This window comes from Bradyrhizobium sp. T-12, from assembly GCF_058314695.1.
Map to the genome: position 1 here is coordinate 727,593 of NZ_CM177756.1, position 55,367 is coordinate 782,959.

General features: G+C 65.3%; 53 protein-coding genes (1 of these 53 only partly in view). 27 read left to right on the forward strand and 26 right to left on the reverse strand.

From position 1 onward, the window contains the following. Positions 1–96: 96 nt before the first annotated feature. The gene (locus AC0WRY_RS03475) at positions 97–774 is read left to right on the forward strand and encodes an alpha/beta hydrolase family protein (protein ID WP_491122672.1); all 678 of its coding nucleotides are present in this window, start codon (positions 97–99) and stop codon (positions 772–774) included. Between the two features lie 3 nt (positions 775–777). Here AC0WRY_RS03475 and AC0WRY_RS03480 read toward each other — a convergent pair whose 3' ends face one another. Further along, entirely contained in the window at positions 778–1,752 is a 975-nt protein-coding gene (locus AC0WRY_RS03480; protein WP_310473261.1) for a ketopantoate reductase family protein, read from the reverse strand. Between the two features lie 152 nt (positions 1,753–1,904). Here AC0WRY_RS03480 and AC0WRY_RS03485 point away from each other — a divergent pair, with 152 nt between their 5' ends. Then, the gene (locus AC0WRY_RS03485; RefSeq protein ID WP_491122673.1) at positions 1,905–2,708 is read left to right on the forward strand and encodes an enoyl-CoA hydratase-related protein; all 804 of its coding nucleotides are present in this window, start codon (positions 1,905–1,907) and stop codon (positions 2,706–2,708) included. A 3-nt stretch (positions 2,709–2,711) separates the two neighbouring features. Here AC0WRY_RS03485 and AC0WRY_RS03490 read toward each other — a convergent pair whose 3' ends face one another. Both AC0WRY_RS03490 and AC0WRY_RS03495 read right to left on the reverse strand, forming a co-directional pair. Then, positions 2,712–2,984 carry a hypothetical protein gene (locus tag AC0WRY_RS03490; RefSeq protein WP_491122674.1) on the reverse strand — a complete coding sequence of 91 codons (273 nt, stop codon included), beginning with the start codon at positions 2,982–2,984 and terminating at the stop codon, positions 2,712–2,714. Between the two features lie 75 nt (positions 2,985–3,059). Further along, positions 3,060–3,944 (reverse strand): LysR family transcriptional regulator, encoded by an 885-nt coding sequence (locus tag AC0WRY_RS03495; RefSeq protein WP_491122675.1) that lies wholly within the window; start codon positions 3,942–3,944, stop codon positions 3,060–3,062. Positions 3,945–4,055: 111 nt separating this feature from the next. On the opposite strand from AC0WRY_RS03495, the gene AC0WRY_RS03500 reads away from it, so the two are divergent. The 4 genes from AC0WRY_RS03500 to AC0WRY_RS03515 are packed head-to-tail and all read left to right on the forward strand — an operon-like array spanning position 4,056 to position 8,079. Then, on the forward strand, positions 4,056–5,423 hold the full coding sequence (locus tag AC0WRY_RS03500) for an FAD-dependent oxidoreductase (protein WP_491122676.1): 1,368 nt from the start codon (positions 4,056–4,058) through the stop codon (positions 5,421–5,423). A gap of 47 nt (positions 5,424–5,470) precedes the next feature. Beyond that, positions 5,471–6,475 carry an ABC transporter substrate-binding protein gene (locus tag AC0WRY_RS03505; protein WP_194405683.1) on the forward strand — a complete coding sequence of 335 codons (1,005 nt, stop codon included), beginning with the start codon at positions 5,471–5,473 and terminating at the stop codon, positions 6,473–6,475. A gap of 16 nt (positions 6,476–6,491) precedes the next feature. Then, on the forward strand, positions 6,492–7,265 hold the full coding sequence (locus AC0WRY_RS03510) for an ABC transporter ATP-binding protein (protein WP_194405684.1): 774 nt from the start codon (positions 6,492–6,494) through the stop codon (positions 7,263–7,265). After that, positions 7,258–8,079 carry an ABC transporter permease gene (locus AC0WRY_RS03515; protein WP_063198012.1) on the forward strand — a complete coding sequence of 274 codons (822 nt, stop codon included), beginning with the start codon at positions 7,258–7,260 and terminating at the stop codon, positions 8,077–8,079. The genes AC0WRY_RS03510 and AC0WRY_RS03515 overlap by 8 nt, the downstream gene beginning before the upstream one ends. 76 nt (positions 8,080–8,155) lie before the next feature. On the opposite strand, the gene gtdA is transcribed toward AC0WRY_RS03515, so the two are convergent. Continuing rightward, positions 8,156–9,196: a gentisate 1,2-dioxygenase gene (gene gtdA / locus AC0WRY_RS03520; protein ID WP_194405685.1), complete on the reverse strand. Its 1,041-nt coding sequence runs from the start codon at positions 9,194–9,196 to the stop codon at positions 8,156–8,158. A gap of 113 nt (positions 9,197–9,309) precedes the next feature. Here gtdA and maiA point away from each other — a divergent pair, with 113 nt between their 5' ends. Then, complete coding sequence (maiA, locus tag AC0WRY_RS03525; RefSeq protein WP_194405686.1) at positions 9,310–9,942, forward strand: maleylacetoacetate isomerase; 633 nt, start codon at positions 9,310–9,312, stop codon at positions 9,940–9,942. Next, the gene (locus AC0WRY_RS03530; protein ID WP_194405687.1) at positions 9,932–10,444 is read left to right on the forward strand and encodes a MarR family winged helix-turn-helix transcriptional regulator; all 513 of its coding nucleotides are present in this window, start codon (positions 9,932–9,934) and stop codon (positions 10,442–10,444) included. The genes maiA and AC0WRY_RS03530 overlap by 11 nt, the downstream gene beginning before the upstream one ends. 54 nt (positions 10,445–10,498) lie before the next feature. Here AC0WRY_RS03530 and AC0WRY_RS03535 read toward each other — a convergent pair whose 3' ends face one another. The 5 genes from AC0WRY_RS03535 to AC0WRY_RS03555 form a co-directional block, all read right to left on the reverse strand. After that, a complete protein-coding gene (locus tag AC0WRY_RS03535; protein WP_194405688.1) occupies positions 10,499–12,112 on the reverse strand; it encodes a benzoate-CoA ligase family protein in 1,614 nt (537 codons plus the stop codon). Continuing rightward, a complete protein-coding gene (locus tag AC0WRY_RS03540; protein ID WP_194405689.1) occupies positions 12,109–13,248 on the reverse strand; it encodes an FAD-dependent monooxygenase in 1,140 nt (379 codons plus the stop codon). The genes AC0WRY_RS03535 and AC0WRY_RS03540 overlap by 4 nt, the downstream gene beginning before the upstream one ends. A 189-nt stretch (positions 13,249–13,437) precedes the next feature. Beyond that, positions 13,438–13,653 carry a hypothetical protein gene (locus AC0WRY_RS03545; RefSeq protein ID WP_194405690.1) on the reverse strand — a complete coding sequence of 72 codons (216 nt, stop codon included), beginning with the start codon at positions 13,651–13,653 and terminating at the stop codon, positions 13,438–13,440. Positions 13,654–13,763: 110 nt separating this feature from the next. Beyond that, positions 13,764–14,606 (reverse strand): cysteine rich repeat-containing protein, encoded by an 843-nt coding sequence (locus AC0WRY_RS03550; protein ID WP_491122677.1) that lies wholly within the window; start codon positions 14,604–14,606, stop codon positions 13,764–13,766. A 156-nt stretch (positions 14,607–14,762) separates the two neighbouring features. Further along, positions 14,763–15,764: an NADP-dependent oxidoreductase gene (locus AC0WRY_RS03555; protein ID WP_194405692.1), complete on the reverse strand. Its 1,002-nt coding sequence runs from the start codon at positions 15,762–15,764 to the stop codon at positions 14,763–14,765. A gap of 212 nt (positions 15,765–15,976) precedes the next feature. Between AC0WRY_RS03555 and AC0WRY_RS03560 the strand changes: the two genes are divergently transcribed. Further along, a complete protein-coding gene (locus tag AC0WRY_RS03560; RefSeq protein ID WP_194405693.1) occupies positions 15,977–17,275 on the forward strand; it encodes a dicarboxylate/amino acid:cation symporter in 1,299 nt (432 codons plus the stop codon). Between the two features lie 9 nt (positions 17,276–17,284). Next, a complete protein-coding gene (locus tag AC0WRY_RS03565) occupies positions 17,285–18,238 on the forward strand; it encodes an amino acid ABC transporter substrate-binding protein (protein WP_194405694.1) in 954 nt (317 codons plus the stop codon). A gap of 195 nt (positions 18,239–18,433) precedes the next feature. Here the strand turns inward: AC0WRY_RS03565 and AC0WRY_RS03570 are convergent, their stop codons facing one another. Both AC0WRY_RS03570 and AC0WRY_RS03575 read right to left on the reverse strand, forming a co-directional pair. Next, positions 18,434–19,234: an ATP-grasp domain-containing protein gene (locus AC0WRY_RS03570; RefSeq protein ID WP_194408151.1), complete on the reverse strand. Its 801-nt coding sequence runs from the start codon at positions 19,232–19,234 to the stop codon at positions 18,434–18,436. 235 nt (positions 19,235–19,469) lie between these two features. Continuing rightward, complete coding sequence (locus AC0WRY_RS03575; RefSeq protein WP_194405695.1) at positions 19,470–19,622, reverse strand: hypothetical protein; 153 nt, start codon at positions 19,620–19,622, stop codon at positions 19,470–19,472. Here AC0WRY_RS03575 and AC0WRY_RS03580 point away from each other — a divergent pair. The 3 genes from AC0WRY_RS03580 (at position 19,621) to AC0WRY_RS03590 (ending at position 22,736) form a co-directional block, all read left to right on the forward strand. Then, the gene (locus AC0WRY_RS03580) at positions 19,621–20,394 is read left to right on the forward strand and encodes a ferredoxin--NADP reductase (RefSeq protein ID WP_194405696.1); all 774 of its coding nucleotides are present in this window, start codon (positions 19,621–19,623) and stop codon (positions 20,392–20,394) included. The two genes, AC0WRY_RS03575 and AC0WRY_RS03580, sit on opposite strands and share 2 nt — an antisense overlap. A 283-nt stretch (positions 20,395–20,677) precedes the next feature. Continuing rightward, positions 20,678–22,396: an FMN-binding glutamate synthase family protein gene (locus AC0WRY_RS03585; RefSeq protein ID WP_194405697.1), complete on the forward strand. Its 1,719-nt coding sequence runs from the start codon at positions 20,678–20,680 to the stop codon at positions 22,394–22,396. A 100-nt stretch (positions 22,397–22,496) separates the two neighbouring features. Further along, on the forward strand, positions 22,497–22,736 hold the full coding sequence (locus AC0WRY_RS03590) for a PilZ domain-containing protein (protein WP_194405698.1): 240 nt from the start codon (positions 22,497–22,499) through the stop codon (positions 22,734–22,736). A gap of 36 nt (positions 22,737–22,772) precedes the next feature. Here AC0WRY_RS03590 and AC0WRY_RS03595 read toward each other — a convergent pair whose 3' ends face one another. Continuing rightward, the gene (locus AC0WRY_RS03595) at positions 22,773–24,068 is read right to left on the reverse strand and encodes a hemolysin family protein (RefSeq protein WP_194405699.1); all 1,296 of its coding nucleotides are present in this window, start codon (positions 24,066–24,068) and stop codon (positions 22,773–22,775) included. 243 nt (positions 24,069–24,311) lie between these two features. Between AC0WRY_RS03595 and AC0WRY_RS03600 the strand changes: the two genes are divergently transcribed. Further along, positions 24,312–26,387, forward strand: a complete 2,076-nt coding sequence (locus AC0WRY_RS03600) for a methyl-accepting chemotaxis protein (protein WP_194405700.1) — start codon at positions 24,312–24,314, stop codon at positions 26,385–26,387. Positions 26,388–26,615: 228 nt separating this feature from the next. Here AC0WRY_RS03600 and AC0WRY_RS03605 read toward each other — a convergent pair whose 3' ends face one another. The 3 genes from AC0WRY_RS03605 to AC0WRY_RS03615 form a co-directional block, all read right to left on the reverse strand. Then, on the reverse strand, positions 26,616–28,580 hold the full coding sequence (locus tag AC0WRY_RS03605) for a carbohydrate porin (RefSeq protein ID WP_194405701.1): 1,965 nt from the start codon (positions 28,578–28,580) through the stop codon (positions 26,616–26,618). Positions 28,581–28,985: 405 nt separating this feature from the next. Next, entirely contained in the window at positions 28,986–29,249 is a 264-nt protein-coding gene (locus tag AC0WRY_RS03610) for a hypothetical protein (RefSeq protein WP_194405702.1), read from the reverse strand. A 139-nt stretch (positions 29,250–29,388) separates the two neighbouring features. After that, a complete protein-coding gene (locus AC0WRY_RS03615; RefSeq protein ID WP_194405703.1) occupies positions 29,389–30,195 on the reverse strand; it encodes a creatininase family protein in 807 nt (268 codons plus the stop codon). 153 nt (positions 30,196–30,348) lie between these two features. On the opposite strand from AC0WRY_RS03615, the gene AC0WRY_RS03620 reads away from it, so the two are divergent. The 6 genes from AC0WRY_RS03620 (at position 30,349) to AC0WRY_RS03645 (ending at position 35,157) form a co-directional block, all read left to right on the forward strand. Then, entirely contained in the window at positions 30,349–31,371 is a 1,023-nt protein-coding gene (locus AC0WRY_RS03620) for an ABC transporter substrate-binding protein (RefSeq protein ID WP_194405704.1), read from the forward strand. A 10-nt stretch (positions 31,372–31,381) separates the two neighbouring features. Beyond that, positions 31,382–32,197 carry an ABC transporter ATP-binding protein gene (locus AC0WRY_RS03625; protein WP_259215384.1) on the forward strand — a complete coding sequence of 272 codons (816 nt, stop codon included), beginning with the start codon at positions 31,382–31,384 and terminating at the stop codon, positions 32,195–32,197. Next, positions 32,194–33,003: an ABC transporter permease gene (locus tag AC0WRY_RS03630; RefSeq protein ID WP_194405706.1), complete on the forward strand. Its 810-nt coding sequence runs from the start codon at positions 32,194–32,196 to the stop codon at positions 33,001–33,003. The genes AC0WRY_RS03625 and AC0WRY_RS03630 overlap by 4 nt, the downstream gene beginning before the upstream one ends. Beyond that, complete coding sequence (locus tag AC0WRY_RS03635; RefSeq protein ID WP_194405707.1) at positions 33,003–33,992, forward strand: 2-hydroxyacid dehydrogenase; 990 nt, start codon at positions 33,003–33,005, stop codon at positions 33,990–33,992. The genes AC0WRY_RS03630 and AC0WRY_RS03635 overlap by 1 nt, the downstream gene beginning before the upstream one ends. Next, positions 33,992–34,684: an AprI/Inh family metalloprotease inhibitor gene (locus AC0WRY_RS03640; RefSeq protein WP_491122678.1), complete on the forward strand. Its 693-nt coding sequence runs from the start codon at positions 33,992–33,994 to the stop codon at positions 34,682–34,684. Before AC0WRY_RS03635 ends, AC0WRY_RS03640 begins: the two co-directional genes overlap by 1 nt. 98 nt (positions 34,685–34,782) lie before the next feature. After that, positions 34,783–35,157: a hypothetical protein gene (locus AC0WRY_RS03645; protein WP_194405709.1), complete on the forward strand. Its 375-nt coding sequence runs from the start codon at positions 34,783–34,785 to the stop codon at positions 35,155–35,157. Positions 35,158–35,292: 135 nt separating this feature from the next. Here AC0WRY_RS03645 and radC read toward each other — a convergent pair whose 3' ends face one another. Then, positions 35,293–36,006, reverse strand: coding sequence for a RadC family protein (gene radC, locus AC0WRY_RS03650; protein WP_194405710.1), 714 nt, complete (start codon positions 36,004–36,006; stop codon positions 35,293–35,295). A gap of 40 nt (positions 36,007–36,046) precedes the next feature. Beyond that, positions 36,047–37,003 carry a DMT family transporter gene (locus tag AC0WRY_RS03655; protein WP_194405711.1) on the reverse strand — a complete coding sequence of 319 codons (957 nt, stop codon included), beginning with the start codon at positions 37,001–37,003 and terminating at the stop codon, positions 36,047–36,049. Between the two features lie 128 nt (positions 37,004–37,131). Here AC0WRY_RS03655 and AC0WRY_RS03660 point away from each other — a divergent pair, with 128 nt between their 5' ends. Continuing rightward, positions 37,132–37,728, forward strand: a complete 597-nt coding sequence (locus tag AC0WRY_RS03660) for a bifunctional transcriptional activator/DNA repair enzyme AdaA (RefSeq protein ID WP_194405712.1) — start codon at positions 37,132–37,134, stop codon at positions 37,726–37,728. Between the two features lie 14 nt (positions 37,729–37,742). On the opposite strand, the gene map is transcribed toward AC0WRY_RS03660, so the two are convergent. Together map and AC0WRY_RS03670 are read right to left on the reverse strand one after the other, a co-directional pair. Further along, entirely contained in the window at positions 37,743–38,561 is an 819-nt protein-coding gene (map, locus tag AC0WRY_RS03665) for a type I methionyl aminopeptidase (protein ID WP_128920286.1), read from the reverse strand. 122 nt (positions 38,562–38,683) lie between these two features. After that, positions 38,684–40,000: a mechanosensitive ion channel family protein gene (locus tag AC0WRY_RS03670; protein ID WP_194405713.1), complete on the reverse strand. Its 1,317-nt coding sequence runs from the start codon at positions 39,998–40,000 to the stop codon at positions 38,684–38,686. Between the two features lie 206 nt (positions 40,001–40,206). Here AC0WRY_RS03670 and AC0WRY_RS03675 point away from each other — a divergent pair, with 206 nt between their 5' ends. Continuing rightward, the gene (locus AC0WRY_RS03675; RefSeq protein WP_194405714.1) at positions 40,207–42,000 is read left to right on the forward strand and encodes a potassium/proton antiporter; all 1,794 of its coding nucleotides are present in this window, start codon (positions 40,207–40,209) and stop codon (positions 41,998–42,000) included. A 99-nt stretch (positions 42,001–42,099) separates the two neighbouring features. Here the strand turns inward: AC0WRY_RS03675 and modC are convergent, their stop codons facing one another. From modC to mepA, 4 genes are all read right to left on the reverse strand, one after another. Beyond that, on the reverse strand, positions 42,100–42,762 hold the full coding sequence (gene modC, locus AC0WRY_RS03680; protein ID WP_194405715.1) for a molybdenum ABC transporter ATP-binding protein: 663 nt from the start codon (positions 42,760–42,762) through the stop codon (positions 42,100–42,102). Between the two features lie 2 nt (positions 42,763–42,764). Continuing rightward, the gene (gene modB / locus AC0WRY_RS03685) at positions 42,765–43,460 is read right to left on the reverse strand and encodes a molybdate ABC transporter permease subunit (protein WP_491122679.1); all 696 of its coding nucleotides are present in this window, start codon (positions 43,458–43,460) and stop codon (positions 42,765–42,767) included. A 13-nt stretch (positions 43,461–43,473) separates the two neighbouring features. After that, on the reverse strand, positions 43,474–44,259 hold the full coding sequence (gene modA, locus AC0WRY_RS03690; RefSeq protein ID WP_491122680.1) for a molybdate ABC transporter substrate-binding protein: 786 nt from the start codon (positions 44,257–44,259) through the stop codon (positions 43,474–43,476). Between the two features lie 186 nt (positions 44,260–44,445). Next, positions 44,446–45,390: a penicillin-insensitive murein endopeptidase gene (gene mepA / locus AC0WRY_RS03695; protein ID WP_194405718.1), complete on the reverse strand. Its 945-nt coding sequence runs from the start codon at positions 45,388–45,390 to the stop codon at positions 44,446–44,448. Between the two features lie 447 nt (positions 45,391–45,837). Between mepA and AC0WRY_RS03700 the strand changes: the two genes are divergently transcribed. Both AC0WRY_RS03700 and AC0WRY_RS03705 read left to right on the forward strand, forming a co-directional pair. Then, on the forward strand, positions 45,838–48,000 hold the full coding sequence (locus AC0WRY_RS03700) for a putative bifunctional diguanylate cyclase/phosphodiesterase (RefSeq protein WP_491122681.1): 2,163 nt from the start codon (positions 45,838–45,840) through the stop codon (positions 47,998–48,000). A 77-nt stretch (positions 48,001–48,077) separates the two neighbouring features. Further along, the gene (locus tag AC0WRY_RS03705) at positions 48,078–48,803 is read left to right on the forward strand and encodes an RDD family protein (protein ID WP_491122682.1); all 726 of its coding nucleotides are present in this window, start codon (positions 48,078–48,080) and stop codon (positions 48,801–48,803) included. Between the two features lie 6 nt (positions 48,804–48,809). On the opposite strand, the gene AC0WRY_RS03710 is transcribed toward AC0WRY_RS03705, so the two are convergent. Together AC0WRY_RS03710 and AC0WRY_RS03715 are read right to left on the reverse strand one after the other, a co-directional pair. After that, the gene (locus AC0WRY_RS03710) at positions 48,810–49,976 is read right to left on the reverse strand and encodes an acyl-CoA dehydrogenase family protein (RefSeq protein ID WP_491122683.1); all 1,167 of its coding nucleotides are present in this window, start codon (positions 49,974–49,976) and stop codon (positions 48,810–48,812) included. Then, positions 49,973–50,101 (reverse strand): hypothetical protein, encoded by a 129-nt coding sequence (locus AC0WRY_RS03715; RefSeq protein ID WP_491122684.1) that lies wholly within the window; start codon positions 50,099–50,101, stop codon positions 49,973–49,975. Before AC0WRY_RS03715 ends, AC0WRY_RS03710 begins: the two co-directional genes overlap by 4 nt. Positions 50,102–50,194: 93 nt before the next feature. Here AC0WRY_RS03715 and AC0WRY_RS03720 point away from each other — a divergent pair, with 93 nt between their 5' ends. Continuing rightward, on the forward strand, positions 50,195–51,976 hold the full coding sequence (locus AC0WRY_RS03720; protein ID WP_491122685.1) for an alkaline phosphatase D family protein: 1,782 nt from the start codon (positions 50,195–50,197) through the stop codon (positions 51,974–51,976). Between the two features lie 11 nt (positions 51,977–51,987). On the opposite strand, the gene AC0WRY_RS03725 is transcribed toward AC0WRY_RS03720, so the two are convergent. Then, entirely contained in the window at positions 51,988–53,217 is a 1,230-nt protein-coding gene (locus tag AC0WRY_RS03725; protein ID WP_491122686.1) for an MFS transporter, read from the reverse strand. 232 nt (positions 53,218–53,449) lie between these two features. Between AC0WRY_RS03725 and AC0WRY_RS03730 the strand changes: the two genes are divergently transcribed. Together AC0WRY_RS03730 and AC0WRY_RS03735 are read left to right on the forward strand one after the other, a co-directional pair. Next, the gene (locus tag AC0WRY_RS03730) at positions 53,450–54,703 is read left to right on the forward strand and encodes a serine hydrolase domain-containing protein (RefSeq protein ID WP_491122687.1); all 1,254 of its coding nucleotides are present in this window, start codon (positions 53,450–53,452) and stop codon (positions 54,701–54,703) included. An 8-nt stretch (positions 54,704–54,711) separates the two neighbouring features. Beyond that, positions 54,712–55,367, forward strand: partial view of a tetratricopeptide repeat protein gene (locus AC0WRY_RS03735; RefSeq protein WP_491122688.1) — the 5' portion only. The gene runs 412 nt beyond the window's last position; 656 of the gene's 1,068 nt are visible here — the first part of the coding sequence; its start codon is at positions 54,712–54,714; the stop codon falls past the right edge of the window.

Genomic DNA, 55,367 nt, shown 5'->3' on the forward strand with positions numbered 1-55,367 from the left:
AGGTAGGCCAGCGGGCGGCGGCAATTATTGTGTTTTCAGGCTGCGCCGGGGACGCTACCAAGGCGGCCGTAACAGCGTCTGTCGGGATGGTTGATTGTGGCTGTCAAAACAAGAGAGCTCAAGCTCGACATCGAGCGCGTCGGCACGGTCTCGGCGATCCTGACGCAGCCTGACAAGGCGCGCGCCTGCTACGTGCTGGCGCATGGGGCAGGTGCGGATATGCGGCATTCCTTCATGGCGAAGACCGCCCAAGGACTCGCTGACCGCGGCATCGCGACATTCCGCTTCAATTTCCCCTACATGGAAGAGAAGAAGGGACGTCCCGACCAGCCGGCCGTTGCGCACGCAGCCGTCCGTACGGCGGTGACGGAGGCGGCGCGGCTATGCCCCGGGGTGACACTCGTGGCGGGCGGCAAATCGTTCGGCGGGCGCATGACCTCGCAGGCGCAGTCCAAGGCGCCGATGCCCGAAGTGAAGGGGCTCGCTTTCCTGGGCTTTCCCCTGCACGCCGCCAAGAAGCCGTCATCCGAGCGCGCCGAGCACCTCGCCGGTATCGCCATCCCCATGCTGTTCCTGCAAGGCACCCGCGATGAGCTGGCCGACCTCGGTCATCTCAGGCCTGTCATCGCATCGCTCGGGGCGAAGGCGACGCTGCATGAGGTCGAAGGCGGCGATCACTCCTTCGCGGTGCTGAAGAGGTCCGGCCGGACCAATGATGAGGCGCTCACGGAGGTGCTGGACACGCTGGCGGCCTGGATCGACAGTCTCGCCTGAAGTTCAGGCGGAATAGAGCCCCTTGTCCCGCGCCTTCTGGATTGCCAGCGCCGCGATCAAATCGAGCGTCGGCGTTGACAGGCCGGCGGCGCGCGCGAACGCGGCAGGCGCCCTGACCAGCACGTCGATCTCCATGGCGCGGCCGAGTTCGTAATCCTGCAGCAGCGAGGGCTTGTGGTTGGGGGCGGGGCCGCTGCGCGTCACGCGCTTGACCTCGGGGATGAAATGCTGGGCGATGTCGTTGGCCTCGTTCAGCATGCGCGGAATGACCTCGGTGAAAGCAGGATCGTCGCGCACGCCGCGTGCGGTCTGGCCGGTGAGCAGGCACAGCACCGACAGCGACATGTTGGTCAGCAGCTTTGACCAGATCGCCTCGCGGATCTCGGCCACCGGGGGAGATTCCAGCCGCGCGTCGTTGAAGACGTTGCGAAGTTTTGTGATCCGCTCGCAATTGCGGTCGTCGCATTCGCCGATCAGCAGTCGGTTGCGGTCCGGCGTGAGGTTATGCACCACGCCGGGCGCGATCACCTCGTTGGAGGAGAAGACGACACCGCCGATGATCCTCTCCTTCGGTATGCAGGCGCGCAGGCGCCCGCCGGGGTCGAGGAAGGATATGTCCGGCGGCGTCGGATGCCGCGGCGGCAGGCCGATCCCGTACCACCAGGGAATGCCGTTCTGCGCGAACACGATGGCGGTATCGTCCTGCAGCAGCGGCTTGATGCTGGCGACCAGCCCCGGCAGCGCGGTTGCCTTCAGCGTGGAGATCACGACATCCTGCGGCCCGAGCTGGGCCGCATCGCCTGACGCGTTCACCTTGGCGGAGACCTCGGAATCGCCGACCCGCAGCTTGAGGCCGCCCGCGCGCGCCGCCTCCAGATGCGCACCGCGCATCACGCATGAAACCTCATGGCCTGCCCGCGCCAGCCGGACCGCGATGTGGCTGCCGACGGCGCCCGCGCCGAAAATGCAGATGCGCATGATGATTCCGTCCTGTCCCTTGGTGCCGTCAGGCGGCAGCATGACACAAGCCGCCATGCGATGGGCGCGACCGCCCCACGCTGGAAAGATATGGATCGGGATGCGCCAGCTCGGCCATAGTGCAGGCCAATCAAAGATGCGGAGGATCGCCGATGACTGCCAGCCCCGTCCTGTGGACCCTTGATGAGCGTGGGGTTGCAACCGTCACGTTGAACCGTCCGGAGGTCAACAATGCCTATGACGGCGCGCTGATCGCGGGCGTGCTCGCGGCCATGGACGAGCTCGGCAAGAAACCCAATTTGCGCGTCGTCGTGCTGAGGGGTAACGGCAAGCACTTCCAGGCCGGCGCGGATTTGAAATGGATCAACGGCGTGCGGCCGCAATCGGCCGAGGCGAACGAAGCGGCATCCCGTGCGACGTTCGAGGCCGTGCAGCGGCTCAACACGCTGCCGATTCCGACCGTCGCCCTGGTGCAGGGCGGCTGCTTCGGCGGCGGCACCGGCGTGATAGCGGCTTGCGACGTCGTGATCGCCGCGGACAATGCGCTGTTCTCGATCACCGAGGTGCGCTGGGGCCTGACGGCCGCGATCATCATCCCGCAGCTCTGCGATGCCATCGGTATCAGGCAGGTCCGCCGCTATGCCCTCACCGGCGAACGTTTTGGCGCCGAGGACGCGCGCCGCATCGGCCTCGTGCACGAGGTGGTGCCGTTCGCCGAGCTCGAATCTGCCGGCAGCAAGGTGGTCGAGCAATTGCTCGCCAACGGGCCTGAAGCGATGGCCGAGACCAAGCGGCTTGCCCTGGAGAGCTCGTTCGGCGGAATGGCGGTGGACGATGCGGCTTACAAGCGGCTCGTGCAGCTGCATTCGCTCAAGCGCCAGAGCGCGGAGGCGGCGGAAGGGCTGGCATCGTTCGCCGAGAAGCGGGCCGGGAAGTGGGGCGGCGCGAAGGGCTGAACGTCAGCAGCCGCGGCAGATGTTGTTGATACTGCGATAGACGGCGTCGTCGTCCTGTCGCATCTGGCGCAGCGTTTCGAGCGTCTTGCTCTCGTCGTTCGCGGGCGCGGGCTTGCGCTTGGCCGCGAGCTCGTCCTCCTGCCGCTTGTAGCAGGCTTCGCGCTCGAGCTTGGCCTGGATGAAGCGGCAGTTCTGCTCCACGGCTACGGCGGGAGCGCTGCAGAGCGCGAGAGCGACGAGGGCGGGCAGGGCGAATTTCAGGACGATCGAATCCATGGCGGCCCTTCTCTCAGGTCCGCCGGTTAAGGGCAGCCATCTTATGGGGCGTGTAGCCCGCATGCGAGGCGCTGCCTACAGCGACGGCGTGAGTGACGTTTTCAGCAGTGTCAGCAGCGCCTGCACCGCGGCGGCATTGCGCCGACGCTCGGGGATCGCGGCCTTCACCCATAATTCCGGAATCGGAAAGTCGCGCAGCACCGGCTTCAACGTCCCTTCGCGCAGGGCGTCGGCGACGAGATAATGCGAGAGTAGCGCGATGCCGTTGCCGGCGACGGCGCTGCGCGCCAGCACGTGTCCCTCGTTGGAGGAGAGCAGCGGGCTGACCTGGATGCTGATGCGGCCGCGCGGTCCGTCGAACACCCATTCCGGGCCGGTCGGCAGGAAGCTGAGGCAGCGATGCTCGACCAGATCGCGCGGATGCTTCGGCGTGCCGTGTTTCTTCAAATAGGCCGGCGAGGCGCAGAGCAGCCGCTTCAGCGCGCATAGCGGCTCATCGACCACGCCGCCAAAGGAATGCGGGAAGGCGCCGATGGCGATGTCGAAGCCTTCGGTGACGGGATCGACCGGGCGATCGATCAGCACGATATCGAGCTTGAGCTTCGGGTTCTGGGTTTGGAACGCGCTGAAGGCGTCGGCGAGCCGTGCTACCGTCAGCGAGGTCGGCGCCTTGATGCGGAGGTGATCGACGAGATCGTGGCCCTTCTCGCCCATGCGCGAGAGCAGGTCGGTGGCATCGGTGACGACGCCGCGGGCGCGGTGCACGTAGCGCTGCCCGGCTTCGGTCAGCCGCAATTGCCGGGTCGAGCGGTGAAACAGCAGCGTGCCGATCCGCGCCTCCAGCTGCGTGACGCGTTTTGCGACCACCGAGGTCGAGACCCCCAGCTTTCGCGCGGCGGCGGAGAAGCCGGCGGCATCGGCAGTGGCTAGGAAGGCCTGCAGGTTCACGAGGATGTCCATCTCGACCTTTCTCGATTCGCGTAAGCTGATCGCGTATTTTGGTAGATTGTAGCCCGCTGCGCGTTAATTCATAGTCGCCCCAAGCAAAGGAAATTCGGGAAGGGACGCGCCATGCGGGCCACGACGATCGAAGAACCGGCACGCCAGGTGCCGCTCTATGGCGAATATGAAGTCGTCGTGCTCGGCGGCGGTCCCGCCGGCATCGTCGCGGCGGGTTCAGCTGCCCGGGCCGGGCGGAAGACGCTGCTGATCGAGCGTTACGGCTTCCTCGGCGGCATGGGCACGGCGGCCGGCGTCACCAATTTCTGCGGCTTGCATGGCAATGTCCATGGCGAGCACCGGCGGCTGGTGCAGGGCATGGCGTCCGAGCTGCTGGCGCGGATCGATCGGCTGGGTGGCCTCAACACGCCGCACCTGATCCTCGGCAAGGTGTTCGCCCAGGCCTACGACACCGCCGCCTACAAGATCGCGGCCGACGAGCTGCTCGCCAGCCACAAGGTGCACATCCTCTTCCATGCGCTCGGCGCCGGTGTCGTGATGAGCGATGACAGCCGTATCGACGCGCTGCTGGTCGAGACCAAGGCCGGCCGCCAGGCGGTGCGATCTGAGATCTTCATCGATTGCTCCGGCGACGGCGACCTCGCGGTGTGGGCCGGCGCGCCCTTCGAGATCGGCGACGCAGACGGTCATCCGCTCTATCCCTCGATGATGCTGCGTCTCAACGGCATCGATCCCGAAAGGGCGGGCGACGCCTGGCGTACCATCCCGCAATTAATGGAGAAGGCGACCGCGGCCGGCACGCACACATTCCCGCGGAAAAGCGCGATCGTGCGGCCGCAAAAATCCGGCATCGAATGGCGGGTGAATTTCACGCAGGTGGCGCGCGAGGACGGTCACGCCATCAACGGCGTTGAGCCCGACGATCTCACCCGCGGCGAGATCGAGGGCCGCAAGCAGGCGCTCGCCGCATACGCGTTTTTGCGCAGCACTGTGCCGGGCTTTGAAAAGTCCTACATCGTCGATTTGCCGCCGCAGCTCGGCATCCGCGAGACCCGTCGCGTCACGGGCGGCTACCAGCTCAGCGGCGAGGACGTACTCGGCTGTGCCTCGTTTACGGATTCCATCGGCGTCAATGGCTGGCCGATCGAGGCCCATGTTCCCGGCGATGTCGTCTTCACCTTCCCGCCGATCCCGGAATCGCGTGGCTATAACGAGTTGCCCTACCGGATGCTGGTCCCCGAGGGCGTCGACAACCTGCTCGTCGCCGGCCGCTGCGCCTCCATGACCCATGAGGGCCAGTCGGCGGCGCGGGTCTCCGGTGCCTGTTTCGTGATGGGGGAGGCTGCCGGTTCCGCCGCCGCGCTGGCGCTCTCCGGAAACCGGATCCCACGCGAAATCCCCATTGAAAAGTTGCAGGAAACGTTGAAACAACAGGGCGCCTTCATCGGCCGGGACCAGGCGCTGCCTGAAGGTTTGTGACGGGCTTGCAATAGAACGACCAAGACAACGACGGCGGAGGAAACGGGATGATCGGGATGGTGCGGCTCGCGCTTGCGGGTCTTCTGGCGATCACGGCGATTGGCACGGCGCGGGCCGAGGACGCGTTGAAGGCCAGGATCGGCGTGCTGCGCCTGTCCTCCTCCGCGCCGGTCTTCATCGCGCAGGACAAGGGCTATTTCCGCGAGGCCGGCTTAGAGGTCGAGCTGAAATTCTTCGACGCGGCCCAGCCGATCGCGGTCGCGACGACCTCGGGCGACGTCGATTTCGGCATCACCGCCTTCACCGCGGGTCTCTATAACCTTGCCGGCAAGGGCACGCTGAAGGTGATCGGCGGCATGAGCCGCGAGAAAGCCGGCTATCCCCTGATCGGCTATTTCGCCAGCAACAACGCTTACGCCGCCGGGCTGAAGACGCCGAAGGACCTCGCGGGAAAACGCGTGGCGATGACGCAGGTCGGATCGAGCTTTCACTATTCGCTCGGCCTGCTCGCCGACAAATACGGCTTCAAGCTCGCGGACGTGAAGATCGTGCCGCTGCAATCGCTGTCGAATGCGGCCGCCGCGCTGAAGGGCGAGACCGTCGATGCCGCGCTGCTGCCGATCTCCACCGCGCGCAAGCTGATGGACGAGGGCGGCGCGAAATTTTTGGGCTGGGTCGGCGACGAGACGCCCTGGCAGCTGGGCGCGGTGTTCGCCTCGCCGAAAACGCTGACCAACAAGGCGCTGGTGACGAAGCTGCTCGGCGCGCTCGCCAAGGCCGACCGCGAATATCACGACGTCATCCTCGCCGCGATGAAGGACGGCGTCGCGCCCATCAACGACAAGACGAAACCGCTCCTGGAGATCATCGCCAAGTATACCAACCTGCCGGTCGAGCAGGTGGTCGGCAATTGCGCCTATATCGACCCCGACGGCAAGCTGGATGTGAAGAACGTCGACAACCAGATCAAATGGCTGCAGGAGCAGGGTTTTGCCGACAAGGGTTTTGACGCGGAGGCGATCATCGCCAAGGACTATGTGAAGGCGGATTGAGAGCAGAAACCAGTTCATGGACCTGATCGCCAGCCACATCACCCACCGCTTCGGCGATCTCGCCGTGCTCGACGATGTCTCCTTCACCGTCGGCGCCGGCGAGGTGGTGGCGATCGTGGGGCCTTCCGGCTGCGGCAAGAGCACGCTGCTGTCGATCCTCGGCGGACTGTTGCAGCCGACCTCCGGCGCGCCCGAACTCCGGGGCTCGCCGCCGGCGGACAGCCTCAATCCGCTGACCTTCGTGTTCCAGGACTTTGCGCTGCTGCCCTGGGCGACGGTGGAGGAGAATGTCGAATTCCCGCTGCTGCACACCCAGCTTTCGGCCGTGCAGCGACGCGCGCTGGTCGAGGACGCCTTGCGCCGCACGACGCTGACTGATTTCCGTAAAGCCTATCCGAAACAGCTTTCCGGCGGCATGCGCCAGCGCGTCGGCATTTCGCGCGCGCTCGCAGTCAAGCCGGCCATCCTGCTGATGGACGAGCCGCTGTCGGCGCTGGATTCGCAGACCCGCGAATTGCTGATGGAGGATTTCGTCCGCCTGCTCGCCGATGGCGGCATGGGCGCGGTCTACGTCACCCACAATCTCGAAGAGGCGGCGCGGCTCGCCGACCGCATCGTGGTGCTGTCGCGCAGGCCCGGCCGCATCCGCGAGGTCGTGACCGTGCCGATGACGCGCGCTGCGCGCGGGGAGGCTGAAGCGCGCGAAAAGCTTCCGGCGCTGCAGAACCAGATCTGGTCGCTGATCCGCAACGAGGCGATCGACGCCGAGCGCGAGGTCCAGCATGCTTGATCGCGCGCCGGCCGAAATTGCGAAAGACGCTGCAACCCGGCGCGTCCGCTTCCGCGGCGCCGGCTTCGTGCCGGCATCGAGCCGCTACGGCGGCTGGATCGCGCTCGCGATCGTCATCGCGATCTGGCAGGCCGCAGGCAGCGCCGGCCTCGTCAATGCGCTGTTTCTGCCGACACCCGCCGCGATTGTCCGTGCGATCTATCAGCTCGCGATCTCCGGCGCGCTCTGGCAGCATCTGTCGGCCTCGCTGCTGCGCATCGGCGTAGGCTGGCTGCTCGGCACGGCGGCGGGCGTCGCTGTGGGCTTTGCCATCGGCCTGTCCAGGCTGGCGCGCAGCGTTGGCATCACCTTCATCTCGGCGCTGTTCCCGATCCCGAAGATCGCGCTGCTGCCGCTGCTCATTCTTTGGCTCGGCATCGGCGAAGAGCCGAAGATCGCGACGATTGCGCTCGGGGTGTTCTTCTCGACCGCGATCTCGGTCTACAGTGGCGTCGATGCGGTGCCGCGAAACCTCATCCGCATGGCGCAGAGCTTCAACGTCCCCTTCGCGACCATCGTGCGCAAGGTGATCTGGCCGGGCGCGCTGCCCGCGATCCTCGCCGGCTTTCGCATCACGGCCTCTGTCGCGCTGCTCCTCGTCGTCAGCGCCGAGATGATCGGCGCCCAATACGGCATCGGCGCCTTCGTGCTGCAGGCCGGCAATCTGATGCAGACCGATCAGCTGCTCGCGGGCGTCGTGATCCTGTCGGTGTTCGGCCTCGCGGTCGGCAAGCTGATCGGCTGGCTGGAGGTGCGGTTGCTGCACTGGCGGTAGCGGCAATCCGCGCTGCCACCTTTTCTGTTTCCGAAGATGGTGATTACGCTTTCGGCTAATCCACCCTACGAGAGCCTCACGCGTTGCCGCGATCTTCCCTGAACAGATCCAGCTTCTGCTGCACCGGCCGGTCCGAGAAGCTGAACAGCACGGCATCCTCATCCGCCTCATGCGTGACCCAGTGCCAGCTCGGCACCACGAACAGATCGCGCGGGCCCCATTCGAACACGGTATCGCCGATGCGGCTGCGGCCCTTGCCCTCAATCGGGCAGAACACCGTCGCATCCGTCGAACGATAGCGCGCGGTCTTGAAGCCCTTCGGCAGCAGCTGGATGAAGGTGCCGATGGTCGGCATCGCGAAATCGCCGGTCTCGGGGTTGCTGAACTTCAGCTTCAGCCCGTGGCAGGCGTCCCACTCCTGGCTCGTTCGAGCCTTCTCCAGTGCCTCACGCGTGTAGGCATAGGGATAGCTGAAGATCGGCGAGGTCTTCGAGCTCCGCTTCACATCGACCGGCAGCAGATTGTGGCCGTAGCGCGCAAAGCTGTCGCCCGCGGGTCTTGTGATCTTCTGCTGGTCCTCTTTCGATCCCTCGGCGAAGGAGCAGTCGAAGAACTGCACCAGCGGAATGTCGAGGCCGTCGAGCCAGAACATCGGCTCGTTGGTTTCGTTGGAATGATCGTGCCAGGTCATCGATGGCGTGATGATGAAATCGCCCGGCTCCATCGCGGTGCGCTCGCCGTCCACGGCGGTGTGGGCGCCCTTGCCTTCGAGCACGAAGCGCAGCGCCGACTGGCTGTGCCGGTGCGCCGGTGCGACGTCGCCGGGCACCACCATCTGCACGCCGGCATAGAGTGAGGTCGTGATCTTGGACTGGCCGCGCAGGCCGGGGTTCTCCAGCACCAGCACGCGGCGCTCGGCTTCCTTGGCGGTGATCAGCTTGCCGGCCTCGATCATGTAGTCGCGGATGACGTCGAATTGCCAGAGATGCGGCCGGCAGGCGCTCTTCGGCTCCGGCGTGATCAGATCGCTCATCACCGTCCACAGCGCGGTGAGGTTCTCGCCGTCGATCTTCTTGTAGAAGGCCTCGCGCTCCGGCGTCTTGGTCACGGCTTCCATGGCGGCGCTCCCGTTCGTTTTGTTGATTGACAGTATACTGACGATCTAGGTAGCGTCAATGCGAGGGACGGCGTACAAGGCCCCAAAATGACCGAGGATATAGGGAGGTCCCAATGAAGCTGCACGGCTATTTCCGCTCCAGCGCCGCCTATCGGGTGCGGATCGCGTTGAACCTCAAGGGCCTCAAGGCCGCGCACTTGCCGCATCATTTGCGCAAGGGCGAGCAATGTGCGCCCGCTTATCTCGCCATCAACCCGCAAGGCCTCGTGCCGGCGCTGGAGAACGATGGCGGTGCTGTGCTGACACAATCGGTCGCGATCATCGAATGGCTCGACGAGACGCACCCCAATCCGCCGCTGCTGCCGAAAGATGCACTGCGGCGCGCCAAGGTGCGGGCGTTCGCCCTGGCGATCGCCTGCGACACCCATCCGGTGCAGAACCTGAAAGTGCTGGCGCGGCTTCGCGAACTCGGTCTGGCCGAAGAGAAGGTCCAGGAGTGGGCCGCCTGGGTCAACCGCGAAGGGCTGTCGGCCTGCGAGACGCTGATCAAGGACGAGCCGGGGCCGTTCTGCTTCGGCAATGCGCCGACGCTGGCCGATCTCTGCCTGGTGCCGCAGCTCGCCAATGCGCGCCGCTTCGGCGTCGATGTCTCGGCCTATCCGCGCCTGCTCAAAGCGGAGACCGCGGCCAAGGGGCTGGCGGCGTTCGCCGAGGCCGCACCGGAGAAGCAGCCCGATGCCGAGTAAGCCGCCTCCTCCGATCACGATCGATGCGGTCTATGCCGCGCCGGGCTATCTGTTCCGGCGCATGCAGCAGATCGCGGTTTCGATCTTCATGGAGGAGTGCAAGGCGTTCGACCTGACCCCGGTGCAATATGCCGCGCTGATCGCGATCCACACCCATCCCGGCATCGACGCCACACGGCTGTCGGCGGTGATCGCCTTCGACCGCTCCACGCTCGGCAGCGTGATCGAGCGGCTGCAGGCCAAGGACTTTGTCGAGCGCAAGCCGGCGCCCGAGGACAAGCGGATCAAGCTGCTCTACCTGACCAAATCAGGCGCCGCGATCCTGCGCGAGATCATTCCCGCCGTCGAGCGTGCCCAGGCGCGCATGCTGGAGCCGCTCAAGCCGGCCGACCGCAAGACGCTGATGGCGTTGATGTCGCAGCTCGTCGACCTCAATAACGAGGCCTCGCGCGTGCCGTTGCGGGCGGAAGATGCGCTGGAGCATCTGGGGAGGGGTGGGTGAGGGGACGACAGCGAGAGTGTGGTGACGCGGTTGCTTCACATCCTCAACGTCGTCTCACATCCTCAACAACGCCTGCCGATCGATCTTCCCCGTGCCGGTCTTCGGCAGCTCGTCGGTGAAGATCACTTCGCGCGGATATTTGTAGGGCAGCAGCTTGCCCTTCACATAGTCCTGCAGCCGCCGCGTCGCGTCGCCCTGGTTGACCGTGCGGTTGTTCATCACCACCACGGCCTTCAGCGTCATCCGGCGGTCCGGCAGCTCGGCGGCGAACACCGCGCATTCGCGGATCTCGGGGTGGTCGGCGAGGCACAGCTCGACCTCGAGCGGATAGACCCATTGGCCGGAAATCTTGATGAGATCATCGGCGCGGCCGCGGAAGAAGTGGAAGCCGTCGGCATCCCTGACGAAACGATCGCCGGTGTAGATCCAGCCACCCTCGCGGATGGTCTCGGCGGATTTGTCCGGCCGGTTCCAGTACAGCGGCGTGTTGGAATCGCCGCGCACCCACAAAATGCCTTCCTCGTTGTCGGCGACGTCGCGGCCGTCCTTGTCGCGCAGCGCGACCTCGTAGCCGGGCACGCGCAGGCCTGCGGCACCGAGCTTCTTCTGCTCGGGCCGGTTGGAGAGATAGATGTGCAGCACCTCGGTGGAGCCGAGGCCTTCGACGATCTCGAGGCCGGTGAGCGTCTTCCAGCCGTTGAAGACCTCGGCCGAGAGCACCTCGGCGGCGGAGAGCGCCATGCGCAATGACAAGAAGTCGGTCTTGTCCGCGCCGTCAGCCTTGGTCAGCGACGTATAGAGCGTCGGCAGGCCGAAGAAGACCGTCGGCCTGTACTGCGCGATCGCCGCGAAGATCGACGCGGGCTTCGGCTGGCCCGGCAGCAGCAGCGTCGCCGCGCCCGCCGAGAACGGGAAGGTGACGGAGTTGCCGAAGCCATAAGCGAAGAAGATTTTCGGCACGGAGAAGCAGATGTCGTCAGGCGTCAGCTTCAGCACGCTCTGCGCGAAGGCGGCCTCGCTATAGGCCATGTCGTGCTGGAGATGCACGATGCCCTTGGGCCGTCCGGTCGACCCCGAGGAATACATCCAGAACGCCATCTCGTTGCGCTGCGTGGGGGCTTCGGCCAGCTCGGCCGGCAATTGTGCGAGCCAGTCTGCCGCCGCAACCGCTTTCGGCGCCGCATGGTCGCGCACCTCGCCATTGACGACGATCAGCGTATCCAGCTTCGTGTCCTTGCAAGCTTCCGCATTGAAGCGCGAGCAGAACTCGGACTCCGCCACCGCAACTTCAGCCCCGGAATCGGCGAGATAGAATTGCAAGAGGTCCGGCGGCGTCAGCGTGTTGATCAGGAGCGGCACGAAGCCGGCGCGCACCGCGCCGAAGAACGCGGCCGGATAGGCCGGGGTGTCGTCGAGGAACAGCAGCACGCGGTCGCCGCGCTTCAGGCCGAGCGAAGCCAGGCCGTTGCCCCAGCGGCAGGCGTCCGCGCAGAGCTCGCCATAGGTCCGCGTGCCCGCGGGGCCCAACAGCGCGAGCTTGTCGCCACGGCCCTTGCCGAGATTGTCGAATAGGACGCGGCTGGCGTTGTAAAGTTCCGGAACGGCAAAGCCGATCTCGCGTGCCCCCGCGCTGTCGGCGGGCACCTGGTCGAAAATCTCGTTGCTCATGCCTCGTCTCCGCCGTTCTTGGCGGCCTCGTAGCGGGCCATGAAGGCCGGGGACATGTGGCGCAGGCGTGCATCGTCGATGCGGCCGGAGCGCGTGATGTAGCTGTAGGCGAAGTCCATCAGGTCGAGCTGCATGTGCTGGGCAAAATGCTCGTACCAGAAGGCGCTGGTGCGCGCGGCGTTGACGAGCTTCTGCACCACCGGTTTTCGCGCCGCCTGGTAACGATGCAACGCGGTCGACAGGTGCGCATCCGATTCCAGCGCCTTGACCAGCGCAATGGCGTCCTCGATGGCGAGCCGCGTGCCCGAGCCGATCGAGAAATGCGCGGAGTGCAGGGCATCGCCGAGCAGCACCATGTTCTTGAACGACCAGTGCTCGTTCCAGACCCAGGGGAAGTTGCGCCAGACCGATTTGTTGGAGACCAGCGAGCGGCCGCCGAGCGTGTCGGCGAACACTTCCTCGCAGACGCCCTTGGACTGCTCGACGTCCTTGTAGGCGAAGCCATAGGCCTGCCACGTCGCGTGATCGCATTCGACCAGGAAGGTGCTCATGGTCGGCGAGTACCGGTAGTGATGGGCGTTGAAGGCGCCGCGGTCGGTCTTCACGAAGGTTTGCGACAGCGTGTCGAAGCGCTTCGAGGTGCCGTACCAGACGAACTTGTTGGAGGAATAGGACAGCGAGGTGCCGAAATCGCCTTCGAAGGCGCGGCGCACCAGTGAGTTCAAGCCGTCGGCGGCGACGATCAAATCGTGGCCATTGAGCTGGTCGATGGTGTGGATCTGCGTGTCGAAGCGCGGCGTGACGCCGACGCCGAGCGCGCGCTGCTGCAGGAATCTCAGCAGTTCCAGCCGTCCGATCGAGGAGAAGCCGACGCCGTCGATGGCGACGCTGTCGCCGCCGAGGTTCAGCGTGATGTTCTCCCAGCTCTCCATATGCGGCGCGATCGCGTCGACCGTCTCGGGGTCGTCGGCGCGCAGGAATTCCAGCGCCTGGTCGGAGAACACGACGCCAAAGCCCCAGGTCGCGTCGGCCGGGTTCTGTTCGAACAGGTCGACTTGATCCTCGGGGTGGCGCTTCTTCCAGAGATAGGCGAAGTAGAGCCCACCGGGCCCACCGCCAATCACGGCGATCCGCAACGTCTGCCTCCCTAATTGACAGTATACTTACTATCTAGGGGTAGACTAATGTGCTCCGGCGTCCGGCGCCAGCGGAATTATCCGCCGGCGCGGGCGCGCCGAAACTCATTATCGGACGCACGTTTTGCGCGCATCCGAACCGTCAGGGCGGAATCATAGCCAAACCGCGCCGGCTTGGCTATTCGCGCATCAGACGCAGCGCTTCACATAGACCCCGTTCACCAGCACCCTGGTGCAGCGGACCACCGGAACCGGCTTGCGAACCACGACGGCCGCGTTCGGCCCGGCGCAGCCGGCGCGATAGACCCCGCGGGCGCACACCACCGCATTGGCGTCGGTGGCATCAAAGGTCATGGTCGCTCCGAAGGCGAGCAGCGCAGAAGCAACGAGCAGCAATGTACGCATGTTGTCCTCCCGGTCTTGTCGTGATCGAAATCGGACGCCTGAAAAAGATTTGTCGTTGCAGGCGTGCGGCGAATTCATCCACCGCACGCCGCTCATCGTTGCGTGCCGCCTTATCGCGCGGCAAAGGGTGCCAGCACGTCCCTGCACGCCGGCGAAAGCGATGCGGCATTGCTGGCGAGGCATTGCATGATGCGGCCGGCGCCGACCTCGACGCCGGCGCAAATCGTGCGGATGTCGGCGCCACAGGCCGATCGAGCTACGAACAGTTCTTCGCGCGGCCGCATCGGGCGCAGCACCAGCACGGTGGGGGCTGCGGCAGGCGCTGCCGCCGCACCCGCCGCCGGCGCAGCGGTGGTCGCCGCGCCGCCGCCGGTTGCGGCGCTCACGGCCTTCTCGCAGGCCGGCGAGACCTTGGCCTTGTTCTTCTCCAGGCATTCGAGCGCTGGCGCGCCGCCCGGCGGCACGCTGGCGCAGACCTTGGGATAATCGCCGCGGCATGAGCTCTTGATCGCAGCAAGTTGCGCGCTGCTCGGCTGCTTGGGTGCAGCGGTCTTCGGCGCCGGCGGTGCAGCGGCCGGCTTTGCAGCGGGCGCCGATTCAGCCTTCGGCGCGGCAGGTGTCGGCGCCGGCTCCGCTTTGGGAGCCGCTTCGGTCTTCGGCGCAGCGGCGGGAGCGGCTTCGGGCTTCGCAGCCGCGGGCGGCGCGATCGCGCGAACCGCGGTCTGGCATCCACCCGAGAGGCTCGACATGTTCTTCTGCAGACATTGAAACGCTTCGGTGCCGCCGGGCGTCACGCTCGAACAGTGCGCCATGAAGTCGGAGCGGCACGCGGACCGGATGGCGCTCTTCTGGGCCTCGGTCGGCGCCTGCGCGAATGCGCCTGCTGCAGTTGCGAACAGTGCCGCCGCCAGCAACGCCGTGCGCGTTGAGACATGTTTCAACGTATTGAACATTGGGATGAATTCCTGCCCTGTCGATATCGTTCGACGCTTAATCAAAGTCGCGCAATCGCAATCGTCGCGAGTGATGCCTCGCGAACGATATCATTGGCCGCTTCGGCCTCTACCGCAAGTAGATTGTGCCGGCGCGAATGCGATGAGCCGACGTCGTCAGAGTCTGACCATGCGCTTGCCGCGGTTCTCGCCCGCGAGCAGCCCGATCAGCGCCTTCGGCGTGTTCTGCAATCCGTCGATGATGTCTTCCTGCACCTTCAGCTTGCCGGATTTGACCCAGCCCTGGAGATCGGCGAGCGCGCGGGGGCTCTCCTTCATGTAGTCCATCACGATGAAGCCCTGCATGACGAGCCGCTTCACCACGATCAGGCCCGGCACGCCGCGCGGGCCGTGCGCTGCGGGCGCGCCGTCATATTGCGAGATCGCGCCGCAGCAGGCGATGCGGCCGTAATTGTTCATCTGGGGCAGGCAGGCTTCCAGAATGTCGCCACCGACATTGTCGAAATAGACGTCGATGCCCTTGGGCGCCGCCGCGCGCAGCGCCTTGAACACCGCGCCGTCCTTGTAGTCCACGGCGGCGTCGAAGCCGAGCTCGGAGGTCAGCCAGTTGCACTTGTCCGCGCCGCCGGCGATGCCGACCACGCGGCATCCCCTGATCTTGGCGATCTGTCCGACGATCGAGCCGACCGAGCCTGCGGCCGCGGAAACCACCACGGTCTCGCCCTCCCTGGGCTTGCCGATCTCGAGCAGGCCGAAATAGGCGGTGAGGCCGGCGATGCCGAATACGCTGAGCAGATGCGTCATCGGTTCGAGCTTCGGCATCTTGGTGAGGTGCTTCGCCGGCACCGCGGCAAATTCCTGCCAGCCGGTGTCGCCGAACACGATGTCGCCGGCAGCCAGGCCCTCAGCCTTCGAGCTGACCACCTCGGCAATGGCGCCGCCGGCCATCACGCTGTTGGCCTCGACCGCGGAGCGGTAGGTCGCGCCGTGCATCCAGGCACGGTTGGCGGCGTCGAGTGAAATGTATCGCACGCGCAGCAAGGCCTCGCCGTCTTTCGGTTCCGGCACGGCACCGTCCACCATCTTGAAATGCTCGGGGCCGAGCTTGCCGCTGGGTTTTTCGACCAGCAGAATTTGGCGATTGGTGCTGCCGCTCATGGCGTTTCCCTCTTTGATCGTCTTGACGATTATTGATGCAGCCGCCGCAAACAAAACGAGCAGGCCGCATGCGTTGTGCGCTGCGTGAAGGCTAGATCGCGGCGTGCGATTTCACAACGGGAACATCGTGAAAACGCGATCACACGCAAAGCGTGTTGCGTCGCTCAAATATCTGCGACATCATGAAGCGCCGGTGTACGTGGGGGTAAGCGATGTCGAACAGGTTCACGCAATACATTCTGGCCGCGATGGTGCTCGGCATCGTCATGGGGGCAGCGATCTACAACTTCCTGCCCGACACGCGCGCCGAGTGGGCCTCCGCCATCAACCTGATCGCCATGATGTTCCTGCGCCTGATCAAGATGATCATCGCGCCCCTGGTGTTCGCGACCCTGGTCGGCGGCATCGCCCATATGGGATCGGGCTCCAAGCTCGGCCGCATCTTCGCCAAGACCATGGGCTGGTTCATCAGCGCCTCCTTCATCTCGCTGCTGCTCGGCCTGATCATGGTCAATTTGCTGCAGCCCGGCGCCAACTTCCCGGGCACGCTGCCCCAGGCCGGGCAATCGACCGGCCTGCCGGTGTCGGCCTTCTCGATCGAGAAATTCCTCACCCATCTGATCCCGACCTCGATCGCGGATGCGATGGCGCAGAACGAGATCCTGCAGATCGTGATCTTCGCGGTGTTCTTCTCGGTGGCGATGGGCTCCATGCCCGAACGTTCGAAGCCGATCCTCGCGATGATCGACGACGTCGGCCATATCATGCTCAAGGTCACGAGCTACGTGATGCTGTTCGCGCCGCTCGCGGTGTGGGCCGCCATCACCGCGACAGTCGCCAAGAACGGCCTCGCCGTGCTCTGGAAGCTCATCGTCTTCATGGGCGGCTTCTATCTCTCGCTGATGATCCTGTGGGCGATCCTGGTCGTGGTCGGCTTCGTCGTGATCGGGCCGCGCTACAGTCATCTGTTGAAGCTGGTTCGCGAGCCGCTGATGATCGCGTTCTCGACCGCGAGCTCGGAGGCGGCCTATCCGAAGACGCTCGAGGCGCTCAACCGCTTCGGCGCCTCCTCGCGCATCTCCAGCTTCGTGCTGCCGCTCGGCTATTCCTTCAATCTCGACGGCACGATGATGTACTGCACCTTCGCGGCCGTCTTCATCGCGCAGAGCTATCACATCGACATGTCGCTCGGCACCCAGCTCGCGATGCTGGCGACGCTGATGATCACCTCCAAGGGCGTCGCCGGCGTGCCGCGCGCCTCGCTCGTCGTGATCGCCTCGACCTTGGCGCAGTTCAACATCCCCGAGGCGGGCCTGTTGATGATCATGGGCATCGACACCTTCCTCGACATGGGCCGCAGCGCCACCAACGTGATCGGCAACACGCTGGCGACCTCGGTCGTGGCCAAATGGGAAGGCGAGCTCGGGCCTGAGCACGCGATGGGACCCGGCGATGCCGTGCCTGATGACATGATTCCCGGCGAGGTGCCCGCGATGGCCGGCCATGGGTAGGAGCGAACCATGGGCCAGATCCTGGCGAGGTCGTTGACCTCAGGCCGCCTGAGGCTCGCGGCATCGTTGCTCGCGACCTCCTTGTTGGCTGCGTCGTTGTTCGCGACCCCGGCGCTCGCGCAGACCGGCGAAGGGCTGAGCCCGACGCTGTCGGCCATCAAGACGGCGCACACCGTGCGGCTCGGCTATCGCGAGAGCTCGCCGCCGTTCTCCTTCCTCGACCAGTCGGGCCGCCCGATCGGCTACAGCCTCGAGCTCTGCGAGGCGATCGTCGAGGAGATCGGCGTCGAGGTCGACGACCCCAATCTCAAGATCGACTACGTCAAGGTCACCTCGGACGGCCGCATCGACGCCGTGCTGCAGAACAAGATCGACCTGGAATGCGGCTCGACCACGGCCAATGCCGAGCGCGGCAAGCGCGTCGCCTTCTCGCCGCTGATGTTCGTCGCGGGCACCAAGCTGATGGTGGCGAAAGCATCCACCGTGCAGTCGCTGGTTGACCTGAAGGGCAAGACCATCGTGGTGACCAGGGGCACCACCAACGAGCAGGCGATCCAGGCGGCGGACAAGAAGTCCGCATTGGGGCTGAATATCGTCGCCGGCACCGATCACGAGCAGTCCTACCAGATGCTCGCCGACGGCAAGGCGGACGCGTTCGCGACCGATGACATCCTGCTCTTCGGGCTGATCGCGCGCCACAAGGCGCAGGACAAATTCCGCGTCACCGGCGATTACCTGTCCTACGATCCCTACGGCATCATGTTCAGGAAAGGCGAGCCGCAATTGTCCGCCGTCGTCGAGCGCGCCTTCCGTAAGCTCGGCTCCAACCGCGACCTCGTCCCGCTCTACAACAAATGGTTCACCGCGCGACTTCCGACCGGCGAACGCCTGAACGTGCCGATCTCGCTGCAGCTGGAGGAGGCGTTCAAGGCGATGGACGATTCGGCGAGCGCGAATAATTAGTTCACGCTCGCGCCGCGAACTCGCTGCCTTCCCTTCTCCCCTTGTGGGAGAAGGTGGCGCGAAGCGCCGGATGAGGGGTATCTTTCCGCTCATTCGGATGAGAGTTGGATTCGCGGAGAGAACCCTTCACCCGTCTCACCGCTTCGCGGTGAGCCACCCTCTTCCACAAGGGGAGAGGGGGCAGCGAGTTCTCCGCTAATTTTCCCCAAACACCCGATCCAGCGCCGCGTCATATGTCGCCTGCACCAGCTCCGGATGCAGCTTGCCTAACGCTTCCATCATCACGCCGGAATTGATCTCGAGCACGCGCCATTCGCCGTCGACGCGCACCACGTCGATCGACGCAAACACAATGCCGGTGGTGCGCGCGGCCTCGGTCGCGAGCTTCACGCAGGCCGCACGAGTCTCGCCATCCGCCAGCAGCACCGGCTTTGCGCCGGCATCGAGATTGTGCCGCCAATCCGTGCCACGCTCCTTGCTGTAGACGATTAGGGGCACATCATCGAGCAGCACCACACGGACCTCGTCCTCGATCGCGACATAGGGCGAGATCACGAGCCCGGTGCTCATCGAGAAAACCTCGCCCGTTGCGTGGTCGAGCTCCGCCTCATTCGTCACCTTGAACACCGAGCGCCCCGATGTTCCCTCGTTCGGCTTGATCACCACGCCTTGAGGATTGTCGTGGAGCAGCTCGAGCATCGCGTCCCGCCAGTCGGCGCCAACGACGTTCCCGCCCAGCTTCGGATTGAGGAAGAGGTGATGCGCGATGCAGGGCACGCCCGTGAGTGCCAGCACCTCCGATGTCGCCGATTTGTCATTGGCGAGACGATGCGCGACGGCGCTGTTGAGGCCGATGTCGTAGCCGAAGGCGAAGCGCCGCTCGTTGCCCCGGCGCATCGCGATCAGCCAGCCGCCGGCGCGGACATCGACGGCGATGCCGTGGTCGGCACAATAGCGCCGAATTGCCTGAACGAAGATTCGCTCGCCGCCTGCCATCTGCCTCAACCGTTCGTTTCGATCAGTCCTGGCGCGAAAAGCCGCAAAAATGCGGGGATCGGCGCCAAGCGGGGTGGAAATCAGAGCTATTCTTAATGAAATTCTCGCGAGCGCGACGGAAATTAAGTGCTGCAATCGAGGTCCGGAGGGAAAAGAAATTGCCCTTCCTGCAAGCCGGGCAGCAGATTCATTAATCCTGCGGCCAATTCAGCCGCAAATGCCGGTTTGATCGGCATCAATTGCACCCGAAACGAGGTTGATTATTGGTCTCAATGGCGTAGATCACACACGCGAAATCCTCCGCCATGGCAATGGTGTCCGCCCCGTTTTCAGGGCCGGGCAACGCTTTTGCCCCAAAACCGCAATTATTCGGAATATCGAAAATCATGAGCGCGTTTTACCGAGAGAAGGTTCTGTCCGTTCAGCACTGGACCGACACGTTGTTCAGCTTCCGCGCCACGCGCGATACCGGTTTCCGCTTCCAGAACGGCCAGTTCGCCATGATCGGCCTCGAAGTCGACGGCCGTCCGCTGCTGCGCGCCTACAGCATGGCGAGCGCCAACCACGAGGAAGAGCTCGAGTTCTTCTCGATCAAGGTTCAGGACGGTCCGCTGACCTCGCGCCTGCAGAAGATCAAGGAAGGCGACACCATCCTGGTCGGCCGCAAGGCGACCGGCACGCTGATCACCGACAACCTCATCCCCGGCAAGCGGCTGATGCTGCTCTCGACCGGCACGGGCCTCGCGCCGTTCGCGAGCCTGATCAAGGACCCCGACGTCTACGAGCAGTTCGAGTCCATCGTGCTGGTGCACGGCTGCCGCCAGGTCTCCGAGCTCGCCTATGGCGAGAAGCTGGTCGCGAATTTGCGCGAGGATGAGCTGTTCGGCGAGCTGCTCGCCGACAAGCTCGTGTACTATCCGACCGTGACCCGCGAGCCGTTCAAGAACCGCGGCCGCATTACCGACCTCATCAACTCCGGGCAGATCTTCACCGACATCGGGCAGTCGCCCCTCGACATCGAAACCGACCGCATCATGATGTGCGGCAGCCCGGCGATGCTGGAAGAGCTGAAGGTGATGTTCGAAGGCCGCGACTTCATCGAAGGAAGCGGCAACAAGCCTGGCCATTTCGTGATCGAGAAGGCGTTCGTCGAGCGGTAAGCGCCGCTCGCAGCCATCAATTCAGCTGCCGTCCCGGGTCTGCGCTGGCGCTTGCCCGGGACGACACCGGCGTTTGTGGCGTCAGCCGCGGGCTTGCTTTCCATTGCGCCGCCTGTACCGGCCCCGCCGTCCGAACATCCCCCTTTGCTGCACCGCACCCCGCCCATCGGGCTGATTGATTTGTCTCGGCCAAATTCGCTAGCCTGAAACAAGGGCCGCGTCATATCCGTATGACAGGCGAGGGCGTATCGTACCGCCTCATGCTGGCGAGAGGATCGGAATCGTGGCCAACGACACCAAGACGCAGGAATCCGCCCAATACTCAGCCCCCCAGCACGCATCCCCCAAACGCCTGCCGCTGGCGGAAGAGGGGATCATGGAAACCCTGCTGCTGCCATTCTCGCCGCGCTTCATCGTGCTGACGATCTGCGCGGTCGTCACCGCGCTGTTGATCGGCATCGGCATCGCCGACCGCAAGATCTTCGACATCCTCTTGGTGCCGATCCTGATTTTCGGCGCGCTGACGCTGCTCGGTGTCCGCGATCTCCTGCAGAAGAGCCACGCGGTGCTGCGCAACTATCCGATTTCGGCGCATATCCGCTTCCTGCTCGAAGAGATCCGCCCCGAGATGCGGCAATATTTCTTCGAGAGCGAGAAGGACGGCATGCCGTTCTCGCGCGACACCCGCGCGGTGGTCTATCAGCGTGCCAAGATGGAGCTCGACAAGCGTCCGTTCGGCACCCAGGAGGACGTCTACCGCGAGGGTTATGAGTGGATGCATCACTCGGTCGCGCCGAAGACGCACGCCCAGGAGAAATTCCGCATCACCATCGGCGGCCCCGACTGCAAGAAGCCGTATTCGGCATCGGTGTTCAACATCTCAGCGATGAGCTTCGGCGCGCTCAGTCCGAACGCGGTGCGGGCGCTCAATGCCGGCGCGAAGAAAGGCGGCTTCGCGCATGACACCGGCGAGGGCGGCGTCAGCCCCTATCATCGCGAGATGGGCGGCGACATCATCTGGGAAATCGGCTCCGGCTATTTCGGCTGCCGACGTCTGGACGGCGCCTTCGATCCCGAGGCGTTCGCGCGCGTCGCCGGCGACGACCAGATCAAGATGGTCGAGCTCAAGGTCAGCCAGGGCGCCAAGCCCGGCCATGGCGGCGTGCTGCCGGCGGCAAAAGTCTCGGAGGAGATCTCCAAGATCCGCGGCGTCGCGATGGGCGAGGACTGCATCTCGCCGGCCTCGCACCGCGCGTTCTCCACGCCGACCGGCATGATGCAGTTCATCGCCGAGATGCGCCGCCTCTCGGGCGGCAAGCCGGCCGGCTTCAAGCTCTGCATTGGTCATCCCTGGGAATTCCTGGCGATCTGCAAGGCAATGCTCGAGACCGGCATCTATCCTGATTTCATCGTCGTGGACGGCAATGAAGGCGGCACCGGCGCGGCGCCGCTGGAGTTCATGGATCATCTGGGCATGCCGATGCGCGAGGGCGTCAATTTCGTCCACAACGCGCTGATCGGCATCAATGCGCGCGACCGCATCAGGATCGGCGCGTCCGGCAAGATCGCCACCGCCTTCGACATGGCGCGGGCGATGGCGATCGGCGCGGACTATTGCAACTCGGCGCGCGGCTTCATGTTCTCGCTCGGCTGCATCCAGTCGCTGAGCTGCCACACCGATCGCTGTCCGACCGGAGTGGCGACGCAGGATCCGACGCGGGCGCGCGCCCTCTACGTGCCGCTCAAGATCGATCGCGTGCACAATTATCACCACGCGACGCTGCATTCGTTGACCGAGCTGATCGCCGCCGCGGGCCTCGAGCATCCGCAGCAGCTGCGTCCGATCCATTTCAGCCAACGGACGTCGACGACGCAGGTGCAATCCTTCGCCCAGCTCTATCCGGCGCTGCGTCCGGGCGAGCTGATCGACGGCACCGAGGACCCGCGCTTTAGCGATGCCTGGCGGATGGCACGGGCGGACACGTTCCAGCCGGTGCTGTAGCGGCACCGCTTCGCCCCACCGCGATACCGGTCCGCACAATCACGCCGAGAGCGGGGCGGGCTTTTAACGGTTGGTTCAACTTTGGGTGTAAATTGTGCCCATGGACGAACGACGCGACAAGGCGAGACATCGTGTGCTGAAGGCCGGAACGATCGAGTTCGGCGGCGGCGCGATCGACTGCACCGTCCGCAACCTGTCCGACACCGGCGCTGCGCTCGACGTCACCAGCCCGGTCGGCATCCCCGAACATTTCACGCTGTTTGTCCCGGCCGACGGAGCCCATCTGTCCTGCACCGTGGTCTGGCGCAAGGAGAAGCGGATCGGCGTGCGGTTCGGGTGAGGGGGAGTTGGAGCGCTATTCGCGACGCCGCTCGCCTCATCCCGTCTCGACCTCGCTCAACCGGCTCGCCAAGATCTTGTCGATCCGTCGTCCGTCGAGATCGATCACCTCGATATGCCAGCCGCCGAAGTCGAAGGCATCGCCGGTGTCGGGCAGCGCGCTGAATTGTTGCAGCACGAGGCCCGCCACGGTGTTGTAACGGTGCGGCGGCAATTCGACGCCGAGCAGCTCGCCGAATTCGTCGACCGGCATCCAGCCGGAGATCAGGAATGAATCGTCTGCGCGCCTGACATAAGCCGGCTCCGGCGGTCCCGCTTCAGAATGGAAGGCGCCGACGATCGACTCGAGGATGTCGGCGGCCGTCACCATGCCTTCGAAGCCACCATATTCGTCGTAGACGAAGCCGACATGAACCGGAGCAGTTTTCAGAATGGTCAGCACGTCGCGCGCGTCTGCCGACGCCGGGATGCCGGGCGCCTCGCGCACCAGCGCGCGCAGATCGGGCTCGCGTTCGTTCATAAAGGCGACCAGGAGGTCCTTGGCCTGGAGCACGCCGATCGGCTTGTCGCGGTCGCCGTCGGAGACGGGAAAGCGCGAGTGCGGGCTCTTGGCGATGATCTCCTGGATGGCGGCGAAATCGTCGTTCAGGTCGATCTCGTCGACCTCCGTGCGCGGCGTCATGACCGCGCCCACCGGACGGTCGCCGAGCCGCATCACGCCGGCGATCATCTCCTTCTCGCCGGGCTCGAGCACGCCTGCGCTCTCGGCCTCGCTGACGAGGTGATGGATCTCGTCCTCGGAGACCTTCTCCTCGGACTTGCCGCCGCGGCCGAGCAAAGTGAGGATCAGCTTGCCGGAGAGGTCGAGCAGGAAGACCAGCGGCAGCGAGACCTTCGCGAGAATGTGCATCGCCGGCGCGACCCTCACCGCAATGCTCTCGGGGTCGCGCAGCGCCACCTGCTTCGGCACCAGCTCGCCGACGATCAGGGTGGCGTAGGTGATCAGCGTGACGACGAGGCCGACGCCCACGATGTCGGCAACGCCGGGGGACAGGCCGAGCTCGAGCAGCCATTGCGTCAGCCGCTGTCCGAGCGTCGCGCCCGAGAACGCGCCGGAGAGCACCCCGACCAGTGTGATGCCGATCTGCACCGTCGAGAGGAACTTGCCGGGATCGGCCGCCAGGGTCAGCGCCCGCTCGGCGCCGCGCACGCCCTTGGCCGCGAGCAGCGACAGCCGGGCCGGACGAGACGAGACCACGGCCAGCTCGGACATGGACAGGAGGCCGTTGATGACGATCAGGACGACGACGATGACGAGTTCGACGGAGAGCATCGGGTTTCCGAGGTAAGGGAGTGTGGCCGGATTAGCGGCACACGCCTTGATATAGGTATTCGGCGAGGAAATGCCGTCAATTTTGCCGCATCCGAACGCCCCAGGGAACCCGCGCGCGACAATGGTCCCGGAGATCCGCGACCACCTGACACTCCGCGGAACTACGGAGCGATGCTTAACGGCCCCTTAGTGGCCCGCCGCTAGGTTTTCGAGATTGCAGAAATGTATTCGGGGGACCCAAAGATGCGGATCGGGAAGCTTTTCGCGCTGTCGATGCTGACGGTGACGGTTTTTGCGGTCATCCTCGGCGCCGAGGTGCTGATACCCCAGACGCGCATCTTCACGAACCGCTCCGACGCCATCAAGACGGTCGATGCCTTTGGTGCGATGCTGACGGTCAGCCAGCATGTCGCCGGACTTCGTGCGCCCTACATCTCGCCGATCTTCCAGGAAGGCGTTGCGACGCAGGCGCAGAGCGAAGCGGCCGGGAAGGCTGCGAAAGCGGCCGATGCCGGATTCGAGGCCGCAAGGCGCGCCGTCCTGGTGCTCGATGACAGCGCAGCGATGATCGAAACCCTGGATCGCACCGCCCGACGGCTGAAGGATATCTATACTGCGGCAGACCGCGCGATGAGCGTTCCCCTGGCGGCACGCGACAGTGCCGTGGTCAAGGGCTTCCTGCCCGCCGTTGCCGAAGTCATCAGCAACATCGAGCCCATCATGAACCGGCTCGAAGGGCAGGTCGTCAATGCCGATTCCTCGCTCGCGGCGCTCTTGAGCCTGGCGCGGACCGCACAGGATCTGCGTGTCTCGGCCGGCAGCCGCGCCGCCACACTGTCGCCGGCGCTGTCCGCGCGTCGCCCGCTCGTAGCGGCCGAATTCTCGCTGATGGACCGCATGCAGGGGCGTGTCGAAGCCGACCGCGAGCGCATCGAAGCCGGCATGCAGCAGCTCGGCAATCCGCCCCGCATCGCCTCCGCACTGAAGGCTGCGACGGAATCCTATTTTGGCAAAGCAGCTCCGATCGTGGACAAGGAGATGCCCGCGGCAAGAGGCGACGGCAAGTATGGCACCAACGCCGAGGAGCTGGCGAACGTCATCGTCCCCGCCATCCAGATGTTCTACGGCGTGCGCGACGCCGCGCTGGCCGAAGCGGCCGAGCGTGCCATTGCTGCGCGCAACGGCGCCCTGGCGATGCTGGCGTTGGCCGGCGTTGCCGTGCTTGCCCTGCTCGGAACCCTCGGTGGCGTGACCATGATGCTGCGCAGCCGCGTGGTGACGCCGCTCGGCCGGATCGCGGACGTGATCGGAACGCTCGCCGCTGGACAGCACGACGTCGAGATTCCCGCGACGGGCCGCAATGACGAGATCGGCCAGGTGGCGGGCTCGCTGCAGCACTTCAAGAATTCCTTGCTCGCCAAGAAGCAAGCCGACGAGGCGGCCGCGGTCGAGGCCGAGGCGAAGCTGCGGCGCAGCCAGCGCATGGACCAGATCGCGCGCGAATTCGAAGCCATGATCGGTGACGTCATCAACACGGTGTCGTCGGCCTCGTCCGAGCTGGAAGTGTCCGCGGGCACGTTGACCAGCACGGCCGATCAATCGGAGAAGGTCACCGCAACCGTCGCGGCCGCCTCCGAACAGGCTTCCACCAACGTGCAGACCGTGGCCGCGGCGGCCGAGGAGATGGCCTCCTCGGTCGACGAGATCAGCCGCCAGGTGCAGGACTCCGCGCGGATCGCCGGTGAGGCGGTGCAGCAGGCCGGGCGGACCAACGACCATGTCGGCGAACTCGCCAGGGCCGCGGGGCGGATCGGCGACGTCGTCGAGCTCATCAGCCAGATCGCGGGCCAGACCAATCTTCTCGCCCTCAACGCCACCATCGAGGCGGCGCGCGCCGGCGAGGCCGGGCGCGGCTTCGCGGTCGTCGCCTCCGAGGTCAAGGCGCTCGCCGAGCAGACCGCCAAGGCCACCGGCGAGATCAGCCAGCAGATCTCGGGAATTCAGGCCGCGACGGACGAATCCGTCGGCGCCATCAAGGCGATCGGCGACACCATCACCCGCATGTCGGAGATCGCGTCCGCGATCGCCTCGGCGGTCGAGGAGCAGGGCGCGGCCACGCGGGAGATTTCCCGCAACGTGCAGCAGGCCGCGCGCGGCACCCAGCAGGTCTCCGCCAGCATCGTCGACGTCCAGCGCGGCGCCAGCCAGACCGGCTCGGCGTCCGCCAACGTGCTCAATTCCGCGAGATCGCTGTCCGGCGAGAGCACGCGCCTCAAGATCGAGGTCGGAAAATTCCTGGACGCCATCCGCGCGGCGTAGAGCTCGAGCGTCTCTCTCCGCTCAGAGAGACAATCACATTTGAAAAGCGACGTGCCCGCGGCCCATCCTTCGAGACGCGCGCAAATGCGCGCTCCTCAGGATGAGGACGGAGTGTGCGGCTGCAGCTTCAACGGGCGCTGACGCTGCTGAGCCTGATCCTGAGGAGCCCGCGCAAGCGGGCGTCTCGAAGGACGAGGCGCGCGCCCGGACGGCGCCGTCAGTCGTCGCTCAGAACTCGCCGTGCAGCCGTCCTGAGAACACCGACACCGGGCCGCGGTCGGCATTGTAGGCGGGGTTGACGATGAGCTGGTAGTCGGCCGTGAAGGTCAGCGCCTTGTTCAGCGCGTAGGCGTAGTAGGTCTCCAGCACGCGTTCCCTGCGGTAGTTGAGCCGGCCATCGCCAATCAAGGGGCCGAGGCCGCCGGCGGCGATGAAGTCGCGATGGTCCTGCGACAGCGCGTTGACGGCGCCCGCAAGTGCGACGACGTCGTCGGGCCGGCCCCATCTCGTTCCTTTCACCGAGACGCCGCCGGACAGGCTGCGGTCGATGTCCGTGAAGGCCATGATCTCGTTGCGGCCGTCGTTCCAGCTCCAGCGGCCGAACACGCCGAAATCGTCGGTGATCGCCTGCTCGACGTTGAAGGCGTAGCCATATTTGATACGGCCGCGACGGGTCTGGGTGATGTCGACGCCGAATGCCGGATTGTCCAGCGTCTCGCGATAGCTGCCGGAGAACGCGCTGTTGACGAAGCCGAGCGTGCGCAGCTTGCCGGGCATGCCGAATAGTGAATAGCGCGTCTCGAGCTCCATGACATATTCGCCGCGGCGGCCGACATTCATGTCGAAATTGTTCGAATTGGAAACAGCGCCCACCAGGAAGTAGCCGGCGCGCAGCGCCCACTGCTTCTGATTCAATTCCGCGGTGGCGCCATAGCCCAGGCCGAGCTTGTCGGCGGCATAGTCGAAGGCGCCCGACGCCCAGATCGACCAGTTCATGAAGTCCTTGCGCGGATCATGCGCGTAGGAATTGCCGTCGAATACGTCGACCACGGAGAATTTGCCGACCTGCAGGGTCAGGCGTGAGACGTCGACCTTGCTCGCGAGTTGAAACTGACCGCTGGCAAGCTCCTCCTGCTCGCCGCCGAAGCCGAAGGTGTGGCGCACGAACAGCCGCGAGGCGTTGAAATGCGGATAGGGGAAGCCCGACTTCTGCGCTTCGCCATTGGTGAAGCCCGCGGCGCCCGTCGTGTTGTTGAAACCGAAGCCCTGGAGTAGCTCGGGATTGAAATAGACCTCGCCGCCGTCCCACAGCCGCGCATTCAGATAGAGCGAGTTGCTCCAGGTCTGCTGGAAATCCGGGGACGGCAGCAGGCTGTTGGGCCCGGTATAGGGCGCGCGGAACGCCGGGTAGCCCTGCCCCAGCGCGGTCGACTGGCCGTGGATCTCCCAGCGGTTCGACTCTGTGTCGGTGACGTCCGACTTCGGATTGTAGGTCGGCACGCCCGGCCAGTCGATCTTGCGATTGAGACCGATCCGCAGGCTGTGAAAATCCATCGACGAGGCATATTGCGCGCCGGAGGGGAAGGTGACGTTGGCGTTGTCGAACTTGCTGTAGAGATATTCGAGCCGCGCGGTCCAATGCGGGGCGAAGGCATATTCGGCGCCGCCGCCCGCGGTCCAACCGAGCCGTGTGTGCAGCACCTTCTCTTCGACGCCGCCGTTCGGCGTCGAGAGAAAGCGCTCGCCGGTGAAGGCTGCGCCGCCGGTGGCGTAAAACAGCCAATTGCCGCTGGTGTAGCCGAGCCGCGCGCGCAGGCTAGCGACATAGTCCCAGCGTTCCTCCGCGAACGACAGCGCGGTCCCCGTCGACGACACCACGTGGTTGGAGGGCAGATAGTTCGGAAAGGAAATGTCGCCTTCGACGCCGAGCAGCAGGCCCGAATTGAGGCGCCAATTGTAGCCGGCCTGCACGCCGCCGGTCGCGCCGGTGAAGACGTTGTTGTCGGTTGCGAACAAGGGATCGGTCAGCGTCGCCGATGAGGTGCCGCGGGTGACGCCGACATGCGCGCCGATATAGAGGCCAGTCCAGTCATAGACCGCTTTCAGCGCCGGCGCCTTCAGCGGCAGATCGGCGGCACGGCTGGCGGCGGGAACGGCCAGCACGCCCGAGGCGATTGCCGCAGCTGTCCGCAAGTACCTGAAGCGATAGCCCCTCAACGTCACAACGCCGCCCCCAACACACGAATGGTCCCCATTCGCCGCAGCCGACATCCCTGCCGATTCGCGACGATCCTGTCATCAGGTCCTTGGCTTGTTCACGCGATCTGTCGAGATGATCTCGGTTCGGCGCGATTTCTTCCAAGGTTCCAGATCTTGGCACGAACATTATTGCGATTAATTCGCAATAGCAACTGGCGTGGATTGTCACATGGAGTGTTTCGCATCGCTGTGTGACGGGACGGCAACAAATTCGAGGGGGCCGAAAAGAAGACCCCGCCCGGGGGGGACAGCCGGGCGGGGTCGGGGGCACGACACGGGGTGGATGAGGCGCCCGTGTCGGACGCAGGATCCACGAGAGATCGGCCTCAGGTACTCAAATCAGTAGCAGGTACGAACGCGGCCGACGTACTGGCCGAAGGCGTTGTACTGGGCGACCCAGCCGCAGCGGTGATAGCCGTAGTAATAGGGGTCGTTGCTGGCGGCGATCGCAGAGCCGACGACGGCGGCAGTGGCGATGCCGGCACCGACACCCCAGACCCAACCGGGCTGCTTGGCTTCGGCCGAGGAGGTGGTGGACACGATGCTGCCGGTGACGGCGAGGGCAGCGAGGGCGACGGCGGCAATCTTGGTCTTGATCGACATGTGAAACTCCATCCGGGTTGAGGCGGTCCGTTGTGGCCCGCGTGCCCAGTTTGACGGAGGCTCCACGCGTCCGGTTCGAATGCGGCAAAGCCGCTGCCGGACCTGTGAACTTTCTCGAATGATTCCAGCAGGATATGGGCTAGCCCAGAGGCCCCTTGGCGAGCCTGTTCACGTCGAAGTTATCGACCTCTTCAAGCAATTCGCAAAAGGCCCTCGCGCCCTGGTCGAGCAGCCGCTCGCCTTTCGCAGGCTCAGCCAATGTCGCGTTGCCGACTGCGCCGCTGGCGTTGAGATCCTGCGCCTGCCAGGCAAAGGGCGCGGGCCGCTGCGTCGACAGCCAGCGATATTGCTTCGCCATCGCGACACTGCTCGCGGGAAAATCCGCGACCGCATCTTTCCGCACCTGATCGGGATAGCGCGCCAGCATGATCGAGGTCTCGATCGCGCCGCCGTGGATGCCGTGACGCACTTCCTCGGCCGGGAACAATTGATCCGCGCCCGACAGCCGTGACCACGATGTCGTCACCACGAACAGCTTGTGATGCGCGCGCAGGTCCTGCGCGACCAGCATCATCGCCGCGCTGTTGCCGCCATGGCTGGTGATGATGACGAGCTTCTTCACGCCGCGCCGCGCGATGTCCTCGCCGATCCCGGTCCACCGCTTCAGCGCCGCTTCGTTCGGCAGCGTCTGCGTGCCCGGATAGTCGATATGCTCGGTGGAGATCCCGATCGGTTCAACCGGCAGGAACGTCGCTGGAACGCTTCCCGGCAACAGTTCGCGCACGCGGGCCAGATAGGCGTCAGCGATTAGCACGTCTGTCGTGAGCGGCAGATGGGGGCCATGCTGTTCGGTCGCCGCCAGCGGCAGCACCGCGATCCAGCGCGCCGTCTCCGCGGCGGGCGCATCGGCCCAGCGGATTGCGGTCCAGTCGTGGGACGGCGTCATCAAGGTTTCTTTGCCCGAATTTGTCACGTAATTTGCGCTATCAGGGGATGCGGACCCGGCTGGTTCGCGTCCCCTGATGTCATGCGGTTCTATCGCGTTGCGTTCATATGAGCCAGATGCGATTGGGTTTTAAGCGATCGACGGAGTGCCATTATGCCCCCCATTCACATGCGGCGAACGCTCATTGCGGGCCTCTTGGCCGCTTTCGTCTGCAGCATCCCGGCGCGCGCGGAGACGCTCGACAAGGTCACCTTCGGCACCAATTGGGTCGCCGAGGCCGAGCACGGCGGCTTCTTCCAGGCGGTGGCCGACGGCACCTACAAGAAATACGGGCTCGACGTCACCATCGTCCCCGGCGGCCCCAACGAGAACAACCGGATGCTGCTGATCGCCGGCAAGATCGATTTCTTCATGGCCGCGAACACGCTGATGTCGTTCGACGCGGTCGCCAACAACGTTCCCGTCGTGACCATCGCCGCGATCTTCCAGAAGGATCCGCAGGTGATGCTGACGCAGCCGGATGCCAAGGTTGCGAAGCTCGAGGACCTCAAGCCGCTGACGCTGTTCGTCTCCAAGGAGGGCATGGGCAGCTATTTCCAGTGGCTGAAGTCCGAATACGGCTTCAGCGAGAAGAACGTCCGCCCCTATAATTTCAATCCGCAGCCCTTCATCGCCAATCCCAAGAGCGCCATGCAGGGCTATGTCACCTCCGAGCCGTTCGCGGTGGAAAAGGCGGCGGGCTTCAAGCCCAACGTGCTGCTGCTGGCCGACTATGGCTTCAACACCTATTCGACCCTGATCGAGACGCGCCGCGACATCGTCGAGAAGAAGCCCGATCTCGTCCAGCGCTTCGTCGATGCCTCCATGGTCGGCTGGTACAACTACATCTATCGCGACAATTCCGCCGGCAACGCCATGATCAAGAAGCTCAATCCGGAGATGACCGACGATCTGCTGGCCTATTCCGTCGCCAAGATGAAGGAGCACGGCATCGTCGATTCCGGCGACAGCTTGAAGAACGGCATCGGTGCGATGAGCGACGAGCGCTACTCCTCCTTCTTCAACAAGATGGTCAAGGCCGGCGTCGTGAAGGCGGATCTCGACTTCCGCAAGTCCTACACGCTGCGCTTCGTCAACAAGGGCGTCGGCGTCGAGCTGCGTCCGAACAAGCCGTAGCGCAAGGTCGATGTCTGCAGTCAAGACCTCGTCCGCCGTCGAGACCGGCCTGTCGCATCTCGCCGTCAGCCTGCGCGGCGTGACGAAGACCTATGACAACGGCATCACGGCGCTCGGCCCGTTCGACCTCACGGTCCGCAAGGGCGAGTTCATCTCGCTGCTGGGCCCGTCCGGTTGCGGCAAGTCGACGGTGCTGCGGCTGATCGCGGAGCTCAGCGCGCCGTCCTCCGGGATCGTGCGGGTGGCGCGCCACGAGGGCGAGGCGCAGCCGGGGCACGGCATCGGCTTCGTGTTTCAGGAGCCGACCCTGATGCCCTGGGCCAGCGTGCGCGAGAACGTGCGGCTGCCGCTGAGGCTTGGCGGTGTGCCGAAGTCCGAGGGACGCGCGCGTGCGGACGCTGCGCTGGCCAGCGTCGGGCTCGCCGATTTCGCAGATAGCTTTCCGCGCGAGCTCTCCGGCGGCATGAAGATGCGGGTGTCGCTGGCGCGCGCGCTCGTCACCGATCCCGACATCCTGCTGATGGACGAGCCGTTCGCCGCGCTCGACGAGATCACGCGCTTCCGCCTCAACAACGACCTGCTCGCGCTGTGGCGAGCCCTCGGCAAGACCGTCATCTTCGTCACCCATTCGGTGTTCGAATCCGTCTACCTGTCGCAGCGCGTGGTGGTGATGACGGCACGGCCGGGCCGCATCCAGGCCGACATCCGCATCGAGACGGTCGAGCCGCGGGGCGAAGAGTTTCGCACGTCGACCGCTTACGGCGACTACTGCCGCAAGGTCTCGGGCGCGCTGGCGCCGTCCTATTCGGGGCAGTCGCTGCTATGAGCGCGCAAGCCCCCGTCACCGCGCAGCCGCAAGGCGCGCTGCGCCTGATGCTTCCCGTCATCGTGTTCGCCGCCGGTCTCATCGCCTGGGAACTGGTGGTCCGCCTCAAGGAGATCCCGCCCTACGTGCTGCCGGCGCCCTCGATCATCGTCCTGACACTGTTCAAGGACTGGGCCGTGCTGTCGCAATCGCTCGTCACCACGCTCCTGACCACACTCGAAGGTTTTATCGCGGCCAGCATCGGCGGCATCGCGCTGGCGCTGTTGTTCAACCAGTCGAAATGGGTGGAATATTCTCTCTTTCCCTACGCGATCGTCCTTCAGGTCACCCCGGTGATCGCAATTGCGCCGCTCCTGCTGATCTATTTGGAACAGCAGACCGCGGTCGTGGTCTGTGCCTTCATCGTCGCCTTTTTCCCGGTGCTGTCCAACACCACGCTCGGGCTCAATTCGGTCGATCGCAACCTCACCGGCCTGTTCCAGCTCTATGGCGCATCAAAGCCCCAGACCCTGCGGTTTCTCAAGCTGCCCGCCGCACTGCCCTACATTCTCGGCGGCCTGCGCATCGCCGGCGGCCTGTCGCTGATCGGCGCGGTCGTGGCCGAGATCGCTGCGGGAACGGCGGGCGCCGGCTCCGGGCTCGCCTACAGGATCGCGGAATCAGGCTATCGATTGAACATACCCCGCATGTTCGCAGCGCTGCTTTTGTTGTCGCTCGCCGGGATTGTCATCTATGGGGTGCTGGCGCTAGTTTCGCACCTCGTTTTACGGCGCTGGCACGAGAGCGCGCTTGGAAAGGAAAACTGATGGCTGCCGGTTCGATTTCGTCCGAGAAGATCGACCTTCTGATCTATGGGCCGGTGCGGCCGATCCTCGAGAACGGGTTTTCCGATCATTTCGTCGTGCACAAGGCCGAGACGCGCGGCGACCTCGAGCGGCTGACGCCGGCGATCCGCGAGAAGATTCGCGGCGTCGCGGTGACCTATCACACGGTGCGCGCCGACAAGGACTCGCTGTCGCAGCTGCCCAAGATCGAGATGGTGGCGAGTTTCGGCGTCGGCTACGACCATATCGACGCCAAATATGCCGCCGAGCACAACATCATCGTCACCAACACGCCCGACGTGCTGACCGAGGAGGTCGCCGACGTCGCGATGGGCCTTCTGATCTCCACGCTGCGCGAGTTCATCAAGGCCGACCGCTATGTGCGCTCCGGGCTCTGGCAGACCCAGAACTATCCGCTCAGCGTCGGCTCGCTGCGCGACCGCAAGGTCGGCATCGTCGGCATGGGCCGGATCGGCCAGGCCATCGCGCGCCGGCTCGATGCCTCGCTGGTGCCCGTGGTCTATCACTCGCGCAATCCGTCCAAGGACGTCTCCTACAAGCACTATCCTGACCTGATCGAGATGGCGAAGGCGGTGGACACGCTGATGGTGATCGTGCCCGGCGGTGCCTCGACCAACAAGATGATCAATGCCGAGGTCTTCAAGGCCCTCGGCCCGCGCGGCGTGTTGATCAACGTGGCGCGTGGCTCGGTGGTCGACGAGCCGGCTTTGGTGCAGGCGCTGAAATCCGGCACGATCCTCGCCGCCGGCCTCGACGTGTTCGCGGCCGAGCCGACGGTGCCGGACGAGCTCAAGACCATGCAGAACGTCGTGCTGCTGCCGCATATCGGCTCGGCCTCGGTGGTGACGCGCAACGCGATGGACCAGCTCGTGGTCGACAACCTCAAATCGTGGTTCTCAGGCAAGGCGCCGTTGACGCCGGTTGCCGAAACGCCGTTCAGGGGGCGCTGATGAGAAGCCTTCAGGTCGTTGCATTCGCGATCGCGGCCTCGCTGGCCGCGATCGGCGCTGCGCATGCGCAGGATGCAACGAGCCTGAAGAAGTCGATGCCTGGCCAGTGGGAGCTCTCGACCACCGAGCGCAGCAAGACCTGCGTCGTCACGATGAAGGCCGACGCCGCGGGCCAGGCCTTCAAGCTGGAGCTGGAGCCGGCCTGCAAGACGGCGCTGCCCTTCACCAAGGATATCGTCGCCTGGAGCGTCAGGGGCCTCGATATCGTTCGTCTGCAGGACGCGACCGGTGAAGCCGTGATCGACTTCACCGAGGTCGAGGCCGGCATCTTCGAAGGCCTGCGCCAGGGTGAGGGCGTCTACATCCTGCAGGATCTCGCCGCCGCCCGCTCGATGGCGAAGTCGATGGACCAGATGATCGGCGATTGGTCGATGGTGCGCGGCAACGGCCAGCCGGTGTGTGCGCTGACGCTGACCAACACCGAGGCGAGCCCCGACAATTTCCAGGTCTTCCTCAAGCCGAAATGCGACGCGACCATCGCGCAGTTCAACCCGACGCAATGGCGGCTCGAACGCGGCCAGATCGTCCTGATGTCGAAATCGGGCGCGGCCTGGCAGTTCGAGGCCGACGACAACGCGCAGTGGCGGCGCGTCCCCGACACTGCCGATCCCCTGATCATGCTGCGTCAATAGGCATCCCCGCCGTCACCGCGGCCGAACGGCGACGCTCCCAGGCGGAACCCGCCGACAGGGCATTCCGTTGACGGATGAGGTGATTCTGGAGGTCCGGCATGGCCAAGCGCATCCTCGCAATCGGCATCGAGCCCGGCAATGCCGATTACAGCGCGTTCCCGCAGCTCACGCCCGAACATGTCCGCAGCTACATCGAGGCCCAGCTGCTGCGTCTGCGCGGCCTCGGCTTCGAGGTCACGAGCTGCCTGATCGATCTCGATGCGACGGCCGAGGCCGCCGTCACCGCGGCCTTCCGCGACGAGCACTTCGACTGCATCGTGATCGGCGCCGGCCTGCGCGAGCCGAGGGAGCGCCTGCTGCTGTTCGAGAAGGTGCTCAACCTCGTCCACCGCCTCGCGCCGGATGCCGCGATCTGCTTCAACACCACGCCCGCCGACACCGCCGAAGCGGTGCAGCGCTGGGTGGAGCCGTGACGGCCGGCTGACCCGGATAGCGAGTCAGCCCGTGGTCTGAAAGGCTTGAACCAACGCTTTGCGATACATCGCATCCTTTTCCCGCAATGAGCCGCTGCGCGCCGCAAGCATGGTCGTGGGTATCAGCGGCGTGGCCTAAATCAACCGCATCCCGCGCAGGCTCGCATGTCCGCCTTTGCCCACGATAATGTGGTCGTGCACCGCAATCCCGAGCGGTTTTGCGATGTCGATGATGGCCTTCGTCATCTGGATGTCGGCCTGCGAGGGCGAGGGATCGCCGGAGGGGTGGTTGTGCACCAGGATCAACGCGGTCGCCGATAATTCCAGCGCGCGCTTGATCACCTCGCGCGGATAGACCGGAGTGTGGTCGACCGTGCCGGTCTGCTGCACCTCGTCGGCGATGAGCTGGTTGCGCTTGTCGAGAAAGAGCAGGCGAAATTGCTCCTTGTCGGCGAACGCCATGCTGGAGCGGCAATAGTCGATCACCTCGTTCCAGGACGACAGCGCGTTGCGGCTGTTGACCTCGCCCCTGGTCACGCGGCTCGCGGCGGCCGCGATCAGCTTAAGCTGGTTGATCGCGGCTTCGCCGATGCCGTCGACCTCGCGCAGCCGCGCCACCGGCGCATGCACGACCTCGGCGAACGAGCCGAAAATCTTGATCAGCGTCTTTGCGAGAGGTTTCGTGTCCCGTCGCGGCAGCGCCGGAAACAGCGCCATCTCCAAGAGTTCGTAGTCGCTGAGCGCATCGGCGCCGGCATTGTAGAAGCGCTCGCGCAGCCGTTCGCGATGGCCGTGATAGTGCGGCACCTCGTCAGGCTTGCTCTTGTCGTGGTCCGGCTTGGCGGGCATCGGCCACCAGCATCGCCGGGGCCTAGCGCTTTTGCAACCGTCAATTGCGGGGCGCGCCGGCCGGCGTCCCGGCGGTCGGTGCGAGCGCGGGCACCGTGACCGCCACTACCCCGGCGAGAATGAGCGCCATTCCGGCAAGACTGGCCCAGGTCAAGTGCTCGCCGAGAATGGCGGTACCTAACGCTACGGCGAATCCAGCGCGCAGATAGCTCCCGCTGGTCGTGGCGAGCGTGCCGAGCGTATGTATCAGGCGGAAATAGATCACCATCGCCAGGGCCGTGCAGACCACCCCGAGCGCGATCACCGCCGCAATCGCCTGCGCGGGTGGCTGTTCCAGCCTCCAGGGCTGTTCGAGAGCCGCGGCGGTCGGGAGCATCAGCACCGCAGCGCAGCTCATCGCCCCTGCCGCGGTGACGACCGTGGGCAGACCCGAAAACCGCTGCCCCCAGATCGGTGCGAGCGCGTAACTGAAGCTCGCGCCGAGCACCGCCGTCTGGGCCAATGGCGACGCCGTGCCGATCCCAGACAGCGCATCGATCCCCATGGTCAGGGCGACGCCCGCAAGGCCGAGAACGACGCCGGCGATCTTGCGCCCGCAGATCGCCTGCCGTCCGCGCCCGGTCATGACAGCGATCGCCAGCACAAACATCGGCGGCGTTGCATTGAGCACGCCGGCGAGCCCGCTCGTGATATGCGTCTCACCCCAACTGATCAGGGTGAACGGCAGCGCGCTCTGCAGCAGCCCCTGCACGACGAAGGCGGCCCAAACTGATGTCTGGCGAGGAAGGGAGTGCCCCTGCGCGGTCGCAATCAGGATCAGGAGAATCGCTGCGATGGTCACGCGAGCGGCGACCATCGTGAACGGCGGGATCGTGGCAACAGCGAGCTTGATAAGCGTGAATGAGGAGCCCCAGATCAGCGAGAGCAGCAGCAGCAGCCCGGCCTCGATTGGGAGACTGATCTGTCCCGACGTCGTGTGTCGTTCCTGTGTGCTCATGCGATCTGCTCCTGGGATCGGCACCATGATCCAGGGCTGCGGCGCGGGCTGGCTGAATTCGGACCTCATCGCCCGATGGTGTCCGATTTCGGCTACTCGGTGCGCTGCGTCGAAACTATGATTTGGTAATGGTGAAGACTTCAGCCGAGCGGCAAACGTTGCCACCGCATCTCGACCGGGAGACCTGCGATCGGGCACGCCTTTCGCGCGCCCGCGGGTTCGACGGCCTGTTCTTTTCCGGGGTGCGCTCGACGCGCATTTATTGCCGGCCGGTCTGCCCGGTTCGCCCGGCACGCTCGGAGAACGTCACCTTCTATGCGACCGCGGCTGCGGCCGAGCGGGCCGGCTTTCGCCCCTGCCTGCGTTGCCGCCCTGAATCGGCGCCGGGTTCGCCCGCCTGGATGGGGACGGCCACCACCGTCGCGCGCGGCATGCGCTTGATCCACGACGGCTTTCTGGACGGGGCATCGATGACCGAGCTTGCGGAAGCGCTTGGCGTCGGGCCGCGTCATCTGCTGCGCCTGTTCATGCGCCATGCCGGCGCGAGCCCGAGCGAGATCGCGGCAACCCGGCGCGTGCAGGAAGCCAAGCGTCTGATCGATCAGACCGACATGAATTTGGCGGAGATTGCGTTTGCGGCGGGCTTCGGCAGCGTGCGCAGATTCAACGACGCGTTTGCCGCTACCTACAAGAGGGCGCCGTCGTCATTCCGCCGCCGTCGATAGAGGACGCGACCGGCTCACCCGATCTGCTTCTCGCCGTGCCGTTCCGACAGCGTGAAAATCTCGACACCCGTGGCGGTGACGCCGACGGAGTGCTCGAACTGTGCCGAGAGCGAGCGGTCGCGGGTGACGGCGGTCCAGCCGTCGGAGAGGATCTTCACATGCGGCTTGCCGAGATTGATCATCGGCTCGATGGTGAAGAACATGCCGGGCTTGAGCTGCACGCCTTCGCCGGGGCGGCCAATATGGATGATGTTCGGCTCGTCGTGGAACATGCGGCCCAACCCATGGCCGCAGAAATCGCGCACCACGCTCATGCCCTGCGGCTCGACGAAGCTCTGGATGGCGTGACCGATGTCGCCGGTGGTGGCGCCGGGCTTCACTGCGGCGATGCCGCGCATCATCGCTTCATACGTCACCTCGATCAGCCGCTCCGCCTTGCGGGCGATCGGGCCGATCGCATACATGCGGCTGGAATCGCCGTACCAGCCGTCGACGATGAAGGTGACGTCGATATTGACGATGTCGCCTTCCTTCAGCGGACGGTCGCCGGGCATGCCGTGGCAGACCACGTGGTTGAGCGAGGTGCAGGTCGAATAGCGATAGCCGCGATACATCAGCGTCGCCGGATAGGCGCCATGGCTGAAGGCGAAGTCGCGGACGAACTGGTCGATGCGCTCGGTCGGCACGCCCGGTCCGACGATGTCGGTGAGCTCGTCCAGGCACTTCGCCACCAGCGCGCCCGCCTTGCGCATGCCGGCGAAGGCGGCCGGCCCATGCAGCTTGATCTGTCCGGTCTTGCGCAGCGAGGTATCGGTGGCTTCGACGTAGCTCATGCTTGTGCGGTCTTTTCGGGCTGATCGCGATTGTCGGCGGAAAGGCTTGATTTCAGGCCCTAATTTAATGATTGCCGGCATTCATGCAAGCCGAGCCTTCCGCCCTCGTGTCCGAAAGCGGCCTAATTCGGGACTTCTACGGTGGTTTCCACCGGCAGCGCGCCGCCGCGGATGCGGATTTCGCGGACGGGGTAGGGAACCCGGATGCCCTCCCGCTTGAAGGCGTCCCACAGCGCCAGCATCACGTCGCTCTTGACCTTGTCCATGCCGTCAGGATCGGCGATCCAGAAGGTCAGCGAGAACTTCATCCCGGCTTCGGCGAACTCGGTCAGGATGCAGGTCGGCGGCTTGCCCTTCTGCGCGCGCGGATGGGCTTCCGCGGTCTCCGCCGCGAGCTTGCAGACCAGTTTCGGGTCGGCGTCGTAATTGGTGCCGAAGGCGATCTTCACCAGCGTGTTCTTGTCGGTATAGGTCCAGTTGACGACCTTCTGCGTCACCAGATCCTCGTTCGGCACCAGGAACTCGCGGCCGTCGCCGGCGGCGACGGAAATATAGCGCGTCTTCATCGCGCTGATGCGGCCGGTATTGTCGCCGATGGTGACGAGGTCGCCGGGCTTCACCGACTTGTCGGCGAGCAGGATGATGCCCGAGATGAAATTGGCGACGATCTTCTGCAGGCCGATACCGATGCCGACGCCGACCGCGCCGGAGAACACCGCGAGCGCCGACAGGTCGATGCCGACCGCGCCGAGCGCGATCACGATGGCGACGGCGAGAAGCCCGATGCGGATGATCTTGACCAGCAGCACCTGCACCGACGGCGTCAGGTCGCTGGTCGCGTTGATCCGGCTCTCGGCGAAATTGCTGGCGATGTTGGTCGCCCAGAGCGCGATGAGGAGGAGCGCACCGGCCTTGAGCGCCAGCAGCGGGGTCAGGCGGAGGCCGCCGAGCACGATCGCGTAGGCATCGAGCAGGTCGACGGTCGCATCGAGCTGGCCGAGGATGGACAGCGCGGCGACGAACCACGCCGTGATCGACACCAGCTTGACGATGAAGGCATTACGCAGCACCGAGGTCACGAGCCGGATCGCGAGCCAGGCCAGCCCGAGCTTGGCGGCGACCATCAGCAGGTAGGAGCGGCTCGGCCAGGTCGCATGGTACATCACCACGCGCGAGACGATCACCGACAGCGTGAACACCGCCGTCGAGGCGCTGGAGACCATCACCCGGGCGAAGTGCCGGAGCGGCAGCGGCCAACGCATCGCCAGCGAGGTCATGTCGACCCGGTTGCGGACGGCGGCCTCCGCCGCATAGGCGATGCCGGCCGCGGCCAGAATGAGGCCGAATTGCAGGTAGAACCAGGGCGAGGAGATTTCCGCCCCGACGCTGCGCGCGGTGGTCTGCACGAACTCCATGAAGTCCTTGAGGTCCATGTCCATCGGTCTCGTCGGCAAGCGGGGAGGAATTGATTCGAGGGAGCCGCAGAATCCCACAAGGGACGCGGCCGGGTCATCGATACACCGCTAAGTGATGGAGGTTAAGGCCGTATAATACGGGCAGATTGCCGCGAGAGGCGAAAATGGGTTGGCGCGCGAGTCTGCCGACGATAAGGATGCCTTTCCCGCTGCTTTGACCCGGAAGGTGGATGGCCTCTCTCGACTCCGTCAGCCTCGCCATATTGCTCGGCGCCGTCCTCGTCATGGCCGGCATCCTGTCGAGCCTGCTTGCGCTCCGCTTCGGTGCGCCCCTGCTGCTCGTCTTCCTTGCGGTCGGCATGCTCGCCGGCGATTCCGGTCCCGGCCAGCTCCAGTTCGACGACGTCCGCACCACCTATCTGGTCGGCTCGGTGGCGCTGGCCCTGATCCTGTTCGATGGCGGCCTCAGGACACGCTTTGCCAGCATCCGCACCGTGCTTGCGCCGTCCGTGGTGCTCGCGACCGCCGGCGTGCTCCTGACCGCGCTGATCACGGCGCCGTTCGCCAAATATGCGCTCGACCTCAATTGGACGGAATCGCTGCTGGTCGGCGCCGTGGTGGCCTCGACCGATGCGGCCGCCGTGTTCCTCTTGGTGCACACCCAGGGCCTGCGCCTGCGCCCGCGCGTCGGCGCGACGCTGGAGGCGGAATCCGGCACCAACGACCCCTTCGCGATCTTCCTCACCTTGATGCTGGTCGAGTACATCTCGATCGGCTCGAGCTCGCCCGGCCACGTGCTGATGGAGTTCGTGCAGGAATCGGTGCTGGGCGCCATCGTCGGCGTTATCGGCGGGCGCCTCGTCGTCATGGCGCTCAACAAGGTGGCGCTGCCGCAGGGCCTGCACGCGCCGTTCGTGACCACGGCCGCGCTGGTGATCTTCGGCGGCTCGCAGATGATGCACGCCTCCGGCTTCCTCGCGGTCTATCTCGCCGGCATCATCATCGGCAACCGGCCGACGCGCGCGCATAACCAGGTGGTGGCCTTCCTCGATGCCGCGACCTGGCTGGCGCAGATCGTGATGTTCGTGCTGCTCGGCCTCCTGGTCTCGCCGAGCCGGCTCGGCACCAGCGTGCTGCCGGCGGTCGGCGTTGCCTTCGTGCTGATGCTGGTGGCACGGCCGATCGCCGTCTTCGTGTGCCTGGCGCCGTTCCGCTTCAACTGGCGTGAGAAGATCTTCATCGCCTGGACCGGCCTGCGCGGCGCGGTCGCGATCTTCCTGGCGTCGATCCCGATGCTGGTCGGCCTGTCCAAGGCCTATCTCTATTTCGATGTCGCCTTCGTCGTCGTCATCATCTCGCTGCTGCTGCAGGGCTGGACCCTGGCACCGGCCGCGCGAAAACTGCATGTGGCGCTGCCGCGCGCCGAGCGCGGCCCGCGCCGTGTCGAGCTGGATCTGCCCGGCCAGCTCGAGCAGCAGCTGGTCGGTTATCCGGTGCGGCCCAAGAGCCTTTATTTTCGCCGCGGCCTGATCCCGTCCTGGTCCAAGCCGACGCTGGTGATCCGCAACGAGAACATCCTGACGCCGCTGGAGGCCGATCCGATCGCGCCCGGCGACTACATCTATCTGCTGGCGCCGCCGGAAAAGGCCGAATCGCTCGACCGCTTCTTCGTCGACATGCAGCCGAGCTCGGCGCCGGATCCGCATCTGCTCGGCGATTTCATGGTCTCCGGCGAGCACACGCTCGCCGAGCTCGCCGAGGTCTACGGCGTCAAGGTCGGCGAGGACGAGAGCAAGCTGACGCTCGCAGATTATTTCGACGTCCATCTCGACCGCGCGCCGAAGGAGGGCGCCGAGCTTGCCCTCGACGAGATCGTGCTGGTCGCACGCAGCATCTCCGGCGGCCGCGTCAACGTCGTCGGCCTCCGCCTGCCGGAAGACGACGAGACCCCGCCGCCGCTGACCCGCGCGCAGGCGCTGCGCAAGAAGCTCGCGGATGTGTGGGGCTCGGTGGCTGGGGTTTAGCGCTCACTATCGCCCGACGATCACCGCCACAATCTCGCTGTCATCGCCCAAGCCGGCGCATGACAGCGGTGGTGGGGCGAAAGCAAGTCGCGCCCCACCTCACGCCAGCACCTTCACCCCACCAAAACTCGTCACGCGGCCCTGCTTCAGCATCACGATCTGCGTGGCGAGCTGGCGCAGCTCGGCGGCGTCGTGGCTGACATAGACCATGGGGACATTGGCTTCGTCGCGTAAGCGCACCAGATAGGGCAGGATCTCGAGCTTGCGGCCTTCGTCGAGCGCGCCGAGCGGCTCGTCGAGCAGCAACAGGCGCGGCCGTGACAGCAGCGCGCGTCCGAGCGCGACGCGCTGACGCTCGCCGCCGGATAGCTTTCCGGGGCGGCGGTCGAGCAGGGCGCCGATATCGAGCAGATCGATGACGCGCTTGTGTTGCGCCGGATCGGGCGCAAGGCTGTTCATCCGCCGTCCATAGTCCAGGTTCTGCGCGACGTTGAAATGCGGGAATAGCCGCGCGTCCTGGAACACATAGCCGATGCGGCGGCGATACGTCGGCACGTGAATGCCGGCCGCAATGTCGTCGACGGTCTCGCCGTCGATCACGATGGTGCCGCGGTCGGGCCGCAACAGGCCCGCGATCATGTTGACCAGCGACGTCTTGCCGGCGCCCGACGCGCCGAACAGGCCGATGACGCGACCCTCGCTGGCGAAGGACGCGGACAGCGAGAACTCGCCGAGCTGCTTTTCGATGTCGACCCGCAGCATGGTCAGTTCCCGTGCAGGCGCTGCGTGGCGCGGCGGACGAACCATTCGGCAGCGATCAGCGCGCCCAGCGCCAGCACGATCGAGACGATCACGAGCCGGCCGGCCGCGGCATCGCCATCCGGCGTCTGGATCAGCGAGTAGATCGCCGACGAAATCGTCTGGGTCTCGCCGGGAATGTTGGAGACGAAGGTGATGGTCGCGCCGAACTCGCCGATCGCCTTGGCAAAGCCCAGGACCATGCCGGCGAGCACGCCGGGCAGCGCCAGCGGCAGCGTCACCGTGAAGAATACTTTCCACGGTGCTGCGCCAAGCGTCTCGGCGGCCTGCTCAAGCCGGCGGTCGATCGCCTCGATCGACAGCCGCATCGGCCGCACCAAAAGCGGAAACGCCATCACCCCGCAAGCGAGCGCCGCGCCGGTCCAGCGAAACGAGAAGACGATGCCGAGATAATCGGCGAGAAATCCTCCGACGAGGCCGCGCCGGCCGAAGCTGAGGAGCAGCAGATAGCCGGTGACGACCGGCGGCAGCACCAGCGGAAGATGTACGACGGCATCTAGCACCGACTTGCCCCAGAAATCGCGCCGCGCCAGCAGCCACGCCAGCGCGATGCCGAACGGCGTCGCCACCAGCGTTGCGATGATCGCGACCCTGAGCGAAAGCAGGATCGCCGTCCATTCGGCGGGAGAGATCTCGAACATCAAGTCGTCAATATCAGATTGTCGGGCTGACCAGGAACTTGAAGCCGTATTTTTCAAAGATGGTCTTGGCGGCCGAGGAGCGCAGGAAGGCGAGATAGTCGCTGGTCCCGGCCTTGGCGGTCGTAGTCGCCGCAACCGGATAGATGATCGCCGGATGCGAGTCCGCCGGGAAAGTGCCGACGATCTTGACGGAAGGATCGACCTTGGCGTCGGTGGAATAGACGATGCCGAGCGCGGCCTCGCCGCGGGCGACCAGCGTCAGCGCGGCGCGCACGCTCTCGGCCATGGCGAATTTCGGCTCCGCTGCCTGCCAGGCCCCAAGCTTCTCCAGCGCCGCCTTGGCGTATTTGCCGACGGGGACCGACTTGACGTCACCGGTCGCGACCCTGCCGTCGCCGGCGAGCTTGGCGAGGTCAAAACCTTGCGCGATGGTGACGTTGTCGACCTTGGAATCCTTCGGCGCGATCAGCACGATGCTGTTGCTGAGCAGGTTGACCCTGGACGCATCGTAGATGGTCTTCTTGGCGATCGCATAGTCCATCCAGTCGGTGTCGGCCGAGACGAACACGTCGGCCGGCGCGCCCTGCTCGATCTGCCTCGCCAGCACGGAGCTCGCGGCATAGCTGACCGAGAACCCGATGCCGGTCTTGGCGGTGTAGGCCGCGTCGACCTCGTCGAGCGCGTTCTTCATCGAGGCGGCGGCGAACACGGTGATGGTCTTGTCCTCGGCGGCGGCCGGCGAAAGGCTTGCGCCCGCGAGGATCACGAAGGCGGCGAAAAGTCCTGAAATGCGTAACATGGGCAGCGCTCCCTGCGAATCCGCGCGCGCAGGATGCGCGCAGGACTGGCGTTGGTGGGGTCGTTAGCGACGGGTGGAAGCGCTGCTCCACGGGACCCGGCGGCGGCTTACGGCCGGCCGGGATATCGCAAGCGCGAAGATAGCAGGCTGACGCCGGAGGTCAAAGGGCGGCGTGCTGACCGAGCCTTACGGCTTCGCATCGCCCGCATGCAGCACCGCTTTACAGGCCGCCGGCATCTGCGCCAGCGTCATCGGCGGCTTTGGCTTTGGCGGCTCCGGCGGCGGCTTGGGGTGCAGCACCGCATCGGAGAACCAATAGGCGAGATCGGCGGGCTTGCAGCCTTCGTCCTCGGACTGCGACGGCTGGCCCTCGCACTCGCCGGCACCGGCCGGGCAGCGCATGCGGATGTGAAAATGGTAGTCGTGGCCCCACCAGGGGCGGATCTTCGAGAGCCAGGCGCGGTCGCCCTTGGCCTCGCGGCACAGCGCCTTCTTGATCGCGGCGTTGACGAAGATGCGCTGCACCGCCGGCTCCCGCGCCGCATCGCGCAGCACCAGCACATGGCCGGGCGTGAACACGCGGGGGTCGATGTCGAGCCGGTCCTGGCGCACCATCATCACCGCCGACATGTCCTCGCGCTCCTCGCGCGAGAGGCGGCGGTCCGGCATCGGCGTCAGCCAGATGTCGGCATCGAGACCGATCTGGTGGCTGGCATGGCCCGACAGCGCCGGGCCGCCGCGCGGCTGGGCGATGTCGCCGACCAGGATGCCCGGCCATCCCGCGTCCTTGTGCGCCTTGGCCGCGAGCCGCTTGATCAGCGCGATCATGTCGGGATGGCCATAGCTGCGGTTGCGCGACAGCCGCATCACCTGCCAATGATCGCCGTTGACCGGCATCTGATCCGCGCCGCCGATGCAGCCCTTGGTGTAGGAGCCGATGACATGCGCCGGTCCCTTCGACGGCAGCAGTTTTCGCGCGAATAGTTCCTTCGCGGCGAGGTCCGGGTCGTTCGGGTTGGCGAGCGGCGGCAGCGGCTTCGGATTCACGCTGCCCTTGTCCTGGGCCGGCGCGTCGCCGGCGGACAGGAACGTCATGACAAGCAGGAGGGGGACAATGCAGCGGCGACTCATGCAGACGTCCTTATAGCCCAATGCTGCATCAGGGTTAAGAATGAGGCCTGGGCCCGGCCACCGGCTCACCGCTGCTCGCCAAATCGTGTCTCGAACGGCGTTTCTTAAGGGGGCAATAACCGTATCCTGCATTGACCAAAATTCGTGCGCAGAGTGAGAAAAATCCGCGGGTCGCATGCAATCGCGCGAGATTTCGGAACGGATTCAAGCGTGCGCGCAATTTTGCGGCAAGTCGATCATCGATTGCGGCGCTGGACTCAGTCTGACGGCGCCTGTCGCCGCAACGGCGCCACGCAAACAGGCAGCAAGCTCCGCCGGGCGCGGACCGCGGCCGCCCAAGATTACTTTTCTTTCAGACACTTGCCTCAAGACTTGCGCCGCGGGGCGCGATTGGGACGAGTGAAGTTGGGTTTGAAGTCTCGAAAAGCAACAAAACGAAACAGAGGCGTGCGCGTCCGGACCGGCCGATCGCCGCGCAAGCTGCGCTTCGCGCGCACGCAGCGGGCCCTCTCCGGACGCGACGAAGTCCTGCGCAGTCGCGCCGAGGCCGAAGCCGCGATCGCGGACGCGCGCAAATCCCATGAGCGCCTGCGCCAGGCCGTCGACATCCTGCCGCAGGGCATCGTGTTTCTCGATGCCGAAGGCCGCTACGTGCTCTGGAACAAGAAATACGCCGAGATCTACAGCAAGACCGCCGATCTGTTCGAAGAGGGCGCGCGCCTCGAAGACACGCTGCGCATCGGTGTTGCCCGCGGCGACTACCCGGAGGCCGCGGGCCACGAGGACGAGTGGATCGCCGAGCGCCTGCGAAGGCTCTATCAGCCCGGCGCGCGCCACGAGCAGAAGCTGTCGGACGGCCGCGTCATCCTGATCGACGAGCGCCTGACCGATGATGGCGGCGTGGTTGGCCTCCGCGTCGACATCACCGAGTTGAAGCAGCGCGAAGCCTCGTTCCGCCTGCTGTTCGACGGCAATCCCGTCCCCATGATCGTCTGCGCGCTGGACGACGAGCGCATCCTCGGTGTCAACGATGCCGCGGTCGCACATTACGGTTATAGCCGCGCCGAGTTCGAGCGGCTGACGATCCGCGCCCTGCAGGCCTTCGACAGCGAGCCGCCCTGGATCGCCGACCGTTCGAGCGAGGAGCAGGCCGGCCGCACCTGGAAGCACGTCAAGGCCGATGGTGCGCTGATCGACCTTGCGATCTATTTCCGCGAACTGACCTATGCCGAGCGGCCGGCGGTGCTGCTTGCGCTGATGGACATCACCGAGCGCAAGCGCGCCGAGGCGCGGCTCGCCTTCATGGCCCAGCATGACGCCCTGACCGGCCTGCCCAACCGCACCCTGCTGCGCCAGCAGATGGACGAGATGCTGCTGCACACGCGGCGCAGCGCCGAGAAGGTCGCGCTGCTGATGCTGGGGCTCGACAACTTCAAGGCGGTCAACGACACGCTGGGGCACGCGGTCGGCGACAAGCTGCTGCGCGGCGTCGCCAAGCGGCTGCGCTCGACGCTGCGCGAGGAAGACGCGCTGGCGCGGCTCAATTCCGACGAATTCGCGATCCTGCAGAGCGGCTTGACGCGGCCCGAGGACGCGGTGGGCCTGGCCAAGCGCCTGCTCGAGGCCATCGCCGATCCCTATCTGCTCGACGGCCATTCCGTGGTGATCGGCGCCTCGATCGGCATCGCCATGGCGCCGGGCGACGGCGATGAGTCCGAGAAGCTGCTCAAGAGCGCCGACATGGCGTTGTCGCGCGCCAAGCAGGATGCGCGCGGCAGCTTCGCGTTCTTCGAGGCCGCGCTCGACGCCAGGGCGCAGAGCCGCCGCAAGATCGAGGTCGAGCTGCGCGATGCGATCCAGCACGACGTGCTGCGCCCGTATTACCAGCCGCTGATCGACCTCTCGAGCGGCCGCATTACCGGCTTCGAGGCGCTGGTGCGCTGGCCGCACGCCGAGCGCGGCATGGTCTCGCCGGCCGAGTTCATTCCGGTTGCCGAGGACACCGGTCTGATCAATCCGCTCGGCGGCTTGATGTTGCGCAGGGCTTGCCTCGATGCCGCGACCTGGCCGGACGACGTCCGCGTCGCCGTCAATTTGTCGCCGCTGCAGTTTCGCAGCGGCAATCTGCTCTCGATGGTGACGGAGGCGCTTAAAGCTTCCGGCCTGCCGCCGCGCCGGCTCGAGCTCGAGATCACCGAGACGCTGCTGCTGGAGAAGAGCGCGCAGGTGCTGGCGACGCTGCATGCTTTGCGCGCGCTTGGTGTGCGCATCTCGATGGACGATTTCGGCACCGGCTATTCCAGCCTCAGCTATTTGCGCAGCTTCCCCTTCGACAAGATCAAGATCGACCAGTCCTTCGTCCGCGATCTCGGTGCCAACCGCGAGGCGCAGGCGATCATTCGCTCCATCGTCAGCCTCGGCAAGGGCTTGGGGGTCACCATCACCGCCGAAGGCGTCGAGACCGAAGCCGAGCTCAGCTGCCTCAGGGCCGAAGGCTGCGACGAAGGCCAGGGCTTTCTGTTCAGCAAGGCCCGGCCCAATATCGAGATCGTCAGCCTGCTCGCCGCCCAGCGCGGCATCGACGGCGGCGAGGCTGCGCTGGTGGCGTAGGCGCTGCCGCGGGGCAATCGAACCTGCCGCGCGCTGCCGGCGTCTCATGATTGGATCGATCGAACGGATGCGGCCCCATGATTTCTGATGCGCCTCCGCTGCCGCTGCCTGGCCCGCGCTATGCCCGCTTCTCGCGCCGGTTCAAGGCCGTTCTGCTGGACTGGATGCTGGCGACGGCCCTGCTGTTCGGCGCCCTGGCGGTTGCCAGCAATGTCGCGAGCGATGGACTGAGCCGCAGTCTCGGCGTCGCGGTCGTCGTCATCCTGCTGCTCTACGAGCCGGTGCTGGTCTCTCGCGCCGGCGGCACGCTCGGGCACATCTGGACCAATTTGCGCGTCGTCGACGACCACGGCGGCAATCTGAGCTTCGCCAAGGCGTTGGCGCGCTTTGCCGTCAAGAGCATTCTGGGCTGGTATTCGTTCGTGATCCTGGCTGCCACGCGCCGTAACCAGGCGGTGCACGATCTGCTGACGCATTCGACCGTCCAGATCCGCGATCCCGCCAAGGCGAAGCCCGGCCAGTTCATCACGGAGCGGCGCGAGGACGATCCAACCATGCCCTCGCGCCTGCGGCGTGCGCTCGTGACAATGGTGTATCTGGCGCTCGGTGTCTTCCTCTATCTCGGTGTGCTCGCGGTCCTGGTCCGCGCCGGCGTCCTGTCGCGCGCGTGCCTTTACCAGGACGTTTGCAACGGAAGCGACCACATCGTCGACTCCGCCGCCGCTGTGGCCCTCCTGCTGATGATTGCCCTGGTTATCGTCATGGGCTGGCGCGGCCGGCTGCTCGGTGCTCGCAAGGCGTAGGCGAATTCAGTTCTTGGCGCCGGAGCCCTCCGCCAGGATCGCCTTGCCCACGTCTTCATAATGGCTGTCCCGCGCCTGGATCTGCTGCGCGATGGCGTGCATGTCGCGAAACCGTCGCTCGAACGGATGCTTTCGGAACACCGCGGTCGCGCCCGCCATGTGATAGGCGGCGTCGACCACGCGTCCCGATTGATGGATGGTCCAGGTCGCCGCCAAGCGGACCGCGCTGCGATGGGCCGCGCTGAATTCGCCCGTGACGCAGAGGTCGTGCCACATCGCATGCGCGGTGGCGTACAGATAGGCGCGGGCCGCGCGCAAATCGCCTTCGGTGCGGCCGATCAGCCCCTGGACGGCCTGATTGTCGCGCATGGCGCTGCCTGCCAGAGAGGGGTGCTTTGCGCGCGCCAGCGCGATGGCGGCATCCAGCGTGGCGCGTGCGACGCCGAGCGAGACCGCGGCAAAGCCGAGGCTGAAGGCAGAGCCGGTGCCGATTTTGTAGAGCGGGCCCGTCTCGCGCAGCGCCGAGGCCACGTCGCGAAACGCCGTGAAGCGCTCGGGGATGAAGAGGTCGGCCACCTCGTAGGAATCCGTGCCGGTGCCGGCAAGGCCGATCGCCTGCCACACGTCGTGCAACACCGCGCTCGTGGCGGGGAACAGGATGGTGCGCACCTCCGCCGAGCCGTCGGCATTTTTCCGCGGGCTGCCGTCGGCCCCGACGATGCGCACATGGGCCCCGAGCCAGCTCGCCTGCCGCGAGCCCGAGGCGAAATCCCACCGCGCCGTGACGCGATAGCCGCCCCCGACGCTGCGCGCCTCATGCGCGATCGCGCCCCAGGCCAGGATGCCGGGCGGTGTATTGAAGATCTCCTGCGCGGTGTCGGGATCGAGCCAGGCCGCGATCATCGCGCAGACGCTGCACTGGCCGAGACACCAGGCGGTCGAGGCGTCAGCCTTCGCGATCTCCTCCAGCATCTGCATGAAGATCTCGATCGGGGCCTCGGTGCCGCCGAGACTTTGCGGGAGGAGGGCGCGATAGAGCCCGTTCTCGATCAGCGCGGCGACGACCGCCGGCGTCAGCCGCCGCGTCCGCTCGATCTCGTCCGCCTCGCGCGCGATCAGCGGCGCAATGGCACGGGCCCGTTCGACGAGGTCGATGGTCGAGGCCTTTGTCATGTCTCTTCCCGTGCCCCTCTTGATTGCTGTTCGGTGGGCGGGCGGATGGTGACCCATTCGTCGGGTCCGATCAAGAATTCCGCGCCCGCGGCGAAAATCAGCCGCGTGCAGGATGCGAGCGCCATCGCGGCATCCGGCCTCACGGCCGCAAACACCTTCCGGTTGCATTATCATCCGTTCTGAACTTTACTGACCGTTTTCAGCACGGGGAGATTTTCATGGTCAGTTTGCGCGAGCCGGGACTGGGACCGATTGTCGGTCACACCACTGATACGACAGCCAGGATTTGGGTCCGCGCTGCGGACCCCGCGGATGACAGGGCGCAGCTCGACGAAAATCGCCGCACCATTGGCGTGATCGGGATCGTGGAAGACGGCAAGATCAATTTCGCTTGGTACTTCCGGCTCAACCGGGAATTTGACCGCACGGGGACCTTCGTCCTCGGCTCTGACGTCCAGCTCGGCTACTATGACTCGATCGACCTCGACAGCGTGGAAGAAGTCGCAGTCGCGGTAAACCTGAACAAGAACGTGCCGGCAAAGCCGCTCATGCCGAATACGGCATACACCGTTCGGGTCGGCGTCCTCACGGTCGACGATCCCACGCCGAACACGTCCCGGACGTCCGATCTGCAACTCATCGCGATCTTGCCTGACATCAACATCATCAAGAACGATCTGTTGGGGCTCGATCCATCGAAATGCGAAGCGACGTTCCGCACCTTCCCGCCTGCGGGGCAGATCGCCGACACTCTCGCATTCCTGCTCGGATCGTGCCGCTATCCGGGGCTGCTTTGGAAGATCAAGGAGGCCGACCAGATCTTCGGGCCGATGTCCCAGCACTTCAAGGACAGCCCAATCGGCCCGGCGGCTTCCTTCACCATGATGTGCGGCGATCAGATCTATGCCGACATGCTCAATCGCTTCGTTCCGATCCTGCGGGCCGAGCGGTACGACGAATTTCAGGAGCGCTATACGACGGCCTATTCGGCGCAGAACCTGCGCAATCTGCTGCAGCGATCGAGCACCTACATGATCCTCGACGACCACGAGATCGAGGATAATTGGACCCAGGACCGGCTGAGGGGCGATCCCGGCAAGCACATGGTGTTCAACTACGCGGTCACCGCCTACATGAACTACCAATGGAGCCACAGTCCGCGCACCTGGGGGCGTCTGCTATACTATACGTTCGATTGCGGCGGCTACCCGTTCTTCGTTCTCGACACCCGCACGCAGCGTTACAAGAACAACAACGACCGCGCGCTGGATAACGGACTGCGCGACAATTACATGCTCGGCTATCCCACCATCGACGAGCATCATCCCGGACAAATGCGCCGGCTGAAAGACTGGCTTTCGCAGATGCAGAAGGATCGCAACAACGTCCCGAAGTTCATCGTCTCATCCAGCGTGTTCGTTCCGAATGCGATGGACGAACGGATCGACGACCGGACGAAGAAAGGTCTCGATACCCTGCTGTTCGACGTCAACGGAAACAATCGCGACGACAGTGATAGCTGGCCGGCATTCCCGCAGACGCGTAAGGAACTGCTCGACCACATCGTCGACGAGGCCATCCAGAATGTCGTCTTCCTCTCCGGCGACATTCACTGCTCGAATGTCGCCGAAATCTCCTTCGAGCGGGATCAGGGCCAGAGGAAGAGAGTCCTGCCTCTCAGGGCATTCGCGGTCACGTCATCGGCGTTCTATTGGCCATTTCCGTTCGCCGATGGAGACCCGAATGGGTACGTGCACGATTCCCGATTGCCCGAGCAATGGGACGCGTTTCCGCTCAAGGACGGCAAGACGCGCATGCATTACAAGTCATGGGGCTTTACCCAGGACGACAATTTCGCGCGCCTCGAGATCGACAGGACGAAATCGCAGCTCAAGGTTCGCGTGTTCGATCGCAACGGCAAACCGGTCGTGAACACCGAGGTCGCGTCGGGCAAGAACGTTCCGCTGGAGACCGACTTGCAACTGGAGCCCTGGACTTAGCCACGGAAATCTCACCGTGCGACGGCCGCGCCGCGGCCGAGATCCATGGGCTCGCGTCGTTTGGTCGGAAAGCTCAGTGCCACCGCGACGGCGGCGAGGCCGATGGCGAAGGAGCCGGCATGCAGCCAGGTGTATTGCTGGAAATTGTCGAATACGAGCCCGCCGGCCCACGGCCCGAGTGCCATGCCGAGGCTGGCGAAGGCCGACACCGCGCCGAACACGGTGCCCATGATGCGCGCGCCGAAGAACTCGCGGACCAGCACCGCATAGAGCGGCATCACGCCGCCATAGGCGAGGCCGAACACGACCGAGAGCGCGTAGAACTCGCCAAGCTGCGCCACCGCGAGATAGGTCGCGATGCACATCGCCTGAACGAACAGGCCGCCGACCAGCACGGGCTTTGCGCCGATCCGATCGGCGAGCGCGCCCAGCAGCAGGCGTCCGCCGAGGCCCGAAACGCCGGCGACGCTGTAGACCGTCACCGCTGTAAGCGGAGCGATGCCGCACACCATGGCATAGGACACCATGTGGAAGATCGGGCCGGAATGCGCGGCGCAGCAGGCGAAATGCGCCGCCGCCAGCGCGACGAATTGCGGCGTGCGCAACGCCTGCGCCGCGGTCAGCTCGGCTTCTGGTGCCGCGTTCGCGGTCGCGGCGCCTGCCGCTGCCGGCGCCGGCCGTACCAGGAAGCAGGCGGGAATCAGCAGCGCCCATGCGGCGATGCCGATCACGAGCATTGCGGTGCGCCAGTCATAGGCGGTGATCAGCCAGCTCGCGGTCGGCGCGATCGTCACCGGCGAGACGCCCATGCCGGCCGAGACCAGCGCCACCGCGAGGCTGCGGTTCTTTTCGATCCACGCGCTCGCCAGCGCCATCATCGGTGCGTAGAAACTGCCGGCGGCAATACCGATCAAGGCGCCGAAGCAAAGCTGGAATTGCCACAGGCTTGTCGCCTGGCTCGCGGTGACGAGACCAAGCCCGAGCAGCACGCTTCCCGCGAGCACCACGATGCGGGTGCCGAACCGATCTGACAGCGCGCCCCATAGAAATGCGGCAAATCCCATGCAGAGGAAATCCAGCGTCGCCGCCGCCGACACCCCGGCGCGCGACCAGCCCATCGCCTCCGAAATCGGCTGCAGGAACACCGCCAGCGACAGCATCGTGCCGAACCCGACGCAGGTCATCAGCGCCCCCGCGGCGACCACGACCCAGCCATAGTCGAAGCGTGATACCTTGCTCATGCGTTTCCTCTGCGCTTTTGGTTTTGTTGATGGTGCGCGCGGGGATGGTGGCCCATTGGGCGGTGAAGGGCAAGGCAGGCTGCGACCGCACGCTGACACCGTCTGCCCGTCATGATAGCATGACGCTCGTCACTGGCCCGCGTTCGCAAGCGCACACACAGGAACGTGTGAGGAGGCAAGTTCAATGACATGGGGAGCAGTCTGCAGGCCACGCGGTTGCCGCTGGCTTGTCATGCCCATCATTTTTGCTGCCGCGGTCGCGGCACCTCCAGCATACGCACAGGACGGCAAAAGCTCCTCCGGCGATCCGGGGCCGGTCTTTTCCGAGAGCGGCCCCGATGCCGAACTCTATGGCGCGGCTCAGGGTTACCCGGTCGGCACGCGGGGCGGCGCCCCCCAGATCGACAAGCTGGTCGGGGTCTACAGCCATTTCGACGAGCTATACCGCTCGCGCGCGATCGGTCGCGCGGCGGCGCCATGGCAATTCAAGCGCGCGACGGAGCCGTCGATTGCCTACAGTTTTGGTAACGAGCGACTGAGCATCGCGGATTACCTCAAGCGCAACCCGGCGACGGGACTCCTGATCGCCAGGGACGACACCATCCTGTACGAGCACTATCAATATGCGCGGACCGACCGCGACCGCTTTGTCTCGCAGTCCATGGCGAAGACGCTGGTTGCCATGCTGGTCGGCATCGCGGTCTCGGAGGGACGGATCAAGTCGATTGACGACCTCGTCTCGACCTACGTCCCCGCGCTTGCAGGAACGGAATATGGCAACACGTCCATCCGGGCCTTGCTGAACATGTCGTCGGGCGTCGAATTCTCGGAAGTCTACGATGGCAACGACGACATCGCCCGGCTTGGGCGGGCGCTGTTCGTCGATGAGCCGAAAGACCCCGCGGCAATCGTCGCGCAATTCAACACCCGAAGCGCGCCGCCGGGGACCAAATGGCACTATGCAAGCGTTGAAACCGAGATCCTTGGCCTGGTCCTGCGCGCCGCCACGGGCACGCCGGTTGCCGACTATCTTCACGACCGGATCTGGGACCCCATCGGCGCAGAGGCCGATGCGTCGTGGGCGATCGACGGCAGCGGGCAGGAGATTGCCTTTTGCTGCTTCAACGCGACCTTGCGCGATTATGCGCGCCTGGCCCGGTTGCTCGCACATGACGGCGCCTGGGAAGGCCGCCAATTGATCCCGCGGCAGTGGCTGCTCGATGCCACGACCGTCAGACCAGGCGATGGTCATCTCGCTCCGGGCGTCGCCACATCCTATTTCGGCTACGGCTATCAGGTCTGGCTGCTGCCCGGTGAGCCGCGCAGATTTGCGCTGCTCGGCATCCGCGGTCAGGTCATCCTCGTCGATCCAGCCTCGAAGCTCGTCATGGTGCACACCGCCGTTCGCCAGAAGCCGTCCGAGCCGGGCGCCCTCAGGGAGCCGCTCGCATTGTGGTTCGCCGTGCTTCAGCAGCTCGGACAATGACGATGTGATTGTTCTCGCGGCTGCGCACAGCTGCCGCCGCCTTGAACCTGTCCGGCTTTTGGGAGCACCAACGGCGTGTTGGTCCCCTTTTGCCGGGACGAGAGAAAGACGCGATGAAGACCCTGACAGCATCGATCCGCGTTGCAGTCGCCGCGCTGGCTTTGAGCCTGTCGTTCGGCTCGCCCTCCTACGGCGAGGAGGGCGAGACAGGCGCGCTCACGCGGCAGATGAAGGTGCTTTATCAGGCAGGGAAGTACGCGGAAGCGCTGCCACTGGCCCAGAAGGCCCTGGCCCTTCACGAGGAGCAGTTCGGCCCGGACGACGCGCGCGTCGCGATGCCGCTGAGCGACCTCGGCACGATCCATCACAATCTCGGCGAATTCGCCGTTGCCGAGCCGCTGTACAAGCGGGCGCTGGCCATCCGCGAGAAGACGCTAGGCCCGGATCATCCGGAAGTCGCCATGGTGCTGAACAATCTCGGCGATCTCTATCGCGCGGAAGGGCGCTTCGCGGAAGCGGAGCCGCTCCTGAAGCGATCGATCGCCATCGACGAGAAAGTGCTCGGCGCCAATGACCCCTTGATCGTGTCGCCATTGTGCAATCTCGGCGCCGTCTACAGCAGCCAGGGCCGATACGATCAGGCCGAGCCGCTGTTTAAGCGGGG

What these genes read in the sequence shown, in the direction of transcription:
- AC0WRY_RS03480 (WP_310473261.1), bottom strand. Translation starts at nt 1,752, where the DNA reads ATGCGCATCTGCATTTTCGGCGCGGGCGCCGTCGGCAGCCACATCGCG.
- AC0WRY_RS03485 (WP_491122673.1), top strand. Translation starts at nt 1,905, where the DNA reads ATGACTGCCAGCCCCGTCCTGTGGACCCTTGATGAGCGTGGGGTTGCA.
- AC0WRY_RS03490 (WP_491122674.1), bottom strand. Translation starts at nt 2,984, where the DNA reads ATGGATTCGATCGTCCTGAAATTCGCCCTGCCCGCCCTCGTCGCTCTC.
- AC0WRY_RS03495 (WP_491122675.1), bottom strand. Translation starts at nt 3,944, where the DNA reads ATGGACATCCTCGTGAACCTGCAGGCCTTCCTAGCCACTGCCGATGCC.
- AC0WRY_RS03500 (WP_491122676.1), top strand. Translation starts at nt 4,056, where the DNA reads ATGCGGGCCACGACGATCGAAGAACCGGCACGCCAGGTGCCGCTCTAT.
- AC0WRY_RS03505 (WP_194405683.1), top strand. Translation starts at nt 5,471, where the DNA reads ATGATCGGGATGGTGCGGCTCGCGCTTGCGGGTCTTCTGGCGATCACG.
- AC0WRY_RS03510 (WP_194405684.1), top strand. Translation starts at nt 6,492, where the DNA reads ATGGACCTGATCGCCAGCCACATCACCCACCGCTTCGGCGATCTCGCC.
- AC0WRY_RS03515 (WP_063198012.1), top strand. Translation starts at nt 7,258, where the DNA reads ATGCTTGATCGCGCGCCGGCCGAAATTGCGAAAGACGCTGCAACCCGG.
- gtdA (WP_194405685.1), bottom strand. Translation starts at nt 9,196, where the DNA reads ATGGAAGCCGTGACCAAGACGCCGGAGCGCGAGGCCTTCTACAAGAAG.
- maiA (WP_194405686.1), top strand. Translation starts at nt 9,310, where the DNA reads ATGAAGCTGCACGGCTATTTCCGCTCCAGCGCCGCCTATCGGGTGCGG.
- AC0WRY_RS03530 (WP_194405687.1), top strand. Translation starts at nt 9,932, where the DNA reads ATGCCGAGTAAGCCGCCTCCTCCGATCACGATCGATGCGGTCTATGCC.
- AC0WRY_RS03535 (WP_194405688.1), bottom strand. Translation starts at nt 12,112, where the DNA reads ATGAGCAACGAGATTTTCGACCAGGTGCCCGCCGACAGCGCGGGGGCA.
- AC0WRY_RS03545 (WP_194405690.1), bottom strand. Translation starts at nt 13,653, where the DNA reads ATGCGTACATTGCTGCTCGTTGCTTCTGCGCTGCTCGCCTTCGGAGCG.
- AC0WRY_RS03550 (WP_491122677.1), bottom strand. Translation starts at nt 14,606, where the DNA reads ATGTTCAATACGTTGAAACATGTCTCAACGCGCACGGCGTTGCTGGCG.
- AC0WRY_RS03555 (WP_194405692.1), bottom strand. Translation starts at nt 15,764, where the DNA reads ATGAGCGGCAGCACCAATCGCCAAATTCTGCTGGTCGAAAAACCCAGC.
- AC0WRY_RS03560 (WP_194405693.1), top strand. Translation starts at nt 15,977, where the DNA reads ATGTCGAACAGGTTCACGCAATACATTCTGGCCGCGATGGTGCTCGGC.
- AC0WRY_RS03565 (WP_194405694.1), top strand. Translation starts at nt 17,285, where the DNA reads ATGGGCCAGATCCTGGCGAGGTCGTTGACCTCAGGCCGCCTGAGGCTC.
- AC0WRY_RS03570 (WP_194408151.1), bottom strand. Translation starts at nt 19,234, where the DNA reads ATGGCAGGCGGCGAGCGAATCTTCGTTCAGGCAATTCGGCGCTATTGT.
- AC0WRY_RS03580 (WP_194405696.1), top strand. Translation starts at nt 19,621, where the DNA reads ATGAGCGCGTTTTACCGAGAGAAGGTTCTGTCCGTTCAGCACTGGACC.
- AC0WRY_RS03575 (WP_194405695.1), bottom strand. Translation starts at nt 19,622, where the DNA reads ATGATTTTCGATATTCCGAATAATTGCGGTTTTGGGGCAAAAGCGTTG.
- AC0WRY_RS03590 (WP_194405698.1), top strand. Translation starts at nt 22,497, where the DNA reads ATGGACGAACGACGCGACAAGGCGAGACATCGTGTGCTGAAGGCCGGA.
- AC0WRY_RS03595 (WP_194405699.1), bottom strand. Translation starts at nt 24,068, where the DNA reads ATGCTCTCCGTCGAACTCGTCATCGTCGTCGTCCTGATCGTCATCAAC.
- AC0WRY_RS03600 (WP_194405700.1), top strand. Translation starts at nt 24,312, where the DNA reads ATGCGGATCGGGAAGCTTTTCGCGCTGTCGATGCTGACGGTGACGGTT.
- AC0WRY_RS03610 (WP_194405702.1), bottom strand. Translation starts at nt 29,249, where the DNA reads ATGTCGATCAAGACCAAGATTGCCGCCGTCGCCCTCGCTGCCCTCGCC.
- AC0WRY_RS03615 (WP_194405703.1), bottom strand. Translation starts at nt 30,195, where the DNA reads ATGACGCCGTCCCACGACTGGACCGCAATCCGCTGGGCCGATGCGCCC.
- AC0WRY_RS03620 (WP_194405704.1), top strand. Translation starts at nt 30,349, where the DNA reads ATGCCCCCCATTCACATGCGGCGAACGCTCATTGCGGGCCTCTTGGCC.
- AC0WRY_RS03625 (WP_259215384.1), top strand. Translation starts at nt 31,382, where the DNA reads ATGTCTGCAGTCAAGACCTCGTCCGCCGTCGAGACCGGCCTGTCGCAT.
- AC0WRY_RS03630 (WP_194405706.1), top strand. Translation starts at nt 32,194, where the DNA reads ATGAGCGCGCAAGCCCCCGTCACCGCGCAGCCGCAAGGCGCGCTGCGC.
- AC0WRY_RS03635 (WP_194405707.1), top strand. Translation starts at nt 33,003, where the DNA reads ATGGCTGCCGGTTCGATTTCGTCCGAGAAGATCGACCTTCTGATCTAT.
- AC0WRY_RS03640 (WP_491122678.1), top strand. Translation starts at nt 33,992, where the DNA reads ATGAGAAGCCTTCAGGTCGTTGCATTCGCGATCGCGGCCTCGCTGGCC.
- AC0WRY_RS03645 (WP_194405709.1), top strand. Translation starts at nt 34,783, where the DNA reads ATGGCCAAGCGCATCCTCGCAATCGGCATCGAGCCCGGCAATGCCGAT.
- radC (WP_194405710.1), bottom strand. Translation starts at nt 36,006, where the DNA reads ATGCCCGCCAAGCCGGACCACGACAAGAGCAAGCCTGACGAGGTGCCG.
- AC0WRY_RS03655 (WP_194405711.1), bottom strand. Translation starts at nt 37,003, where the DNA reads ATGAGCACACAGGAACGACACACGACGTCGGGACAGATCAGTCTCCCA.
- AC0WRY_RS03660 (WP_194405712.1), top strand. Translation starts at nt 37,132, where the DNA reads ATGGTGAAGACTTCAGCCGAGCGGCAAACGTTGCCACCGCATCTCGAC.
- map (WP_128920286.1), bottom strand. Translation starts at nt 38,561, where the DNA reads ATGAGCTACGTCGAAGCCACCGATACCTCGCTGCGCAAGACCGGACAG.
- AC0WRY_RS03670 (WP_194405713.1), bottom strand. Translation starts at nt 40,000, where the DNA reads ATGGACATGGACCTCAAGGACTTCATGGAGTTCGTGCAGACCACCGCG.
- AC0WRY_RS03675 (WP_194405714.1), top strand. Translation starts at nt 40,207, where the DNA reads ATGGCCTCTCTCGACTCCGTCAGCCTCGCCATATTGCTCGGCGCCGTC.
- modC (WP_194405715.1), bottom strand. Translation starts at nt 42,762, where the DNA reads ATGCTGCGGGTCGACATCGAAAAGCAGCTCGGCGAGTTCTCGCTGTCC.
- modB (WP_491122679.1), bottom strand. Translation starts at nt 43,460, where the DNA reads ATGTTCGAGATCTCTCCCGCCGAATGGACGGCGATCCTGCTTTCGCTC.
- modA (WP_491122680.1), bottom strand. Translation starts at nt 44,259, where the DNA reads ATGTTACGCATTTCAGGACTTTTCGCCGCCTTCGTGATCCTCGCGGGC.
- mepA (WP_194405718.1), bottom strand. Translation starts at nt 45,390, where the DNA reads ATGAGTCGCCGCTGCATTGTCCCCCTCCTGCTTGTCATGACGTTCCTG.
- AC0WRY_RS03705 (WP_491122682.1), top strand. Translation starts at nt 48,078, where the DNA reads ATGATTTCTGATGCGCCTCCGCTGCCGCTGCCTGGCCCGCGCTATGCC.
- AC0WRY_RS03710 (WP_491122683.1), bottom strand. Translation starts at nt 49,976, where the DNA reads ATGACAAAGGCCTCGACCATCGACCTCGTCGAACGGGCCCGTGCCATT.
- AC0WRY_RS03715 (WP_491122684.1), bottom strand. Translation starts at nt 50,101, where the DNA reads ATGGCGCTCGCATCCTGCACGCGGCTGATTTTCGCCGCGGGCGCGGAA.
- AC0WRY_RS03720 (WP_491122685.1), top strand. Translation starts at nt 50,195, where the DNA reads ATGGTCAGTTTGCGCGAGCCGGGACTGGGACCGATTGTCGGTCACACC.
- AC0WRY_RS03725 (WP_491122686.1), bottom strand. Translation starts at nt 53,217, where the DNA reads ATGAGCAAGGTATCACGCTTCGACTATGGCTGGGTCGTGGTCGCCGCG.
- AC0WRY_RS03730 (WP_491122687.1), top strand. Translation starts at nt 53,450, where the DNA reads ATGCCCATCATTTTTGCTGCCGCGGTCGCGGCACCTCCAGCATACGCA.